The organism is Streptomyces sp. NPDC054786 (genome assembly GCF_053611685.1).
Genome location: NZ_JBSHAW010000018.1, coordinates 21,493 through 79,163, shown reverse-complemented (window position 1 = coordinate 79,163; position 57,671 = coordinate 21,493). Strand labels below are relative to the sequence as shown.

General features: G+C 71.9%; 42 protein-coding genes and 2 pseudogenes (1 of these 44 running past the window's edge). 22 read left to right on the top strand and 22 right to left on the bottom strand.

Features of this window, described 5'->3' with window-relative positions:
* Positions 1-1,283, bottom strand: partial view of an amino acid adenylation domain-containing protein gene (locus tag ACWGI6_RS16975; protein ID WP_453268233.1) — the 5' end (the start) only. The gene continues 5,140 nt to the left of window position 1, outside the view; the window shows 1,283 of its 6,423 coding nt (coding positions 1-1,283); its start codon is at positions 1,281-1,283; the stop codon falls past the left edge of the window.
* Complete coding sequence (locus tag ACWGI6_RS16970; RefSeq protein WP_453268232.1) at positions 1,280-7,675, bottom strand: amino acid adenylation domain-containing protein; 6,396 nt, start codon at positions 7,673-7,675, stop codon at positions 1,280-1,282. The genes ACWGI6_RS16975 and ACWGI6_RS16970 overlap by 4 nt, the downstream gene beginning before the upstream one ends.
* A 272-nt stretch (positions 7,676-7,947) precedes the next feature.
* Between ACWGI6_RS16970 and ACWGI6_RS16965 the strand changes: the two genes are divergently transcribed.
* The gene (locus ACWGI6_RS16965) at positions 7,948-9,561 is read left to right on the top strand and encodes an AMP-binding protein (protein WP_453268231.1); all 1,614 of its coding nucleotides are present in this window, start codon (positions 7,948-7,950) and stop codon (positions 9,559-9,561) included.
* A gap of 86 nt (positions 9,562-9,647) precedes the next feature.
* On the opposite strand, the gene ACWGI6_RS16960 is transcribed toward ACWGI6_RS16965, so the two are convergent.
* A complete protein-coding gene (locus tag ACWGI6_RS16960; RefSeq protein ID WP_453268230.1) occupies positions 9,648-10,088 on the bottom strand; it encodes a hypothetical protein in 441 nt (146 codons plus the stop codon).
* Between the two features lie 264 nt (positions 10,089-10,352).
* Between ACWGI6_RS16960 and ACWGI6_RS16955 the strand changes: the two genes are divergently transcribed.
* From ACWGI6_RS16955 to panD, 4 genes are all read left to right on the top strand, one after another.
* A complete protein-coding gene (locus tag ACWGI6_RS16955; protein ID WP_453268229.1) occupies positions 10,353-16,475 on the top strand; it encodes an amino acid adenylation domain-containing protein in 6,123 nt (2,040 codons plus the stop codon).
* Positions 16,475-16,693, top strand: a complete 219-nt coding sequence (locus ACWGI6_RS16950; protein ID WP_453268228.1) for an MbtH family protein — start codon at positions 16,475-16,477, stop codon at positions 16,691-16,693. The genes ACWGI6_RS16955 and ACWGI6_RS16950 overlap by 1 nt, the downstream gene beginning before the upstream one ends.
* Positions 16,690-17,949, top strand: a complete 1,260-nt coding sequence (locus tag ACWGI6_RS16945; protein WP_453268227.1) for a beta-ketoacyl-[acyl-carrier-protein] synthase family protein — start codon at positions 16,690-16,692, stop codon at positions 17,947-17,949. Before ACWGI6_RS16950 ends, ACWGI6_RS16945 begins: the two co-directional genes overlap by 4 nt.
* Before the next feature lie 77 nt (positions 17,950-18,026).
* Positions 18,027-18,398, top strand: a complete 372-nt coding sequence (gene panD, locus ACWGI6_RS16940; RefSeq protein ID WP_453268226.1) for an aspartate 1-decarboxylase — start codon at positions 18,027-18,029, stop codon at positions 18,396-18,398.
* A 29-nt stretch (positions 18,399-18,427) separates the two neighbouring features.
* Here panD and ACWGI6_RS16935 read toward each other — a convergent pair whose 3' ends face one another.
* Positions 18,428-19,606 (bottom strand): Nramp family divalent metal transporter, encoded by a 1,179-nt coding sequence (locus ACWGI6_RS16935; RefSeq protein WP_453268225.1) that lies wholly within the window; start codon positions 19,604-19,606, stop codon positions 18,428-18,430.
* 322 nt (positions 19,607-19,928) lie between these two features.
* Here ACWGI6_RS16935 and ACWGI6_RS16930 point away from each other — a divergent pair, with 322 nt between their 5' ends.
* A complete protein-coding gene (locus ACWGI6_RS16930) occupies positions 19,929-21,038 on the top strand; it encodes a prephenate dehydrogenase (RefSeq protein WP_453268292.1) in 1,110 nt (369 codons plus the stop codon).
* A gap of 406 nt (positions 21,039-21,444) precedes the next feature.
* Here the strand turns inward: ACWGI6_RS16930 and ACWGI6_RS16925 are convergent.
* Positions 21,445-21,603: pseudogene (locus ACWGI6_RS16925) on the bottom strand (DUF255 domain-containing protein); the annotation flags it as partial.
* Positions 21,604-21,750: 147 nt separating this feature from the next.
* Here ACWGI6_RS16925 and ACWGI6_RS16920 point away from each other — a divergent pair.
* The gene (locus ACWGI6_RS16920; RefSeq protein WP_453268224.1) at positions 21,751-25,032 is read left to right on the top strand and encodes a tetratricopeptide repeat protein; all 3,282 of its coding nucleotides are present in this window, start codon (positions 21,751-21,753) and stop codon (positions 25,030-25,032) included.
* Positions 25,033-25,265: 233 nt separating this feature from the next.
* Here the strand turns inward: ACWGI6_RS16920 and ACWGI6_RS16915 are convergent, their stop codons facing one another.
* Both ACWGI6_RS16915 and mca read right to left on the bottom strand, forming a co-directional pair.
* Positions 25,266-25,511, bottom strand: a complete 246-nt coding sequence (locus tag ACWGI6_RS16915) for an RAMP4 family protein (RefSeq protein ID WP_393906758.1) — start codon at positions 25,509-25,511, stop codon at positions 25,266-25,268.
* 4 nt (positions 25,512-25,515) lie between these two features.
* Entirely contained in the window at positions 25,516-26,388 is an 873-nt protein-coding gene (gene mca, locus ACWGI6_RS16910; RefSeq protein ID WP_453268223.1) for a mycothiol conjugate amidase Mca, read from the bottom strand.
* Positions 26,389-26,518: 130 nt separating this feature from the next.
* On the opposite strand from mca, the gene ACWGI6_RS16905 reads away from it, so the two are divergent.
* The gene (locus ACWGI6_RS16905; protein ID WP_453268222.1) at positions 26,519-26,929 is read left to right on the top strand and encodes a DUF4307 domain-containing protein; all 411 of its coding nucleotides are present in this window, start codon (positions 26,519-26,521) and stop codon (positions 26,927-26,929) included.
* A gap of 278 nt (positions 26,930-27,207) precedes the next feature.
* The gene (gene greA / locus ACWGI6_RS16900) at positions 27,208-27,705 is read left to right on the top strand and encodes a transcription elongation factor GreA (protein WP_393906755.1); all 498 of its coding nucleotides are present in this window, start codon (positions 27,208-27,210) and stop codon (positions 27,703-27,705) included.
* Positions 27,706-27,853: 148 nt separating this feature from the next.
* Here the strand turns inward: greA and ACWGI6_RS16895 are convergent, their stop codons facing one another.
* The 3 genes from ACWGI6_RS16895 to ilvA all read right to left on the bottom strand — a co-directional run bounded on the left by ACWGI6_RS16895 (position 27,854) and on the right by ilvA (position 31,438).
* A complete protein-coding gene (locus ACWGI6_RS16895; RefSeq protein ID WP_453268221.1) occupies positions 27,854-28,732 on the bottom strand; it encodes an ABC transporter permease in 879 nt (292 codons plus the stop codon).
* A complete protein-coding gene (locus ACWGI6_RS16890; protein ID WP_453268220.1) occupies positions 28,729-29,826 on the bottom strand; it encodes an ATP-binding cassette domain-containing protein in 1,098 nt (365 codons plus the stop codon). Before ACWGI6_RS16890 ends, ACWGI6_RS16895 begins: the two co-directional genes overlap by 4 nt.
* 340 nt (positions 29,827-30,166) lie before the next feature.
* On the bottom strand, positions 30,167-31,438 hold the full coding sequence (gene ilvA, locus ACWGI6_RS16885; protein WP_453268219.1) for a threonine ammonia-lyase: 1,272 nt from the start codon (positions 31,436-31,438) through the stop codon (positions 30,167-30,169).
* Between the two features lie 208 nt (positions 31,439-31,646).
* On the opposite strand from ilvA, the gene ACWGI6_RS16880 reads away from it, so the two are divergent.
* From ACWGI6_RS16880 to ACWGI6_RS16870, 3 genes are all read left to right on the top strand, one after another.
* Positions 31,647-32,147 carry a MarR family winged helix-turn-helix transcriptional regulator gene (locus ACWGI6_RS16880; protein WP_393906751.1) on the top strand — a complete coding sequence of 167 codons (501 nt, stop codon included), beginning with the start codon at positions 31,647-31,649 and terminating at the stop codon, positions 32,145-32,147.
* A 187-nt stretch (positions 32,148-32,334) separates the two neighbouring features.
* Positions 32,335-32,931, top strand: coding sequence for a sigma factor-like helix-turn-helix DNA-binding protein (locus ACWGI6_RS16875; protein WP_453268218.1), 597 nt, complete (start codon positions 32,335-32,337; stop codon positions 32,929-32,931).
* Complete coding sequence (locus ACWGI6_RS16870) at positions 32,928-33,176, top strand: hypothetical protein (RefSeq protein WP_393906749.1); 249 nt, start codon at positions 32,928-32,930, stop codon at positions 33,174-33,176. The genes ACWGI6_RS16875 and ACWGI6_RS16870 overlap by 4 nt, the downstream gene beginning before the upstream one ends.
* Positions 33,177-33,200: 24 nt before the next feature.
* Here the strand turns inward: ACWGI6_RS16870 and ACWGI6_RS16865 are convergent, their stop codons facing one another.
* Positions 33,201-34,361 carry a cystathionine gamma-synthase gene (locus ACWGI6_RS16865; RefSeq protein WP_453268217.1) on the bottom strand — a complete coding sequence of 387 codons (1,161 nt, stop codon included), beginning with the start codon at positions 34,359-34,361 and terminating at the stop codon, positions 33,201-33,203.
* Positions 34,362-34,560: 199 nt separating this feature from the next.
* On the opposite strand from ACWGI6_RS16865, the gene ACWGI6_RS16860 reads away from it, so the two are divergent.
* The 4 genes from ACWGI6_RS16860 to ACWGI6_RS16845 all read left to right on the top strand — a co-directional run bounded on the left by ACWGI6_RS16860 (position 34,561) and on the right by ACWGI6_RS16845 (position 37,273).
* Complete coding sequence (locus ACWGI6_RS16860) at positions 34,561-35,721, top strand: hypothetical protein (protein WP_453268216.1); 1,161 nt, start codon at positions 34,561-34,563, stop codon at positions 35,719-35,721.
* An 82-nt stretch (positions 35,722-35,803) separates the two neighbouring features.
* Positions 35,804-36,520, top strand: coding sequence for a peptide-methionine (S)-S-oxide reductase MsrA (msrA, locus tag ACWGI6_RS16855; protein WP_453268215.1), 717 nt, complete (start codon positions 35,804-35,806; stop codon positions 36,518-36,520).
* Positions 36,521-36,650: 130 nt separating this feature from the next.
* On the top strand, positions 36,651-37,004 hold the full coding sequence (locus ACWGI6_RS16850) for a DUF6247 family protein (RefSeq protein WP_453268291.1): 354 nt from the start codon (positions 36,651-36,653) through the stop codon (positions 37,002-37,004).
* Positions 37,001-37,273, top strand: a complete 273-nt coding sequence (locus tag ACWGI6_RS16845; protein ID WP_453268214.1) for a hypothetical protein — start codon at positions 37,001-37,003, stop codon at positions 37,271-37,273. The genes ACWGI6_RS16850 and ACWGI6_RS16845 overlap by 4 nt, the downstream gene beginning before the upstream one ends.
* A 115-nt stretch (positions 37,274-37,388) precedes the next feature.
* Here ACWGI6_RS16845 and ACWGI6_RS16840 read toward each other — a convergent pair.
* Positions 37,389-37,472, bottom strand: a pseudogene (locus ACWGI6_RS16840) (DNA mismatch repair protein MutT); the annotation flags it as partial.
* Positions 37,473-37,831: 359 nt separating this feature from the next.
* On the opposite strand from ACWGI6_RS16840, the gene ACWGI6_RS16835 reads away from it, so the two are divergent.
* Positions 37,832-39,130: a lanthionine synthetase LanC family protein gene (locus ACWGI6_RS16835; RefSeq protein WP_453268213.1), complete on the top strand. Its 1,299-nt coding sequence runs from the start codon at positions 37,832-37,834 to the stop codon at positions 39,128-39,130.
* Between the two features lie 679 nt (positions 39,131-39,809).
* Here the strand turns inward: ACWGI6_RS16835 and ACWGI6_RS16830 are convergent.
* Positions 39,810-41,636: a sulfatase gene (locus tag ACWGI6_RS16830; protein WP_453268212.1), complete on the bottom strand. Its 1,827-nt coding sequence runs from the start codon at positions 41,634-41,636 to the stop codon at positions 39,810-39,812.
* Between the two features lie 246 nt (positions 41,637-41,882).
* A complete protein-coding gene (locus tag ACWGI6_RS16825; protein WP_453268211.1) occupies positions 41,883-42,434 on the bottom strand; it encodes a hypothetical protein in 552 nt (183 codons plus the stop codon).
* Between the two features lie 336 nt (positions 42,435-42,770).
* Between ACWGI6_RS16825 and ACWGI6_RS16820 the strand changes: the two genes are divergently transcribed.
* Together ACWGI6_RS16820 and ACWGI6_RS16815 are read left to right on the top strand one after the other, a co-directional pair.
* Positions 42,771-44,102 carry a sensor histidine kinase gene (locus ACWGI6_RS16820; RefSeq protein ID WP_453268210.1) on the top strand — a complete coding sequence of 444 codons (1,332 nt, stop codon included), beginning with the start codon at positions 42,771-42,773 and terminating at the stop codon, positions 44,100-44,102.
* Positions 44,092-44,730 (top strand): response regulator, encoded by a 639-nt coding sequence (locus tag ACWGI6_RS16815; protein WP_453268209.1) that lies wholly within the window; start codon positions 44,092-44,094, stop codon positions 44,728-44,730. Before ACWGI6_RS16820 ends, ACWGI6_RS16815 begins: the two co-directional genes overlap by 11 nt.
* Before the next feature lie 38 nt (positions 44,731-44,768).
* On the opposite strand, the gene ACWGI6_RS16810 is transcribed toward ACWGI6_RS16815, so the two are convergent.
* The 3 genes from ACWGI6_RS16810 to ACWGI6_RS16800 form a co-directional block, all read right to left on the bottom strand.
* Positions 44,769-46,001: a DUF2786 domain-containing protein gene (locus ACWGI6_RS16810; protein WP_453268290.1), complete on the bottom strand. Its 1,233-nt coding sequence runs from the start codon at positions 45,999-46,001 to the stop codon at positions 44,769-44,771.
* A 334-nt stretch (positions 46,002-46,335) separates the two neighbouring features.
* On the bottom strand, positions 46,336-47,625 hold the full coding sequence (locus ACWGI6_RS16805; RefSeq protein WP_453268289.1) for a L,D-transpeptidase: 1,290 nt from the start codon (positions 47,623-47,625) through the stop codon (positions 46,336-46,338).
* Between the two features lie 279 nt (positions 47,626-47,904).
* Positions 47,905-48,243, bottom strand: a complete 339-nt coding sequence (locus tag ACWGI6_RS16800) for a hypothetical protein (protein WP_393906731.1) — start codon at positions 48,241-48,243, stop codon at positions 47,905-47,907.
* A 108-nt stretch (positions 48,244-48,351) separates the two neighbouring features.
* Between ACWGI6_RS16800 and ACWGI6_RS16795 the strand changes: the two genes are divergently transcribed.
* Complete coding sequence (locus ACWGI6_RS16795; RefSeq protein WP_453268208.1) at positions 48,352-48,762, top strand: hypothetical protein; 411 nt, start codon at positions 48,352-48,354, stop codon at positions 48,760-48,762.
* Positions 48,763-48,798: 36 nt separating this feature from the next.
* On the opposite strand, the gene hutH is transcribed toward ACWGI6_RS16795, so the two are convergent.
* The 5 genes from hutH to ACWGI6_RS16770 form a co-directional block, all read right to left on the bottom strand.
* Positions 48,799-50,343, bottom strand: a complete 1,545-nt coding sequence (hutH, locus tag ACWGI6_RS16790) for a histidine ammonia-lyase (RefSeq protein ID WP_453268207.1) — start codon at positions 50,341-50,343, stop codon at positions 48,799-48,801.
* 107 nt (positions 50,344-50,450) lie between these two features.
* A complete protein-coding gene (locus tag ACWGI6_RS16785; protein ID WP_453268288.1) occupies positions 50,451-51,578 on the bottom strand; it encodes a diguanylate cyclase domain-containing protein in 1,128 nt (375 codons plus the stop codon).
* A gap of 328 nt (positions 51,579-51,906) precedes the next feature.
* Entirely contained in the window at positions 51,907-52,719 is an 813-nt protein-coding gene (locus tag ACWGI6_RS16780) for an enoyl-CoA hydratase/isomerase family protein (protein ID WP_453268206.1), read from the bottom strand.
* Positions 52,720-53,024: 305 nt separating this feature from the next.
* Entirely contained in the window at positions 53,025-54,299 is a 1,275-nt protein-coding gene (locus tag ACWGI6_RS16775; RefSeq protein ID WP_453268205.1) for an adenylate/guanylate cyclase domain-containing protein, read from the bottom strand.
* 408 nt (positions 54,300-54,707) lie between these two features.
* The gene (locus ACWGI6_RS16770) at positions 54,708-55,610 is read right to left on the bottom strand and encodes a biotin--[acetyl-CoA-carboxylase] ligase (RefSeq protein ID WP_453268204.1); all 903 of its coding nucleotides are present in this window, start codon (positions 55,608-55,610) and stop codon (positions 54,708-54,710) included.
* A 131-nt stretch (positions 55,611-55,741) separates the two neighbouring features.
* Here ACWGI6_RS16770 and ACWGI6_RS16765 point away from each other — a divergent pair, with 131 nt between their 5' ends.
* Together ACWGI6_RS16765 and ACWGI6_RS16760 are read left to right on the top strand one after the other, a co-directional pair.
* Positions 55,742-57,331 (top strand): acyl-CoA carboxylase subunit beta, encoded by a 1,590-nt coding sequence (locus tag ACWGI6_RS16765; protein WP_453268203.1) that lies wholly within the window; start codon positions 55,742-55,744, stop codon positions 57,329-57,331.
* Positions 57,332-57,363: 32 nt separating this feature from the next.
* Positions 57,364-57,576, top strand: coding sequence for an acyl-CoA carboxylase epsilon subunit (locus tag ACWGI6_RS16760; protein ID WP_453268202.1), 213 nt, complete (start codon positions 57,364-57,366; stop codon positions 57,574-57,576).
* The last annotated feature ends 95 nt before the right edge of the window (positions 57,577-57,671 follow it).

Sequence of the window (57,671 nt, the reverse complement as noted above, 5' to 3'; positions counted from 1 at the left end):
TCCAGCAGCAGGCGAAGCCGCTCAAGGAGCAGGCGGGCCTGCTCCGGCGGGTACAGATCGGCGCGGTGGTTGAGCTCAAGGACCAGGGGCGGGCCCGGGAAGACGGCGAGGCTGAGCGGGTAGTGGGTGCCTTCGGGCGCTTCCTCCAGGGCGTCGGGGGCCAGCGCGATCCGCAGCCCGGCGACCTCGGCGCCGCGTGCGGAATCCGGCAGCGGGTAGTTCTCGAAGGCGATCGTGGTGTCGAAGAGGCTGTCGTGACCGCTGATCCGGTGGATGTCGGCGAGCCCGAGCCAGGTGTGCTCGGCCAGCGCCGCCTGCTCGTCCTGGATGCGCTCCAGCAGTCGGCCGAAGGGTTCCGCCGGGTCGATGCGTACTCGGACCGGCACGGTGTTGATGAGCAGACCTACGATGCGGTCCACGCCCGGGACCGCCTCGGGGCGGTCGGCCACTGTGGAGCCGAAGACCACGTCGTCGCGCCCGCTGAGCAGGGCGAGCAGCTGCGACCAGGCGCCCTGTACCACCGTGTTGAGGGTCAGGTTGCGCTGCCGGGCGGTCTCGCTCAACGCCCGGGACAGTTCCTCGGACAGCTCGAGGCGGACACGGCGCTGCGGTGCCTGGATGTCCGTGGCGTCGGCGCCGTGCCCGAGCAGTGTCGCCCCGTCCAGGCCGGCCAGCACGTCGGCCCAGGCAGCGGCGGAGGCGTCGCGGTCCCGGGTGCTCAGCCACCCCAGGTAGTCGCCGACGGAGGCGGCGGGCTCCAGGGAACCGGCGTCGCCCCCGTGCTGCAGGATGCGGAACAGGTCCTGGACCACCACGGGCATCGACCAGCCGTCCATCAGGATGTGATGGTTGGTCATGACCAGGACGTGCCGGTCGGCACCGAGGGTGTACAGCGTGAACCGCAGCAGCGGCGGGCGGGTCATGGTGAAGCGGTGCAGCCGGTCCTCGGTGACCAGCCGCCGCAGCCGGAGGCGCTGTTCCTCGGTCCCGAACCCGCTCAGGTCGACCTGCTGCCAGGGCAGCTCGACCCGGGAGGCGACCGCTTGGAAGGGATCGCCGGAGCGGCGTTGCAGGAAGCCGAGGCGCAGCGCGGGATGCCGGGCGACGACCTGCTCGCAGGCCCGGCGCAGCGCCGACGGGTCAAGCCGGCCGGTCAGCTCGATGGGCAACTGCATGTTGTAGTGGTCGACGCTCTCCTGCTCGCCGTCGTACAGCGCATGGAAGAGCATGCCTTCCTGCAGGGGGGTCAACGGCCAGATCGCCTCGAACGAGGTCGGCTTCATTTTCCTGTCTCCCATTGCGCTTCGAGTTCGGCGATCTCATAGGCGTCCAGTTCCAGCTGCGGCGCTGCCGAGGGAAGGGCCTCGCCCTGAGCGGGGTCCACCTCGGTGGCGGCCTGGGCCAGGGCGGCCACGGTGCGGTGCCGGAAGACGTCCCGCGGGGTGAGTGCCAGTCCGGCGGGCCGGGCGCGGCCCGCCAGGCGGATGGAGGTGATGGAGTCGCCTCCGAGTTCGAAGAAGTTGTCGTCGACACCGACCTGCTGCACCCCGAGCACCTCACCGACCAGCCGGCACAGCAGTCGCTCGTGCGCGCTGCGCGGGGCACGGTGCTCGCGGGTGGCCACGGCGGGTGCGGGCAGCGCCCGCCGATCGAGCTTGCCGTTGGGGGTGAGCGGCAGCACGGGCAGCGGTACGACGGCGGACGGAACCATGTAGTCGGGCAGCCGGGCGGCGGCCTGCTGCTGTATGGCTTCCGGGTCAAGGGGCCGGCCGGTCTCGGGGACCGCGTACGCCACGATCTGCACGGCCCCGAGGGAGTCCTTGCGGACCACGGTCGCCACCTGCCGGACGCCCTCGACGGTTCCCAGCACCGAGTCGATCTCGCCCAGTTCGATGCGGTGGCCGCGGATCTTCACCTGGTCGTCCGCGCGCTCCAGGTAGCGCAGCGCACCGTCCGGCCTGCGCATGCCCAGGTCGCCGGTGCGGTACATGCGGGCACCGGGCGGTCCATACGGATCGGACACGAACCGCTCCGCGGTCAGCACCGGGCGCCGGGCATAGCCGTGGGCCACCCCGTGGCCCGCGATGTAGATCTCGCCGGGCATCCCGGCCGGCACCGGGCGCAGCGCGCCGTCCAGCACGTACACCCTGAGGTTGTCCGCCGGGTGCCCGGCCGGGACGTCACCGGTCGTGCCGTCCGGGTCCGCCTGCCAGGAGGTGGTGTAGATGGACACCTCGGTCGGGCCGTACAGGTTGTGCAGGGCGGCGTCGCTGGTCTTGCGGAACCGTTCCACGAGCCCGGTCGTCATGGCCTCGCCTCCGCAGAAGACCTGCCGCAGGCTGTCGCAGTCGCCCGCGCCCGGCTCCAGCAGGAACAGCTCCAGCGTGGACGGCACGAACTGCGCGGTGTGGATGCGTTCGCTGCGGATCAGCTCCGGCAGATAGCCGGGCTGCTGGTCGGCCTCGGGCACGGCGATGACCACCGTCCCACCGGTGTGCAGCGGCCAGAAGATCTCCCACACGGAGGGGTCGAAGCTGACCGAGGTGCGCTGCAGCACCCGGTCGCCGAGGGCCAGCGGGAACCGCCGCTGCATCCACTGCAGATAGTTCACGATGCCGCGGTGGGCGACGACGATGCCCTTGGGACGGCCGGTGGACCCCGAGGTGAAGATGACGTAGGCGGGGTGGACCGGATCGGTGGCGTGGTCCGGTGCCACCTCGCCGACCTGTTGCGCCATCAGGTCGTCGAAAGTGTGGGTGTCGAGGGTGAGCGTCGGCCGGGCATCCTCGGACATGGTCCGGATGCGCTCGGCCGGATAGTCGGGGTCGAGGGGAAGGTAGGCCGCTCCGGTACGCATCACTGCGAGCAGGGCGGTGACCAGTTCCACCGAGCGGGGCAGCGCCACCGCCACGACGTGCCCAGGGCCGACCCCGCGGTCAGCCAGCGCGGCCGCCAGCCGTCCCGACAGGCGGTCGAGTTCCCGGTAGCCGACCCGGCGCTCACCGCACACCACGGCCTCCGCCGTGGGGGTCCGGCGGGCCTGTGCCCTGAACAGCCCGTGCAGCGTGCCGGACGGGTGCTCCACCGCGGTGGCGTTGTGGCCGTGCACCAGGGTGTCGCGCTCGCCGGCCGCCAGCAGGTCGACGCGGCCCAGGAGCGTGCCGGGATCCTTCGCGAACGCGGCGAGCCACCGTTCCAGCCGGTTCAGCAGCGTCTCTGCCTGGTCGGTGGTGAACACGTCCGCGCGGTGGGTCAGCTCCAGCCGGAAACGCGGCCCGGGACGGACGATCAGGCTGAGTGGGTAGTGGGTCACGCCGGTGTGGTCGGCCTCGCCGACCGAGACCCGCAGCTCGGGCACGGGGCGACGGATGGCGTCCCCGTCGACCGGCGCGTTCTCGAACACCAGGGTGGTGTCGAAGAGTTCACCGATGCCGACGGCGCGCTGCACCCCCGGCAGTCCCAGGTGATGGTGCGGGCCGAGCGCGGCCTGTTCGTCCTGCGCCTGCCGCAGCTGGTCGGCCGGCGTACGGTCCGGGGCCGGGCGCAGCCGCACCGGCACGGTGTTCATCACCAGCCCCACCAGGTCCTGGACACCGGCCAGGTGCGGCGGGCGGGCGGACACCGAGGTGCCGAACAGTACGTCGTCGCGGCCGGTGAGCTGGGCCAGCAGCGCCGCCCAGGCTCCCTGGAACACGGTGTTGACGGTGAGGCTCGTCGCACGGGCGGCGCGGCCGAGCGCGCCGGTCAGCTCCGCGGAGAGGCTGCGCACGGTCAGCGCGGGCATTGCGGTGGACGGCTGCGCGCCGGGCGCGACGAGGCAGGGCTGCTCGACGCTGTCCAGCGCGCGCCGCCAGGCATCCACCGCGGCCTGCCGTGGCTGTCGGTCCAGCCAGCGCACATAGCGTGCGAAGGAGACCGGCGACGGCAGCCGGGGGCCGTCCCCGCCGTAGCAGGCGAACAGGTCCCTCAGCATGAGGGAGACGGACCAGCCGTCGAACAGGACGTGATGGCTGCTGAACACCAGCAGGTGCCGTTCGTCGCCGGTGCTGACGGCGGTGAACCTCAGGAGCGGTGGCACCGTCAGGTCGAACCGCGTCGCCTTGTCGGCGGCCAGGATCTGCTCGATCCGCGCCTGCTGAGCGGCCAGGGGCACGCCGCGCAGATCGTGCTCGGCCCACGGGACGGACACCTGTCCGACGATGCGCTGTCGGTCCTCCCCGGACTGGTTCGGCGCGAAACAGGCGCGCAGGGCGTCGTGCCGGGCGACCATCGCCTCGCACGCCGCCCGCAGCCGAGGCAGGGATACGGGCCCGGTAAGTTCGAGCACTTGCTGCCCGATGTACGGGTCGGCGTCCAGGTCGTCGGCGTACCCGGAGTGGAAGAGCATGCCCACCTGAAGCGGTGTCAGTGGGAGGTCGTCCACCGGTTCCGCCGCGTCCCCTCCCTCCGCTTCCCGTCCGTCCGCCGGCTCCGCGCCGAGCAGGTCCGGCAGCAGGGACAGGTCGCGCCGCGGTGCCTCGACGCCGTCGGCGACGGCCGCCAAAGTGGCGGCGGTGCGGTAGGTGAGGAAGTCCTGCGGGGTCAGGTCGAGCCCTGCCCGCACCGCCCGCCCGGCGAGCTGCACTGCGTTGATGGAGTCGCCGCCCAGATCGAAGAAGCTGTCGTCGACACCGATCTCGGATGCGCCGAGCACCTCCCTCAGCAGCTCGCACAACAGCGCCTCGGTGGCGGTCGTCGGCGGCCGGTGGACGGCGGCGCCGCGGAAGTCCGGGGCGGGCAGCGCGGCCCGGTCCACTTTTCCGTTGGAGGTGAGCGGCAGGGCGTCCAGGACGACGACGCCGGCCGGCACCATGTACTCCGGCAACGTTCTGCCGACCCAGGCGCGAAGCGCGGCCGGATCCACGGTGGCGTCGGCAGCGGGCACCACATAGGCCACCAGGCGCCGGCCGGCCGAGGCCCCGTCGTGGACCGTCGCGGCGGCGTGCTCGACCGCGGGGTTGGCGGCCAGTCGCGCCTCGACCTCGCCGAGTTCGACACGGAACCCGCGCACCTTTACCTGGTGGTCGGCGCGTCCGGCGAAGTGGAGCATGCCGTCGTACCCCCAGTGACCGGTGTCGCCGGTGCGGTACATACGGGCGCCCGGCGGGCCGAACGGGTCGGGCACGAACCGCTGCGCGGTCAGGGCGGGCCGACCGTGGTAGCCGAGCGACACCCCGGCCCCGGCCAGGTACAGCTCGCCGGTGGCACCGGGCGGTACCGGGCGCAGCAGGTCGTCCAGCACGTACACCCGGGCATCGCGGATCGGGGAGCCGATCGACGGCGTGCCGGGACCGGACAGGGCCTGCGTCATGGTGGTGAACACGGTGCCCTCGGTGGCGCCGTAGACGTTGTGCAGTCGGCAGCTGTCGCCCCAGCGCCGCACCAGGTCGGGCGAGAGCGCCTCCGCGCCGACGGCGATGATCAGCCCGTCGGGCAGCGAACCGGACGGCAACGCGGCAAGGGCGGAGGGCACCGTGCCCACGCAGCCGACCCGATGCTCGGTGACGAACTCCGCAAGCTCCGGGCCCGGCAGCATGCCGGGCGGCGCGATGACGGCGCAGCCGCCGGCGGCCAGCCACACGCACAGCTCCCACATCGACGGGTCGAAACTGGGCGAGCTGACCATCAGGACGCGCTCGCCGGGGCGGGGCCGCACCACCTCCGCCTGGGTGGCGGCAAAGGCGGCCAGACCGGTGTGCGGCACCAAGACGCCCTTGGGACGCCCGGTGGACCCGGAGGTGTAGATCATGTACGCGGGATCGCCGGGCGTCGGCCGAGGCAGACGCGCCGCGGTGTCCGGGCGGCCGGGTCCGTCGAGCTCGGGTCCGTCGAGGACCGCCGTCACCGACGCGTCATCGAGGACCAGGGTCGGCAGCCCGTCGCGGCTCGGCAGCCCGTCCTGTCCGCTGGTGACGAGCAACTGCGGCCGGGCATCGGCGAGCATCGCCTCGATCCGGTCCTCGGGGTACCCGGGGTCCACGGGCAGGTACACGGCGCCGGTCCGCATCACCGCGAGGAGTGAGGTGAGCGTGTTCAGACCGCGCGGCAGCGCGACGGCGACGAAGGCGCCGCGCCGCACCCCGCGGTCGGCCAGCAGACCCGCCAATCGGTCGACGCGGTCGGCCAGTTGCCGGTAGGTGAGGGCACGGCCGTCGGCCTCCACCGCGGGCGCCTGCGGGCTGTGCGCCACCTGACGGGCGAACATCTCCGCCATCGTGGCGGGTGGCACCGGGGCCGCGGCCGGCTGGACGTCCCGTAGCACCCGGGCCCGCTCCGCCGATGTTGCCGGCTGCAGTCGGGCCAGTGGCGTGTCCGGCCCCGCAGCGGCCACGGCACGGAGGAACGACGGCAGGCGTACGGCATGGGCGTCCACGTCCGGCCGGTCGTAGCGGGCCTCGTTCGCCTCCAGGTCGACGGCCTGGCCGGAGCCGTCGGCATCCGGGTGCAGGATGACGGTGAGGTCGGCCACCGGACCGCCGTTCAGGCTGGTGACCGTGCATGGCCTGCCGCCCAGCGTGGTGCGGTCACCGGTGCTCACGAGGTCGAGCGCCACATGGAACAACCGGTCCCGAAGGCCGCTCATGCGCAGCTCCCTGCGCAGCGTCTCGTGCGGGAAACGCTGGTGGGACAGGAGGGCGGCGAGGGACTTCGACACCTGCCCGATCAGCTCGCCCAGCGTCATGTCCGACCGCACCCGGACCCGCAGCGGCAGCTCGTTGGCGAGCATGCCCGGCGTCCGCAGGGCCGCCTCGGTGCGGCGGGCCGTGGTGGGCACCGCGATGACCAGGTCCCGTTGCCCGGTCATCCCGTGCAGATAGGCGGCCACCGCGGCCGCCGCCACCACCGTCCAGCTGGTACGCAGCCCCCTGCCGAGTCGGGTGAGGGCCGCCATGTCGGCCTCGGTCAGCGCACCCGAGGCGCGCAGGACGTCACCGTCACCGTCGACGGACCGTATGGCCGGAGTGACCGGGTCCGGCCGGTCGGCCAGCTGCTCCAGCCAGTACTCGCGGTCGGTCTCGAACTGGCGGGACGCGGTGTACTCGGCCTCCTCGGTGACCAGGACGGCCACGGGGTCGAGCGACCGGGTGCCCGGCGCGGTGCCGTGGAGCAGCGCGGTGTACAGGTCGTCGACGCGGTCGGTGAGGATGGCCAGGCCGGCGGCGTCGATCAGCGCGTGGTGGTAGCAGCTGTACCAGAACCAGTGCGCGTCACGGAGCTTGAGCAGGACGTCCTCGCCCACCGGGCCGCCGCGCAGGTCCATCGGCAGCCGCATGCGCTCCGCGATCCACGCGTGCGCCGCTCCCTCGGGGTCGGACCGGTCCGACAGATCGACGGTCAGCAGGCTGGTGTTGGGCCCCTCCTGGAACTCCTGGTACGGGCCGTCGGCGTCCTCGTCCAAGCGCACGTCGAAGACCTGGCACTCCTGCTGGGCCTGTCGGATCGCCTGGTGGAGCAGCTCCGGCTCCACGGCGCCACGGATGTCGAAGCGGCGAGTGAAGTTGTACCTGGGAGAGTTCGGGGAGAACTGCTGGGCGAGCCAGATGGCCCGCGCTGCGCTGGTCAGCGGCGTGCGCGTATGGGCGGCCTGTCTCCTCGGGTGTGGCCCCGACCGAACCTGAACAGCTTCCCGGTGCACCCCTGGCTCCTCTTCCCCCACGCACAGCGGCACGGGCGGGTGCCCGAACCATGGCCAGCGCCTCACTGACGGTCTTGCCGCCGATGCTCGCTCGCGGGGGGCCGGTCGACCAGGAAACAACCAGGCAATCGTTCTTGCTGGGTCCCCCGCGGCCGGGCGGCGGAAGTTACCCGCTCGCTGCCTGGCACGCGCCCGGTGCGCGCCCCCAAAATGCCGCCATGTCCGCCGCCGTCCGCGGCGGCCACGGCACGGGCCTGGGAGGAAGACAGCCGATGAGCATCCCCGACAGGGCGCTACTGGACTGGGTCGAGGAGGCGCGGGCGGACCGCGGCCTGCACTTCGCAGGTCCCGGCGACTCCTGGGACTACCACAGCTACGCGGAACTGGCCGAGCTGGTGCTGCGCACCGCCGAGGCACTGCGCGGCGCCGGCGTGCGTGACGGCGAGGTCGTGGCGATCGTGCAGCGCTCCAGCCCCGGCTTCGTGGCGGCGTTCTTCGGTGCCATCGCGGCGGGCGGCATACCGTGTTCGATCCCGCCGCCGTTCGCCTTCCAGCGTGCCGCAGAGTACGAGGCACACGCGGGCCACCTGCTCGCCACCGCCCGCCCCACGGTGGTGGTGTGCGACCAGGAGGCGCAGCGACCCGTCACGGCCCTCACCCACGGGCTCGGGCTGCCCGAGCCCGTGGCGTTCGACGCGCTGGTCGACGGAGTCCGGCCGGCCCCACGACCGTATCCGGCAGCCGAGTTCGCGCTGCTGCAGTTCACCTCCGGCTCCTCCGGTGCCTCCCGGGGGGTGCTGGTCTCCCATGCCGCGCTGCGCGCCAATGTGACGGCGATGCGCCGATGGCTGGGATGGCGCCCGGAGTACCCCGGGATCACCTGGCTGCCGGTGCACCACGACATGGGCCTGCTCGGCTGCATGGTGAACATCGTGACCACCGGATGCGACGGCTGGATGATGCAGCCGGAGGATTTCATCCGCTCCCCGTTGCGCTACCTGCGGTGCATCAGCGAGAAAAAGGTCGGGCTGGCCGCCATGCCGAATTTCGGACTGGCGTACATCCTGCGCCGGGTACGCCCCGCCGACCTGGAAGGCCTGCGTTTCGATTCCATCCGCTCGGTGATCCTCGGCGCGGAGCGTATCGACGCACAGGTACTCCAGAGTTTCGACGCCCTGCTCGGACCGCACGGCTTCGACCGACGCGCCCTGCTGCCGGCCTACGGCGGCGCGGAGGCCACCCTCGCCGTCACCGGCCTGCCCCTGGAGGAGGGCTGGACGTCCGCCGTGCCCGAGGGCGACGAGGGCCGTGTCGTCGGCTGCGGCCGCCCTTTGGAGGGCGTCTCGGTGAGCGTGCAGGACGACGACGGTCGTCCGGTGCCCGACGGTGTGGTCGGCGAAGTGGTCGTGCAGGGAACCTCCCTGGCGACCCGATACGTGGGCGACCCTGCCTCACTCTCCGGCACGGAGCTCGCCGGTGGCGTGCTGCGCACCGGTGACGCCGGATTCCTCGGCGGAGGTCAGCTGTATGTGCTGGGCCGGCTCGGCGACGGGCTCAAGGTGCGCGGCCGCATGGTGTTCGCCGAGAGCCTGGAGGCACGTCTGCACGAACTGGGCATCCCCCAGCGGCGGGTGGCGGTGCTGCTCGGACAGTACCGTGGTCGCTCGACCGGCGTGGTGGTGCTGGAGAAGCCCGACTCCGACTGGGCGGCGCGCGCCCTTCCCGTGCTCGCCGAGGCGCTGGACGACGCCGAGTTGCTGGTGGCGCAGGTGCCGCGCGGCGGACTCGCGGTGACCTCGAGCGGCAAGCCCCGCCGCCGCGTGATGTGGAAGGACCTGACTGAGGGCCGGCTGACGGGAGAGGTCCACAAGCCGGCGCCGGTGTGACGGCGGCGGGTGGTGGCGCCAGGGCGGCCCCGGCACATGATGCCGGGCGCGCCGGGCCAGGCGGCCCGGCGCGCCCGGTCAGGCCGTCACGCCGTACGAGCTGCCGACGCGCCCGGGGCCAGTGGCTTGGCGCGTAGCGCGATACCCGCGGTACGTGCCAGCAGCATCACCCCGAAGGAGATCGCCAAGTACCCGAAGCTGGTCGGGGCGTCGAAGTGGTCACCGGCCTTCTCGAACACGGTGCGGGTGGCGATCAGCAGCGCCCACACGGGCACGGCGGTCCAGCCCGCTTTGTACAGGACGGCTCCTGCGGGGTCCCGGTGTACGGAGATGAACGCCCCGTACACCGCACCCAGCACGACACCCGCGGCCACCACTCCCAGCCCCAGACCGATCGAGGCGCTCGGCTCGTTCCGGTCGCGCAGAACCAGCTGGAGGACACCGACGATTATGGGAAGAACGGGGAGCACCCAGGTGGCGACGCCCAATTTTCTTTCACGGAACTGCCGGACAAGTACCCATGCCATGACGGCGAATGTCAAAACTTGAATCGCGTTGTTCTCGTTCATCGGGGCTCCGATTTCCCATGCAGTTCCGTACGGCAGACCGACTGAGCGGTGCCGGAGTCTACCGGCAGCCGATTTCCTTTTACATCCAATTCTCCCAGCAGACCCGCCGGCATGCGTGAATCAATTCGAATTGCCGGATGGTTGCCTGGCTGGACTTCGCATACCGCAGCAACATGGCCGACGGGAACCGCTCGGCCCGTGCACATGGTTGGAGATCTCGCAGTGCCTGCCCATGACTCACTGGAAGCGGTCCTGCCGCTCGCTCCGCTGCAGGAGGGCCTGTTCTTCCACGCCCAGTCGGCCCCGGGCGGAACGGACGAGTACGTCAGTCAGGCGGCACTGCGCCTGGACGGCCCCCTCGACGGACCCCGGCTGCTCGCGGCCTGTCAGGCAGCGGTGCACCGGCACGCGGCGCTGCGCACTTCCTTCCTGCAGCGTAAGAACGGTCAGACGGTGCAACTGGTGCATCGCACGGTTACGGTCCCCTGCACCGAACTCGACCTGAGCGACGGGGAGGAGACCGGTCCGCGGCTCGCCCGCCACCTCCTCGACGAGCGGCAGCGCGGCTTCGACCTGGGCAGGCCGCCGCTGATCCGCTTCTCACTGCTGCGCATGGCCGCTGATCGGCATGTGCTGGTTCTGACGCACCATCACATACTTTTGGACGGCTGGTCGTTGTCCGTCGTCCTGGGCGATGTGTTCGCCCTCTACGCCGCGGGCAGCGACCGTGCCCTGCCGCGTCCCGTGCCCGTCACCGGATACCTGTCGTGGCTGGCCAAGCAGGACACCGAGGCCTCCTTGACGGCCTGGCGGACAGCACTCGCCGAGCTGGCGGAACCGGCCCTGACCGCCCCCGGCCTCGCCCCTGCCCGCACCCTGCCCGACCTGACCGTCACCGAACTGGCCCCGGAGCGCACGGCCGCGCTGCTACGGACCGCCCGCGACCGTGGACTCACCCTCAACACCGTCGCCCAGGCGGCCTGGGCACTGGTGCTGACCTCTGTGACGGGCAGCACCGACGTCGTCTTCGGGCAGACCGTGTCGGTGCGGTCCGCGCCGGCCGCACGGATCCAGGACATGGTCGGCCTGCTCATCAACTCCGTACCGGTGCGCGTCCGGCTGAACCCGGCCGAACCGTTGCGTGCCCTGCTGGACCGGGTCCAGCGCGAGCAGTCGGCACTCGCCGACCACCACCACATCGGCCTGTCCGAGATCCAGCGGCTGAGCGGCCACAGCACCCTGTTCGACACCTTCCTGTCCCTCGGCGATCCCGGGTCCGGCGCCGCCCCGGTCCGGCCGGCGGACGGTCTGCGGATCGCCCCGCTGACCGACGACCCGGAGCAGCCCGCGGGCGACGGCGCGCGCGGTTCCACGCACTATCCGCTGAGCCTCGTCGTCGTGCCCGGCGACCGGCTGCGCCTCGAACTGACCCACCGTCGTGAGGTGTTCACCGAGCGGCAGGCGCGCGAGGTGCTGGACCGGATGACGGCCGCCCTCGACGCCGTAGTCACCGCGCCGGACACCACGGTCGCGGCCGTCGACCTGCTCGGCGGAGCCGGCCCGGGCGCCCTGCCCGACCCGTACGGCCCCACCCGCGGCCCCGCCCCCCGCACCACCCTTCCCGCTCTCTTCGAGGAGCAGGTCCGCCGCACGCCCGAACGGTTGGCCCTCGCCGACCGGCACCGCACCGTCGGCTACCTGGAGGTCAACGCCGCCGCCAACCGGCTGGCTCGCGCCCTGGTGGCCCGGGGCATCGGGCCCGAGGACACCGTCGCCGTCATGCTGCCGCACGGGGCGGAGCTCGTCGTCGTACTGCTGGCGGTCCTCAAGGCCGGTGCCGCCTACCTCCCGATCGATGCCGCGCTGCCCACCGAGCGGGTGACGTTCATGCTGGACGACGCCCGCCCGGCGGCGATCATCGCGGACGGGCCCGCGGGCAGCGTGCCGCACGGTGCCGTGTCACCCGCCGACCTCGCCGCCGAGCAGTACCCCGACACGGACCTCACCGACGCCGACCGGATCCGCCCGCTCGGCCCGGGCAACGGCGCCTACCTCATCTACACCTCCGGCTCGACGGGCCGGCCCAAGGGCGTCCAGGTCGAGCACCGGGCCATGGCCGCTTATCTGGAGTTCGCCCGCCACGCGTATCCGGGCCTCGGCGACACGGCCGTCGTACAGTCGCCGATCTCCTTCGACTTCACCCTCACCGGCGTCTTCGGGACACTGACCGCGGGCGGCCGGGTCCATATGGCGGCCCTGGACGAGCCGGCGCCGGACGGGCTCGGCCGCCCGTCCTTCACGAAGGTGACTCCCAGTCAGCTGCCGCTGCTGGCCACCACGCACACCTGGCTGTCCCCCACCAAGGACCTGGTCATCGGTGGCGAGCAGCTCACCGGCGAGGCGCTGCGGGCCTGGCGGGACGGAAACGCGCACGCCACCGCCGTCAACGAGTACGGGCCGACGGAGGCGACCGTCGGCTGCATGGAGTACCGGATCGGGCCGGACGACACGATCACCCCAGGCGCCGTACCGGTCGGGCGGCCGGTCCCGGGCACCGCGGTCCATGTGCTCGACCCGTGGCTGCGGCCGGTTCCCGCCGGAACACCCGGCGAGGTGTACCTGGCGGGGCCCAACCTGGCCCGCGGCTATGTGCGCCGCCCCGGCACGACCGCGGAGCGGTTCGTCGCCAACCCCTTCGGCGCTCCCGGGGGACGCATGTACCGCACCGGTGACATCGCCCGCTGGGGCCACGACGGACAGCTCGTCTACCTGGGCCGCAACGACGGCCAGCTCAAGGTCCGCGGCCAGCGGGTGGAACCCACCGAAATCGAGGCCGTCCTGAGCGGTCACCCCGCGGTGCGGCACTGCGCGGTCGACACCCAGGACGGCCCGAAGGCCCACCGCCTGGTCGCCTACGTCGTCCTCGACGGCGACCCCGGCCCGCAGGCGCTGCGCGAACACGCCGCGGCCCAGCTGCCCGCCTCGCTCGTCCCGGATGCCTTCGTCCCGGTGCCCGAGATCCCGCTGACCCCCAACGGCAAGCTCGACCGCGCGGCCCTCCCGGCCGTCGCCGCCACGACCGGCAACGAACCCACCGCGGGCCGCCCGCCCCGCTCGGAGACCGAGCGGCTGCTCTGCCGGCTGTTCTCCGAGGTGCTGCGCACCGATCTGCACTCCGTGGACCACGGCTTCTTCGAACTCGGCGGCGACTCCATCCTGTCCCTGCAACTCGTCGCCAAGGCCCGGTCCGCAGGCCTGAAGCTGAGCCCCCGGCAGATCTTCGAACACCGCACCGTGGCGGAGCTGGCCGCGGTGTGCGGGCCTCCCGCCCAGGGCCAGGAGCCGGTCCGGCACGACGAGGGCACCGGCCGATTCCCGGCACCGCCCATCGTGCAAGGGCTGCGCGAACTCGGGGGTCCCCTCGCCCCGTTCAACCAGTCCACGCTGCTCGCCGTACCCGCCCGGCTCGGGCTGCAACGCCTGGTGACCGCCGTGCAGGCACTCCTCGACCGGCACGACGCGCTGCGCATGCGGCTGACCGACAATTTCGACCTGTTGGTGCCACCGACCGGTGCCGTCGACGCACGGGGCCGCGTGCACCGCGTCGACATCTCCGGCGACCGGACACCGGACGCCGTGATCGCCGACCATGCCGCCCGCGCCGCCGAACGCCTCGACCCGCAGGCCGGACACCTGGTGCAGGTGGTGTGGTACGACGCCGGGGACCAGCCAGGACGACTCCTGGTGATGATCCATCACCTGGCCGTGGACGCCGTGTCGTGGCGCGTCCTGCTGCCCGACCTGCACGCCGCCTGGGTGGCCGCCGGCACCAGGGAACCCACCCTGCCGGCGCCGGTTCCGACCTCGCTGCGCCGCTGGTGCCTGGCGCTCTCCAAGGCATCGGCCACCCCCCGCTTCACGGCGCACCTCGATCGGTGGCGGCGCACCCTCGCCGAGGCCGGCCCGCAGCTCACCGACCGTCCCGCGGATCCTGGGCGCGATGTGCACGGCACCGCGCGCACCCTCTCGGTCGAACTGCCGGCCACGCAGACCGAGGCCCTGCTCACCACGCTGCCCGCCGCTTTGCGCATGGGCACCGAGGATGTCCTGCTGACCGCCCTCGCGGTGGCCGCGGCTCGGCAGGGCGCAGGCGGCAACGGGCTGCTGCTCGACCTGGAGGGACACGGCCGCCAGGACATCGACGGCCTGGACCTCAGCCGCACCGTGGGCTGGCTCACCACCCTGCACCCGGTGCTGCTCGCCCCCGGTACCGCCGCCATGGACGACGCCTCGCTCCTACGCGCCCTGAAGACCGTCAAGGAGCAGCTGCGCCACACGCCGGACCACGGCATCGGCTACGGCCTGCTGCGCCATCTGAACGACCAGGGCCGCACCGTGCTCGGCGCCCTGCCAGGACCGCAGGTCGCCTTCAACTACCTCGGCCGGTACACCGCCGACGGCGAGACCGAGTGGCGGCCCGTCGCCGAGTCCGCCGCCCCGCCGGTGCACCCCGGCATGCCGCTGGCCCACCCGCTGGAGATCAACGCGGTGGCCGAGGTCCACGGCACCGGTCCACGCCTGACCGCGAACTGGACCTGGGCACCCGCACTCCTGCCCGAGCGGCAGGTACGGTGCCTGGCCGATGAGTGGACGGCCGTCCTGCACGCCTTCGCCGCCCTCGCCGACCAGGGCGCGGCACACGGCCTGACCCCGTCGGACCTACCCCTCGTACACCTCACCCAGGAGGAGCTGGAGAGCCTGGAGGCGGACGGCCCGGTCGCGGACGTGCTCCCGCTCAGCCCGGCCCAGCACGGGCTTCTGTTCCACGCGCACTACGAACACGGCGCGCCCGATGTGCACACGGTGCAGACGGAGCTGGAGCTGGCGGGCGACCTGGACGCGGCCCGGCTACGGGCCTCTTGCCTGGCCCTGGTGCAGCGGCACGAGGCGCTGCGCGCCCGCTTCACCCTGCTGCCCTCCGGTGAACCGGTGCAGGTCCTCGCCGACAAGATCGAAGTGCCGTGGCGGGACGTCGACTTGCGCGACACCGATGCGGCGGTAAGGGAGCAGGTCGTCCTCGATGAGCGCCTACGCCCGTTCGACCTCGCCCACGCCCCCCTGCTGCGCTGGCTGCTGCTGCGCCACGACGCCCGCCGGCACAGCCTGGTGCTGACCCAGCACCACATCCTGACCGACGGCCGCTCGACCGCGATCCTGCTGCACGACCTGGCCCACCTGTACCGGAACGGCGCGAACGCCCGGGGACTGCCCGACCCCGTCCCCTACCGCCGGCACTACGCCTGGCTGCAGCGCCAGGACGGGAGCGCGGCGCGGGCCGCCTGGCGCAAGACGCTGTCGGGCGCCGAACCGGCCCTGCTCGCCCCGGACGGCGACACCGACCGGGTGCGCGCCCTGCCGGAGCAGCGCGTCACAGAACTCACCGAGGACACCACCGCGGCGCTCCGCGCCCTGGCACGCGGTCACGGTGTCACCTTGAACACGCTGGTCCAGGTGGCGTGGGCGCTGACCCTGCACCACCTCACCGGCGCCGACGACGTGGTGTTCGGCAACACCGCGTCGATCCGCACGCCCGAGGTCCCCGGACACGAGGACCTGGTCGGCCTGCTGATCAACACCGTGCCGGTACGGATACGACTGGACCCCCGCGCCGCGCTCGGCGAGCTGCTCCGTGCCGTGCACCGGGAACAGACGGAGCTGGCCGAGCACCGGCACCTGTCCCTCGGCGACATCCAGCGCGAGGCCGGTACGGGTGAACTCTTCGACACCTGCCTGGTGTTCGAGAACTACGCGGCGGCCGGACCGGTCGCGAGCGATCCGCGACCGGACGCGCTGCTGATCACCGACATGGACGGGCACGACCCGTACCACTATCCGGTCAAGCTGGCCGTGACGCCCGAAGAGCGCCTGCACCTGTCCTTCGGCCACCGGCCCGACCTGGTGCCCGAACCCATCGCCGAGCACCTCGTACACCTGCTCCCGACGCTCCTGCGGACCGTTGCCGCGGCGCCCTCGGCGGCGGTCGGCGACCTGATGCTCGCCCCGGACGCCCTGCGCCGTACCCAGGACGCCCTCGCGGCGCATGCCGCGTACCTGCTCGGCGCCGAACGCCTCGGTCCCGACGACGACTTCTTCGACCACGGAGCCGACTCCCTGACGGCGCTGAAGCTGACGGCGCGGATCAACGCCGCGTTCGGCCGTGATCTGGACGTTCGCACCGTGGTCGAACGACGCACCGCGCGGCGGCTGGCACCCCTGTGTGTCCTCGATGCCGCGGTCCCACCCACCACTCACGCCACGCGATCCATCACGAGAGGCACACACTGATGCAGAACCCCTTCGAAAACCCGGACGGCCGCTTCCTGGTGCTGCGCAACGACGAGGGCCAGCACTCCCTGTGGCCCGCCTTCGCCGAGATTCCCCAGGGTTGGACCACTGTCCACGATGAGGCCGACCGGCAGACGTGCCTGGACCACATCGAGGCGCAGTGGACCGACATCAGGCCGCTGAGCCTGATAGCGGCCATGGAGCGGGAGTCCGCATGACGGGCGCCGTCGGCGATGACGCCGTCGTGGTGACCGGGCTCGGCGCGGTCACCCCGCTCGGGGTCACGGTCAAGGAGACCTGGGAGGGGCTGCTCTCCGGGCACAGCGCCGTCCGGGCCCTGGACCAGCCGTGGGCCGCCGACCTGCCGGTGCGCATCGCCGCCCCGGCGGCGGCCGAGCCCGCGCCGCTGCTCGAACGGGTGCTGGCCCGCCGAGTGGACCGGGTCGGCGCCTTCGGGCTGCTCGCGGTACGGGAAGCGTGGGCCGACGCCGGCTTCATCGGCCGGGCCGATGCCTGCGGCCTTCTCGACCCGGAGCGGGTGGCGGTCGTCCTGGGCACCGGGATCGGCGGCGCGCACACCGTCGTCCACAACCACGAGGAGCTGCGCACGCGCGGCCCGCGCAAGGTATCCCCGCACGCCGTGCCGATGCTGATGGGCAACCACTCGTCCGCCCTGGCGGCGATCGAGGTGGGTGCCCTCGGCCAGGCGTCGGCCCCGTCCACCGCCTGCGCGGCCGGCGCCGACTCGATCGCCGCCGGACTGGATCTGATCCGGCTGGGCCGGGCGGACGTAGTGCTGGCAGGCGGTGCCGATGCCGGCGTGCACCCGCTGGTGATGGCGGCGTTCTCGGCCATGCGCGCCCTGTCCGCGCGCAACGGCGAGCCGCAGGGCGCCTCCCGGCCGTTCGACCGCTCCCGGGACGGGTTCGTCATCGGCGAGGGCGCGGCCGTCGTGGTGCTGGAGCGCGCCGAACACGCCCGTGCCCGCGGCGCGCAGCCGTACTGCACCCTGGCCGGTGCCGGTCAGGCGTCCGAGGCCCACCATCCCACCGGTCCGCGTCCCGACGGCACCGGCCTGGCCCGCGCGATGCGCCGGGCCCTGGCCGACGCCCGGCTCGCACCGAGCGCGGTGCGGCACGTCCAGGCCCACGCGACCTCAACCCCGGCCGGCGACGCGGCGGAGGCCGCCGCACTGAACGGGGTCTTCGGGCCCGGTGGCGTCCCGGTGTCCGCCGTCAAATCGATGACCGGTCATCTGCTGGGTGCCGCCGGCGCGCTGGCGGCAGTCGCCGCCGTGCTCTCCCTGACCCACTCGGTCGTGCCCCCGACCATCAACGTCCGGGAGCAGGACCCGGACACCGGCCTGGACCTCGTGCGGGAGACGCCCGTCGAGCTGCCCGCCGGTCCGGCCGCCGTCCTGTGCAACGCCGCGGGCTTCGGCGGACACAACACCGCACTCGTCTTCGCCCGCTGAACCCCACGGCCCCACGGTCTTCACCCACCACAGCAACCCCGACCCACCACAGAACTCAGGAACGAGGTACGGCCATCATGCGGCGCACCATGCTGAAGTCCAAGATCCACCGAGCAACCGTCACCCAGGCGGAACTCCACTACGTCGGCTCGCTGACGCTCGACCCGGAGCTGATGGAGCACGCCGACCTGCTGCCAGGCGAACTGGTGCACATCGTCGACGTCAACAACGGCGCCCGGCTCGAGACGTACGTCATCGAAGGGGAGCGCGGCTCGGGCGTTGTCTGCATCAACGGCGCCGCGGCTCGCCTGGTCCACCCCGGCGACATCGTCATCATCATCGCGTACGCCTCCGTCGAGGACGGCGAGGCCGCCGCGCTCGAACCGCGGGTGGTGTTCGTCGACGCATCCAACAGTGTGCTGAAGACCGGCACCGACCCGGGCGCCTGACGGCCGGAGCCGGAGCGGTGCCGGGTGGCTCACCGGACGACCTGAAGCACCACCAGCAGCAGGTTCACGGCGGCTATCGCCCCGGCCAGCATCGACATCCCGGCCCGCGCCACCCGGCCGACGGCGAACTCACCCATGACGCGCCGGTCCGAAGTGAGCATCAAGAGCGGCACGAGGGCCGGCAGGATCCCGAAAGCGAGGACGACTTGGCTCACGATCAGCACCTGGGTCGGGTCGCACCCCGCGGCCGCGGCGACCAGCGCCGGCACCATCGTGACGGTGCGGCGCAGCACCGCCGGCACGCGCCGCCCCACGAACCCGGACATCACCACCTGCCCCGCCAGCGTGCCCACTCCCGACGAGGAGAGCCCTGCGGCCAGCAGCGCCAGCGCGAACACCGTTGCCGAGCCGCCCCCGAGCAGGGTGCCGAGCAGCTGGTGCGTCTGTCCGAGCGAGAGACTGCCGGGCGAGACGCCCTGCAGCGCCCCGGCGGCCATGGCGAGCATCAGCACGTTCACGGTGTTGGCGATGCCGAGCGCAACGAACACCTGCGTGCGTTCCGCCCGCAGGGCCGTGCGGATGCGCTCGTGGTCGCGGACGCCGACCCGGTCGGTCACCAACGCAGAGTGCAGATAGATGGCGTGTGGCATCAGCGTCGCACCGATGATGCCGACGGCCAGGAAGGCCCCGTTCGCGCCCGACACCGACGGCAGCAGTCCCGAGGCCGCGGCGCCCACATCGAAGGTGCCGCGAGCGGTGAGGTAGGCGAATGCCAGCAACAGCAGGGCGAGCGTCAGCGTCAGCAGCCGCTCCAGCCACCTGCGGTGGCGGCCGTGCAGGTCCAGCAGGAGGTAGGAGATGCCTGCGGTGACCAGAGCCGACGCGAACGGTCCGATGTGAAAGAGCAGTTGGAGGGCGACGGCCGAGCCGGTGAACTCGGCGAGGTCCGTCGCCATCGCCACGATCTCCGCCTGCATCCACAGCGCCGTTGACACGCGCGGCCCGAACCGGCGTCGACACGACTCGGGAAGACTCTTCCCGGTGACGATGCCCAGTTTGGCCGACAGGTACTGCACCGGTACGGCGGCGCACCCGGCAGCCAGCACCACCCACAGCAACTGGTAGCCGGTGTCGGCCCCGCTCTGCACATCGGTGGCGAAGTTGCCGGGGTCGATGTACGCGACGGCGGCAAGGAACGCCGGCCCCACCAGTTTGAGGGGGAGGCGAAGACCGCGCCGCGGCGGGCGCAGGCGGGACTCAGGAACCAGGGCGGACGTGTGCAACGGATCCCTCCGGAGACGGGTGACGACCGAACGGCCGTAAGAACAAGGCGAGTTGACCTCATGCCGGATAGCGGAGCGTACATGACGATATGGAGGGGTTTGCATGCATAGATCAGAAATATTCGAACCGGCAACAGAGGTGCCGGTCATGCACACGCCGGGTGCACCGAGACCGGCCCCGGGGCGATCGGGAACGCTGGAGCGCAGACCGTCCCCGCAGGCGACTCCCGATCGGTACGCGGGGCGCATCCGCAGCGCCGTTGTCGTCGGCACCGGTCTGATCGGCACCTCTGTGGCCCTGTGCCTGGCCGGCCATGGCGTACAGGTGCATCTGCGGGACGCGGACGACGACTCGGGACGGACGGCGTCCGCACTCGGCGCAGGTTTGCTCGCCCCGCCCGCACAGCCGGCGGACCTGGCCGTCGTCGCCGTACCGCCCGCCCTGGTGGGCCAGGTCCTCGCCGAGGTCCAGCAGGAGGGCCTGGCCCGGCACTGCATGGACGTGGCCAGCGTCAAGCGCGGGCCGCTGAGGGACGCGGAGGCGCGCGGCTGCGACCTGTCCTCCTGCATCGGCAGCCATCCGATGGCGGGCCGGGAGCTCTCGGGCCCGCTGGCCGCACAGGCCGCGCTCTTCCAGGGCCGGCCCTGGGTGCTCACGCCCACCGCAAGCACCGGGACGGAAACCCTCAATCTGGCGCTGGAGTTGGTCGCCCTCTGCGGTGCCGTGCCGGTGCTGATGGACGCTGCGGAACACGATCGTGCGGTGGCCCTCGTCTCCCACACGCCACAACTCGTCGCCAGCCTGATGGCCGCCCGTCTGGAGGGGGCCGAGTCGTCCACGGTCCGGTTGGCGGGGCAGGGGCTGCGGGACGTGGTGCGTACGGCGGCTTCGTCCTCCGCGATGTGGATGGACATCTTGGACGCCAACGCCGGCGCTGTGGCTGCCGTACTGAACGACCTGGCGGCCGACCTGACCGAGACGGTGCGGGCACTACGGGACCTGTCGACAACGGACGGCGCCGGGCGGGCAGCGGGGACGGCCCGGCTGGCGGATCTACTACACCGGGGAAACGCCGGGCACCGCCGCATTCCTGGCAAGCATGGGGCGGTCGCGACGCGCTATGACAGCGTCGCCGTGCTCATCGGGGATCAGCCCGGGGAACTGGCACGCCTGCTCGCCGACGTCGGCGCCATCGGCGTGAACGTGGAGGACGTGAAGATCGAACATTCCCCGCGCGACGCCTCCGGACTGGTGGAACTGTCGGTGGCCTCGGGAGCGGAACCCTCTCTCGTCGCCGCGCTCCAGGCACGTGGCTGGGGCATACGACTGGCGGGCGCCGCCCCCCGCATCCCCTGACCGGGGCAGCGACCGACCCGCAACCGTCCACACGGCTTCCGCTGCCGTACACGGGACGCAGAACTGGTCGCGAGCTCGTTCAGGACCATCAATCGACCTGCGGCGAACTCACATGCTTGATGGGGGACTGGGGTGCCGCCGCCCTGAGTTCGTCACCGGCTCGAGTCCGCCCGGCCGCACCGAGGGATCGGTGGCTTCGTCCTCGATGAGTTCTCCTGCAGGAGGCACTCGCACAGCACCCTGATCGCCTCAACTCCGCCGGCCGTATCCAGTGAGTCCGGCAACCACGTAGGTCAGCCCGGGACAACGCCGTCGTGCCCGCCATCGCGCCCTCCTCCGGGTGAACTTCCCCTTCACTCGGGCGACTTGAATGGCTTCCAGCCCCTTGTTCAGGGAGCAGTCACCGGCACCAGTGGCACGAGCTGTGGCCGACGCTGAGCAGTACCGGCACACCGCGCCGCCGCGCTTCCTCGAACGCGTCGGTGGACCACGGCCACCAGCCGACCGGGGTGTCGGCGTGTGGGAGCAGATAGGGGGAAGTCTCATGAGCCAGGCGGTTCGGCATGGGGCCGTCCTCTCCCCATGAGGCGCGGGGAGCCGGGAGCGGAGGGAGTTATCCACAGGCCTGCCGGAATTCACCTGGACGCGGAACACTGTGCGTACGGCGACGATCACCGCCGGGGACTGCTGGAACTGCTGGAGGGGGATGGGCATGCCGGGCTCCATGGCTGTACTGCGCGACGGCCACCGGGCGGAAGCGGAAGCGCTGTTGACCAGGGCCGTCGAGGAGGAGGTGCGGCGCTCGGACGGCCGGCTCGACGGGGACACGCTGCTCAACCGGGCGCGGGCGGCGCTGGACGAGCTGGCGGGCAGCGCCGCCGAGGAGTACACCGCGTATGTCCGGGCGCTGGACGAGGCCGCCGCCGATCAGCCGTCGCTGTCCCGGCGGCTGTCGCGCAAGGAGCTGGGCACCCCGGCGGTGGCGACGACCGTGGCGGCGGTGACGGCGTTCGGTACGGACCTCGCGTACGGCACGGAAACGGGCGCGGCGCTGGGAGTGGGTGCCGCCGTGCTGGTGGCGGGCGCGGCGGCCACGGTCCTGAAGCTGACCGCGGGCCACTGGCCGGCGGCGCACCGGGAGGCCGGGATGCGCGGCCGGCCCGGCGGCGCGCAGCAGCTGCGGCTGCAGTGGCTCACGGCGCTGGAGGTGCGCGGCATCCGGCCGTTCCTGGACCAGCACCGGATGCTGACGGCGGCGGCCCGCGGCGGCGGCACGACATCCAAGCCCGTCGCCCCGAAGACCGGCCGCGGACCGCAGTTGCGCGGCGCGGACCGCAGCGCGGCGGCCCGCCAGCGCTCCCTGCTGGAGCACTCGTTCTCCCAACTTCCGCGCCCGGACGGCCCCTTCGCCGGACGACGGGCGGAGCTGACGCAGATCGCGCAGTGGGTGCACGCGGCCCGTGCGAGCACGGAGACCAAGCCGACGGTGGTGATACTCCACGGCGAGCCGGGCTCGGGGCGTACGGCGCTGGCGGTGCGGGCCACGCATCAGCTGCGCGATCAGTTCCGTGGCGCGTGTGTGGTGGATCTGCGCAGCGACACCCCCGGGGAGGTGCCGTTGCCGACCCGGGACGCGCTGCTGCATCTGCTCAACCGGCTGGGCGCACCGCGCGAGCAGCTGCTGTTCCGTGAGCGGCCGTCCCAGGAGCAGCACGTCAAGCGGCTCACCGATCTCTACCACCAGCATCTGACGGGACTTCCGGTGACGGTGCTGCTGGACGACGCCGCGGATCCGGAGCAGGTGCGCACCCTGGTGCCGGAGCGGTCCGACAGCCTGGTGCTGGTGACCTCCCGTGCGCCGCTGGAGCTGCCCGAGGACCTGGCGGCGTGGGTGCACCAGCTCCCGGTGGGACCGCTGGACGCCGCCGGCACCGAAGAGCTGCTGCGCGCTTCCGCCGCGGCCGGCGACGAGACCCCGGACGAGACGGGCCCCTACGACGCACAGGCCATCGACGAGATCTCCGGGCTGTGCGCGGGCCTGCCCCTGGCGCTGCGGGTGGCGGGCTCCTCGCTCGGCACGCGCACCGCCACCGCACTGGCCACGGACCTGGCGGCCTACGGCCCGGTGTCACCGGTGGAGCGTGCGCTGTGGCTGCGCTACGCCGACCAGTCGGAGACCGCCCGCCGGCTGCTGCGCCGGCTGGCGCTGGTGGGCCGGGCGAGCCTGGGGGCGGCGGCCTCGGCGGCGCTGCTGGGCGTCGAGCAGGCGGAGGCGGAGCGGGAGCTGACGACGCTGACCCGGGCGGGGCTGATCGAGCATGTGCGGGGCCGGCGCTACCGTCTGCACGCCCTGGTGCACCGCTTCGCGCACGACCGCCTGCTGGACGAGGAGGAGCCGGCCGAGCGCGGTGCGGCCCAGGAGCGGCTGATCCGCGGCTATGCGGAGCTGGCCGACTCGGTCATCCGGCTGGTCGACGGCCGTACGTCCACCCGCGCCGACCGCTTCGGGTCGCACGGCTTCACCTCCCTGGACGCGGCCCTGCAGTGGCTGGACGACGAGACCAGCTTCATCACGGCCGCGCTGCGCCACGCCGACCAGGGCGTGGACCAGGCGGCGGTCTCGCATCTGCTGGGCGCGCTGGCCGACTACTGCCTGCTGCGTGGTGACCTCTACCGTCTGGGCGAGCTGAGCGAGCTGACCCGGGCCGTCGGGCAGGGGTTGGTGGTCCGCTCGGTGCAGTGGCGTACGGGTGTGGCGGCGCGGCAGCTCGGCGAGCTGGACAAGGCACGGACCACGCTGTCCTCGGTGGTCGATCTGTACTTCGAGGCGCAGCATCCGGCGGGCGCCGCCCGTGCGCTGCGCGATCTGGGCATCACGCTCCAGCAGCAGGGCAATCTCGTGGAGGCCGCGGCCAAGCTCCGTGAGGCGCTGGAGCTGCAGTCCGGCGCGGACATGCACGGCGACCGGGCCTGGACGCTGCACGCCCTGGCAGCGGTGGAGCGGGACCGCGCGCAGATCGCCGAGGCCCTCGCCATGCTGCGGGAGGCACTGGAGCTGCACGAGGAGAGCGAGAGCATCCACGGCCAGGCATGGGCACACTTCCAGCTCGGCCAGGTGCATCTGCGCAGGGGCGATGTACCGGCGGCGGAGAGCGCGCTGCATGCGGCGATGGGGCTCTACGGCCGTACGCACGACGAACGCGGCGAGGCCTGGGCGATGACGCAGCTGGCGCGCGCCCGGCTGGTGGACGGCGAGCCGGGCCCCGCGGTGGACCGGCTCCGGCAGGCGCTGCCGCTGCACCATCAGCACGAGGACGCGCGCGGTGAGGCCTGGACGATGTACTACCTGGGCCAGGCGCTGGAGGAGCGCGGCGAACACGATGCGGCGCTGCGGCAGCTGGAGCGGTCGCGGACGATGTTCAGCCGGATGCAGGACGGCTATGGTCTGGCCTGCGCCCGGCACCACTCGGGGCGGGTCACCCGCGATCTGCGGGCGGAGCAGACCGGTTCGCTGCGCAACAGCGGCTTCGCCCGGCAGCTGTTGCAGGACGCCCGTAAGGACTTCCAGCGGATAGGGGTGCCGCACGGGGAGGCGTGGTCCTGCCTGGAGCTGCTGATCATCGACGCCGGCAACGGCCGGTCGGCGCAGGCACTGGAGCTGGCCGACGAGGCGGCGCGCCTCTTTGCCGGCTACGGCGACCGGCGCGGCGAGGACTGGGCGCGGTTCCTGCGCTGCACGCTGCTGCCGCTCGCCTCGCCGGGCGGTTCCGTGGTGGGCACGGCCGTCGCCCAGGAGGAGCTGGCGCAGCTGATCCGCGACAAGCATGCGGCCCGCGATTCCAAGCTGGAGGACTGCGCGGAGGCGTTCGCGCTGCTGCTGGACCGCGGGGTGGAGCCGGAGACGGGCTGGCAGGCATGGCGGCTCGGCATGGTGCCCAACCGCCATGCGCGCGAGGTCATGGGGGTGCTGGTCGCCCCGACCGTCACGGAGTGAGGCCCCGGTACGGCAGGGCACCCGGGCACGGCGCCGCACTGCAGGCGGCGCGTGCCGGGCTCACCGCCCCGTCCGTGCTCCGGTGGCGGCGCTCCGGTGGCGGATCGGGCCCGGCTCGCCGGCCGCTCGGGCCGACGAGCCGCCGGGCCGGTCAGCCGGCCGTGTCCATCGGCCGGCCGTCGACCGCCACCCGGTCTTCAGGGACCGGCCGGCCCCCGGCCCCCGGCCGGTCCTCAGCTGGTCTTCGGCTTCGGTGCCTGCGCGGCGGCTGCGGTGCCCGCCTCGGCGTCCTCCGGCTGTTCCTCGAAGTCCACCTTCTTCATCTGCTTGTTCATGGACTTCATCAGCAGCCACACGGCGCCGCCGATGACCGCGAAGACGATGAAGCCGAGGACGCCGGGGGTCACTTTGTCCTTGTCGAAGCTGTCGGCAAGTGTGACCAAGTGCGTCAGGGCGAGGGTGCTGGTCGCGCTCATCATGGGCTCAATTGTTGCGGATGCCCGCGAAGAGGTCGCCCTCGGGGAGGGAAGTGTCCACGAGCGACTTCGCGAGCTCGTACTCCTCCGTCGGCCAGACCTCGCGCTGGATGTCCATCGGCACCCGGAACCAACCGCCGTCGGGGTCGATCTGGGTGGCGTGGGCGATCAGTGCCTTGTCACGGATCTCGAAGAAGTCGGCGCACGGGACATACGTGGTCAGCGTGCGCTCGCGCTGCTCGAACTGCTTCCAGCGCTCCAGCCACTCGCCGTAGGGCGAATCCATGCCGCGGGCCAGCAGCGCCTCGTGCAGCGCGATCGTGCGGGGCCTGTTGAAGCCCTGGTTGTAGTAGAGCTTCTGGGGCTGCCACGGCTCGCCGGCCTCCGGGTACTTCTCCGGGTCGCCGGCCGCATCGAAGGCCACCATCGTGATCTTGTGGGTCATGATGTGGTCCGGGTGCGGATAGCCGCCGTTCTCGTCGTAGGTCGTGATGACCTGCGGCTTGAACTTCCGGATCAGCTTGACCAGGGGCTCCGCCGCCTCTTCGACGGACTGCAGCGCGAAGCAGCCGTCGGGCAGCGGCGGCAGCGGGTCGCCCTCGGGCAGCCCGGAGTCGACAAAGCCGAGCCACTCCTGCTTGACGCCCAGGATCTCCCGGGCCTCGTCCATTTCCTTCTTCCGTACCTCGTGGATGTGCTCCTCGATGTACGGGTCTCCCTGGAGTTTGGGGTTGAGGATGGATCCTCGCTCACCGCCTGTGCAGGTGGCGACCAGCACGTCCACCCCCTCGGACACGTACTTGGCCATCGTGGCCGCACCCTTGCTCGACTCGTCGTCGGGGTGGGCGTGGACCGCCATCAATCGCAGCTGCTCAGTCAAGACTCGATCCTCAGTGATGGGCCGGAGAAGATGCCTCCTATAGTGACCGAAGCGAGGGGGCGCTGTATTCCCAGGGGCGGGGACCCCCCGGGGGTTCGTGGCCCAGGTCCCCCTACCAGGAGGATGGATCATGACCGCGGTGCGTGAAGGGCTCCCCGACGGACGCTACGGCCGCTCCGCGGATGAGCGTGCGGACCGCAAGCTCAAGATCATTGGCGCGGTGCTCGGTGCCGCCCTGCTGGGTGTGGTCGGCTGGTCCGGCATCTCGTACATCGCGGGGCAGGACCTCAGCGGCCGCGTGATCACCTGGGACGCCGTCTCCGATCACGCCGTCAAGGTCCATCTCGAGGTCGTCAAGGGCACGGACGACAAGGGCGTGTGCACCCTCCGCTCACAGGCCGAGGACGGCTCCGAGGTCGGCCGTAAGGACGTCACCGTCGACCAGCGCTCGAGCCAGGTGGACACCGAGGTCACGGTGCGTACGACGAAGCGGGCCACCAATGCCGTACTCGTCGGCTGCACGGCCTCGGGCAACGGCTGACCTGCACCGCAGGCACCGGCAGCGCCCCGGGCCGCCCGGTACGGCCCGCACCCCGCCCCACCACGCCCGCGCCGCCCCGCCACGGCCGGCCCGCCCACCCGCGGGGCGTGTCGTGACCGCCTCTGATCAGGGATGATGCGGTCCTGGGCGGCCGCTGTGAATTTCCTCTTCCCCGTTTTGTGCCGGAATTGTTAGGCTCGTGGTTTCGCCCACCTGTGAAGGCGCAAACCTTCCTGGTAGGGCGTTTGATTTATCCCCAGTACCGACGAGGAGCACCTGTGACCCAGACCAGCGAAAACGTCACCTGGCTTACCCAGGAGGCGTATGACCAGCTCAAGGCAGAGCTGGAGCACCTGTCTGGTCCCGCACGCGCCGAGATCACCGAGAAGATCGCGGCGGCCCGCGAGGAAGGTGACCTGAAGGAGAACGCCGGGTACCACGCGGCCAAGGAAGAGCAGGGCAAGCAGGAACTGCGGGTCCGCCAGCTCACCCAGCTGCTGCAGACCGCGAAGGTCGGCGAGGCCCCTGCCGCCACCGGCGTCGTCGCTCCCGGCATGGTCGTCACCATCGCGTTCGACGGGGACCCGGACGACACGCTGTCGTTCCTTCTGGCCTCCCGGGAGTACGCGAGCTCGGACATCGAGACCTACTCCCCCCAGTCGCCGCTGGGCACCGGCGTGAACGGCAAGAAGGTCGGCGCCGAGGCGGAGTACGAGCTCCCCAACGGCAAGAAGGCGGCCGTGAAGGTCCTCGACGCGAAGCCGTACACCGGCTGACTCCCCCGAGGCACCCCTCAGACGGTGAAGCGGCCCGGAGCATGACGCTCCGGGCCGCTTCGCGCTGTCTGCAGCGCCCGGCCGACGAGACCTTGGCCGCTCAGACCGTAAGCCGCGCAGGCCGCAAACCGCGCAGTCCGCAAACCGCTCAGGCCGTGGCCGACCGGTATTTGCGGACGGCCAGCGTCCGGAACACCGCGATGATCAGGACGGACCAGATCACCGAGGCCAGCACCGGGTGGTCCATCGGCCAGGCCCCGGTCACCGACGTGGGCACCCCGTCGATGGTGTTGCCGAACAGCTGCCGTGCGGCGGCCACCGTCGCGCTGAACGGGTTCCACTCCGCGACATGCTGCAGGAACGCCGGCATGCCGTTGACCGGAACGAACGCATTCGAGATGAAGGTCAGCGGGAAGAGCCAGATCAGCCCGCCCGAGGTGGCCGCCTCCGGCGTCCGCACCGTCAGGCCGATGAGCGCGCCGATCCAGGAGAAGGCGTAGCCGAGCAGGAGCAGCAGCGCGAAGCCGGCCAGCACCTCGGCGAGGTTCTCGTGGGCGCGCCAGCCGATCAGCAGCGCGACGACCGCCAGCACCACCAGCGTCAGCGCGGTCTGCACGAGGTCGGCGAGGGTCCGGCCGGTGAGCACCGCACCACGGGACATCGGCAGCGACCGGAACCGGTCGATGAGGCCCTTGTGCATGTCATCGGCGATCCCCGCACCGGCCCCCGCCGTGGCGAAGGTGACGGTCTGCGCGAAGATCCCGGCCATCAGGAACTCGCGATAGGCCTGGGCGTCACCGACCGGGGCACCGGGGATGTTGATGGAGCCGCCGAAGACGTACGTGAACAGCACCACGAACATGATCGGCTGGATGAGCCCGAAGATCACCACTTCGGGGATCCGCATCATCCGGATCAGATTGCGTCTGGCGACGACCAGGGAGTCGCGTACGGACCTGCTGAAGCCGCCGCGTGGCTGCGGGGTACGGACCCGGGCGTCGCCGGCCGTTTCGGTCAACGTGGTCACTTCACGCCCTCCTTGTCGCTCGTCGCGCCCGCATCCGCGTCGGCCGCTCCGGCCGCCGGCCCGTCCTCGCCCGGACCGGACGTGCCGGCCCCCTTGGCGCCCTTCTTCTGCCGCCCGACGGCGCTCTTGCCGCCCGCGCCGTTCTCCTCCGCGGCCTCCGCGGCGTGCCCGGTCAGCGAGATGAACACATCGTCGAGGGTCGGGCGCCGCAGCCCGATGTCATCGATCTCCACCCCGCGCGCATCCAGTTCGCGGATGACCTCGGCGAGCAGCTTGGCGCCGCCGGTCACGGGGACCGTGAGTTTGCGGATATGCGGTTCGACCGTGCCCTCGCCCTTGCCGAAGCCGCGCAGGATCTCGTCGGCGATGGTGAGGTGCTCGGGGGCGTGCACCACGACCTCGACGCGCTCACCGCCGGTACGCGCCTTGAGCTGGTCGGAGGTGCCGCGGGCGATGACCTTGCCGTGGTCGACGACGCAGATGTCATGGGCGAGGCGGTCGGCCTCCTCCAGGTACTGCGTGGTGAGCAGCAAGGTCGTGCCGCCCGCGACCAGTTCCTGGATGACGTCCCACAGCCCTTGGCGGTTACGGGGGTCCAGACCGGTGGTCGGCTCGTCCATGAACATCACGGGCGGGCTGACGACCAGCGCGGCGGCCAGGTCGAGCCGGCGGCGCATACCACCGGAGTAGGTCTTGGCGGTGCGGTCGGCGGCGTCGCCGAGATGGAAGCGTTCCAGCAGCTCGGCGGCTCGCCGCTTGGCGTCGCGCCCGCTCATTTGGTAGAGCTGGCCGACCATTATCAGGTTCTCGCGGCCGGTCAAGTACTCGTCCACGGCGGCGAATTGACCGGACAGGCCTATCGAGCGCCGCACCTGGTCGGGGTGCGCGAGGACATCGATCCCGGCGACCACCGCCTTGCCGCGGTCGGGCTGGAGCAGGGTCGTCAGGACGCGTACCGCGGTGGTCTTGCCGGCACCGTTGGGGCCGAGCATTCCGAGGACGGTTCCTTCGGGAACGTCGAGGTCGACGCCGTCCAGTGCCCGCACGTCGCCGAACGTCTTCACCAGACCTTCGGCGTAAATGGCGCCTGGCATATGGGTACTCCCATGGCTTGGGTCAGTTCCAGATCGAATATTACGGTTGGCGGCCTATGCCTGCTCTGCGGGCATTTGTCCGCAACGGAACGCCATGACTCCCCGGCACCCCGTAACGGCGATGCTACGCCGAAACGCGATACATCGCGATACAAATTTCGATTTTCCGCGCGCGAACGACAGGGGAACGGATGTTCGCCAACGCGTGTGGGGGGCGCCACGTTATACCCGTGGCGCCCCTGTGCCCCATCCCTTTACGGCAATCCCTTTTGCGGTACCCCGTGCTGCATCGTGCGGCCTGCGCGTGCGACAGCTGCCGGCCGCCCCTGCCGCACCGCGCTCACTCCGCGACGACGTACCCCGCCGCGTGCAGCGCCGCGCGCACCTCGTCGCAGTGCGCCGGCCCCTGCGTCTCCAGATGCAGCTCCACCTCGACCTCGGTCAGCCCGAGCCGGGGATCGGTCCGCACATGGCCGACGTCGAGCACATTCGCATCGACCTCCGACAGCACCCCGAGCAGCGTCGCCAGCGCCCCCGGCCGGTCCGTCAGCCGCAGCCGCAGCGAGAGATAGCGCCCGCCGGCCGCCATGCCGTGCCGCAGGATGCGCTGCAGCAGCAGCGGGTCGACATTGCCGCCGGACAGCACCGCGACCACCGGCCCCTCGAAGGACTCCGGGTCGGCCAGCAGCGCCGCCACCGGGCTCGCCCCGGCCGGTTCCACCACCAGCTTGGCCCGCTCCAGGCACAACAGCAGCGCACTGGAGAGCTGGTCCTCGGTGACCGTACGGACCTCGTCCACCAGCCTCTCGACCATCTCGAAGGTCACCTCGCCGGGCCGCCCCACCTTGATGCCGTCCGCCATCGTCGACATGCCCTCGATCGCCACCGGCCGCCCGGCCGCCAGCGACGGCGGATAGCAGGCCGCCCCCGCCGCCTGCACCCCGACGACCTTCACATCCGGCCGCAGCGCCTTGACCGCCAGCGCCACCCCCGCGGCGAGCCCGCCGCCGCCGACCCCGACGACGATGGTGCGCACCTCGGGGCACTGTTCGAGGATCTCCAGACCGACGGTGCCCTGGCCCGCGATGATGTCGGGGTGGTCGAAGGGGTGGATGAAGACCGCGCCGGTCTCCCGCGCGTAGTCCTGGGCGGCGGCCAGCGTCTCGTCCACCACCTGGCCGTACAGCCGTACCTCGGCGCCGTATTCGCGGGTGGCGGCGACCTTCGGCAACGGGGCGCCGACCGGCATGAACACCGTCGACCGCACCCCCAGCAACGACGCCGCGAGCGCCACGCCCTGCGCATGGTTGCCGGCACTGGCGGCCACCACACCCGCCGCCCGCTCCTGCGCCGAGAGCCCCGCGATCCGTACGTAGGCGCCACGGATCTTGAAGGAGCCGGTGCGCTGGAGGTTCTCGCACTTGAGGTGCACGGGCGCACCGACCAGCCCCGACAGATAGCGGCTGCCCTCCATCGCGGTGGCCCGCGAGACGCCGGAAAGCATCTTGTGCGCCTGGTGTATGTCCTCGACCGTCACCGCAGCGATCGGGTCCTCGGCAGGGTGCGTGGATGCGGAGGTCTCGTGCGTCGTACGCGGCGTGTGCTCGGCCATATCGCCAGTCTTGCAGTTCGCCCCTCGCGAGGCCTTTTCTGCCCAAATGGCGATCAGGCGCGCGGCCGGGGCGGCACGGCACGGCCCCGTACGGACCCCGGGGGTTACGGGGCGTTATCGGAATGGACAGCCCAGGTACGCCCCGCGCCCGGTCCGCGTACGCTGTCCTCCCATCCATACGCACTTCCATCGAAGCGAGCTCCCGGCCATGCCCACCTCTTCGGACATGACGACCCACACCGACTCCGCTCTCCTCGACGCGCTGCAGCACCAAGTGGCCGTCTTCGCCCGCCGCGCAGAACAGAGCCGGCTCGGCGGCGTCGGGCAGGCGCGCAATTCCATGGACCGCGCCGCCTACCTGCTGCTCAACCGCCTGGACCAGGAAGGCCCGATGGGCGTCAAGGCCCTGGCCGCCGGTATGGGCATCGACTCCTCGACGGTCACCCGGCAGGTCGCCCCGCTGGTCGACTCCGGGCTGGTCAGCCGCGCCACCCATCCGGAGGACGGCCGGGCCGTGGTGCTCCAGCTGTCCGAGCGCGGCCGCGCCCGCCTGGAAGAGGTACGCACGTCCCGCCGGGCACTGATGGCCCTGGTGACGGAGCAGTGGAGCGAGGAGGAGCGCACCGCGTTCACCACACTCCTGACGCGCTTCAACGCCTCCCTCTCCGACATCACCGCATCGTTGGCACCGGTGGGTCCGACGTCCTGACGCCCGCGCGCCGGAGGACCGGCCGCCGACGGGCACCGGGCGACCGCGAGCCGGCGGGCCGCCGTACCGCCGGGCCTTGAACCGCGGGCCCGCGGACTGCCGCACCTGTCACGCCTCTTGACCGGGTGGCCGCACTGCCGTGCTATTGGAGCCCAGGGGGTCGGGTGTCCGTCATCCGGGAGGCGCGGTGCGAGAGCGGCGACCGGCGCAGGAGCGCCGCCACGCCCGGGAGTTCGAGCTGTTCGTGGCGGGCGCGGCGGGCCGGCTGCTGCATACCGCCACACTGCTGACCGGTGAGCCCGCTTCCCGCCCCGCCCCGGCCGCCGAAGAGTTGCTGACCTGCGCACTCTCGCGGACGTACGCCGTCTGGGACCGGCTGCGCGGCGACGATCCGTACGAGCGCACCCGCCGCGAGATGGCCGACCGCTTCGCGCACACCGCCTGGCGGCACCGCCGGCCGCGCGGCGGACTCCTGGACCGGCTGTCCCCACAGGAGCGCCTGGTCCTCGTCCTGCGACTGTACGAGGGCGTGCCCGAGGAGCAGACCGCGGCCCAACTCGGCCTGCCCGCCGAGCGGGTGCACGCCCTGTGCCTGCGCGCGATCACTCAGATGCGCAGCCGCCGCCCCGGGCCGCAGCCCTCCCCGGCACCGGAAACCGCACCGGAATCCGGGCGGGCACCAAGGCCCTCCACACCACCGGAGACCGGACCGGCCCAGGCGCCCCCGGGAACACGGGAATCCGGCCCGCCCCAGGACTCCGCTCCGGAACCGGCGGCCCCATGAGCCTCCCCGACCGCAAGGAGACCGAGGTACGGCGGATGCTGGCCGGGCCGCATCCGCTCGTACCGCCCGACCTCGCCGACCGGGCCACCGCCCGCGGCCGCCGCATCCTGGCGCACCGCAGACTGCTGCGACGCCTCGGCTGGCTGTGCGCGCTGCTCGCGCTGGCGGCGCTGACCTGGGCGGCCGTGGACCACGCCTGGCTGCCGCCGCCGGCCCACACCACCCCTCCCGCGGAGGGGTGGTGAACGGCAGGGCCGACGACCCGTCCGTCAGCCCAACGCCTGCGTGAGGTCGGCCAGCAGGTCGTCGACCGACTCGATACCGACCGAGAGGCGCACGAGGTCGTTCGGGACCTCCAGCAGCGACCCGGCCGTCGAGGCGTGCGTCATCAGCCCCGGGTGCTCGATCAGCGACTCGACGCCGCCCAGCGACTCACCGAGGGTGAACAGCTTGGCCCGGTTGCAGACCTCCACAGCCGCCTGCTCACCGCCCGCGACCTGGAACGACACCATGCCGCCGAAGGACCGCATCTGCTTGGCGGCGATCTCGTGGCCCTGGTGATCGGACAGCCCCGGGTAGTAGACGCGGGTCACCTTCTTGTGCGAGGCCAGCAGGTCGGCGAGGCGTGCCGCGTTGGCGCTGTGCCGGTCCATGCGGACGGCGAGCGTCTTGATGCCGCGCATCACGAGCCAGGCGTCGAAGGGTCCGGCGACCGCACCCATCGCGTTTTGGTGGTAGGCGAGTTCCTCGCCGAGGGCGTCGTCGTTGACGACAAGCGCGCCGCCGACCACGTCGGAATGTCCGCCCATGTACTTGGTCGTGGAGTAGACCACCACGTCCGCGCCGAGGGCGAGCGGCTGCTGCAGGTAGGGGCTGGCAAAGGTGTTGTCGACGACCAGCTTGACCCCGGCGTCCTGGGCGACCCCGGCCAGCGCCGCGATGTCACTGATGCCGAGCAGCGGGTTGCTGGGCGTCTCCACCCAGATCGCCTTCGTACGGGGCCGCAGCGCGTCGCGTACGGCCTTCGGGTCGGAGGTGTCGGCCACCGACCACTCCACACCCCACCGCTCGACGACCTTCGAGATGAGACGGAAGGTCCCGCCGTAGGCGTCATTAGGGATGACGACATGGTCGCCGGGGGTCAGCAGGGTGCGCAGCAGGCAGTCCTCGGCGGCGAGGCCGGAGGCGAAGGCAAGGCCGCGGCGGCCGCCGTCGAGGGCCGCGAGGTTCTCCTCCAGGGCGGTACGGGTCGGGTTGGCGCTGCGGCTGTATTCGTAGCCGCCGCGCAGCCCGCCCACCCCGTCCTGCTTGTACGTGGACACCTGGTAGATGGGCGGTACCACCGCGCCGGTGGCCTCGTCGGGCTCCTGACCTGCGTGGATGGCAAGGGTCTCAAAATGCTGGTGGCGTGGTTCGCGCTGATCGCTCATGTCTGCCGAGGGTAGTCGGCCACGCGACCGAACTTTTCGGAACTTTCTGGTTGCCTGGATAGTGGATACATACGAGGGACCGCACACCGGTTCCCACCGCGCCACAAAAACCGCCGACCGCCGCCCCTCCCCCACCACCCGCCACGCCTTCGATCCGCGCCGCTCCACAGGCAGCCGTTACAGGTACAGGACATCCCACATGGACGCTCTGCTGGTTCTCCTCGCCGCGCTCGCGCTCGGCGGCTTCGTCTTCCTGCCCTGGATGCGGCGCCGGCGGGCCGTGCAGCACACCCGGCAGGGCCTGGTGGTGGCCTCCGACCCGATGGCCGGCTACGGCTTCGTACCCCTGGAGGAGCTCGACGTACGGCTCCCCGGCCCCGACCAGGAACTGGCCGATGCGCTGGCCGAGATGCGCCGCACGCACGACTGGCGCCCGGCCGCCGCGCTGCTGAAGTCCACCGGCGACGACTGGGAGCGCCGCTGGCAACGGGTGCAGACGCTGGCCGGCGCCGCCGCGTTCGAGCTGGCCGCTGAGGAGGCGACGGAGCAGCAGCGGCGCGGCACGGCACCGGGGTACGGCGACGGCGGACGGACCGGCGGGATCTGGCTGCGCACCTGGCGCTCGGAGGCCCCCAAGGACCCCGGCGGCGCCCAGACGCACGCCCAGTTCCTGGTCGTCCAGGCGCTGCGCGACCCGGGCTCGCAGGACTTCCGCATGATCCTCGAAGAGGCCCGTACGGTCTGCCGGGAGGCGGCCCTGCTGGCGCCCGGCAGCCCGGTCCCGTACATCACGGAGCTGGCCGTCGCCCGCGGCCTGGGCGACCGCCCCGCCGACTACGAGGAACTGTGGTCCAAGGTCGCCCAGCGCGCGCCGCAGCACATGGGCGCGCATCTCGCCGCGCTCCCGTACTGGTCGCAGAAGTGGCACGGCTCCCGTGAGGAGGCCGAAGCCTTCGCCGAGCGCGCAGCGGCCGCAGCCCCCGCCAAGACCCTGCTCCCGGCCCTGCCCCTCTTCGCGGTCTACGAGCACCTCCCCGAGGCCAACATGGTCCGCAGCCTCTACCAGAGCGCGGTCGTCGAGCGCGCCATAGAGGGCGCCCACTTCGCGCTCCGCGAGGCCCCCGCCGACCACCCCATGGCGCCGCACGTCCGCCATCTCCTGGTCTGGTTCCTGGTCCGCGCCGAGCGCTACGCCGAGGCCATGGAGCAGCTCCGCCTGGTCGACGGCCACGTGGGCGCCGTCCCGTGGTCGTACGGCCGCAGCCCCGCCGCCGAGTACGCCGCCTACCGCGCCCTGGCCATCGCGGGCTGGGAACAGCTCGGCGGCACGTCAGCGGGCTTCCCGCCACCGGGCCACTGACGGCCGGAATGCCTCCCCGTCCCCAGGCGTTGCCCACAGTGCACCCTCAGGTCCCCTCTCCCTCCCCAGGAGCCTGATCCACATGCTGTTCTCCCGCTTCAAGACCCACCTCCCCACCCCCGAGGAAGCCCTCGAAGGCCGCCCCGACCGGGCCTTCGCCGTCCCCGACCGGCACACCGTCCTCGGCAACCCGCTGCTCGGCCCGTATCCGGACGGACTGGAGATCGCCGACTTCGGCCTGGGCTGCTTCTGGGGCGCCGAGCGGAAGTTCTGGCAGACCGAGGGCGTCTGGACCACCCTGGTCGGCTACCAGGGCGGCCACACCCAAAACCCCACCTACGAAGAGGTCTGCAGCGGCCACACCGGCCACACCGAGGCCGTCCGCGTCGTCTACGACCCCGCCGTCGTCCCGTACACGGCCCTGCTGAAGCTCTTCTGGGAGTCCCACGACCCGACCCAGGGCTTCCGCCAGGGCAACGACGTCGGCACCCAGTACCGCTCCGCGATCTACACCCACTCCCCCGCCCAGCAACAGGCCGCCGAAGCCTCCCGCGACGCCTACCGCACCACCCTCCACAACTCCGGCTACACCGACATCACCACCGAAATCCTCCCCGCCGACACCTCCCGGCCGTTCTATCCGGCGGAGGGGTATCACCAGCAGTACCTCGACAAGAACCCGGCGGGGTACTGCGGGATCGGGGGGACGGGGGTCAAGCTAGGTGACCCGTCGGAGACAAACTGGGGACGGTCGTGCCCGACAGGGATCGCGCCCGCCCCGGAAGTCACGGAGCAGTAGAACGCTCCCGCCAAGCCGGTCCAGGCGCGGCTAGCCACACTGCCTCTCCCTCACTCGTTCGAGCGGAGGGAGAGCACTTGTGCCGGATACGCTGACGCACGGGATCAGAATCACGCCCATGGGAGTAGCCATGACCACCTCCGCCGCTGGGCAGCCACTCATTCCCCAGCCCCCTGCCACGGTTGCCGCACTGCGGCAGGCGATCAGCCAGATCGCGCCCGCAGCGCTGCCGGCCTTCACACGGGAGTTGGACCAAGCGGCCGACCAGTCCCGGCAGGGCTCCGACCTGGCACCGCTCCAGCGGTTCATCGCCCAGTGGGCCGCCTATGTCCACATCCAGCGTCAGCCCGACGCGGCAGCGGACCTCCGCCGGTGGGAGAGCGCTGCCGAATCGGGCGACGCGGCTCAGGCACGGCAGGCCGCCTCCGAGATCGGCCGGATCCTGGACGAAGCCCACGCCGCCATCGGCCTCCCGGCCCGGTGAGCGCTGACTGGCGCTGGGAGTACGACCCCGACCACGACCATGTGGCGGGCGGCATCCCCGGTCACGTGGTGGCGGAAGTGGAACGTCTGGCCGGCCAGCTCGTAGACCTAGCAAGGACGGGCATCGACGTCAGCGATTTAGGCAACGGTCCCCGACCGGGAGGCCTGCGCCGCATGGACGCCGCCGGCGGCTGGTTCTACTTCCTCGTGGCACCGCGTGCCCCGCTGATCATCATCGTCCGCATCATGCCACCGTTCGACGCGCTGTAGCCGTCACCGCTGAAGCATCTTGCGTGCCTGGGGTTACTTGGCACGCGAGCCCCGTGGGGACGGGGGTGAGCTGTCCAGTAGGTGTGGCGCCTGCCGGGGACCGACCTCGGGCTCGTCACCCCAGGTAGGGGCGCTCCCGCTGCTCCAGGAAGTGCCGGATACGGAGCTGCTGCGTGTGGTGCATCGGGAGATCGCCGATCGGCCGTGCCAGAACAGCGGTCCGCCGACCCCGACGATCACCGATCTGGCACGATCTGGAACGCGACGAGTGACCACCGCGCACAGCAAAGGGCCCGGGTCGTCGACCCGGGCCTTCTTCGTGGAGCGGGCGACGGGATCCAACTCGTGCCCTCAGCTTGGGAAGCTGCGATCATCTGGGACTGATGGGGGGACTCACCTGGGTGGACGGCCGGCTCGGGCTTCTTGGAGGCTCGGCTGCATTCCCCGTGGTTCCCTGCTGTTCCCCGCCCGATCTTGTGCGGTTGTGGTGCGGCGGAGGGACCTTCGAAGCGCCAACTCCCTCTGGGCGGGGCCGGAAGACCATGCGAGAGTGTGCTCATGACGGCACCAGAAGCCACGGTCCCGGTGGTCGACGAGGTCGAGGAGCTGGCGGTGGAGGGGCTGCGCTGGCTGACCGGGGCGGCGCGAGAAACCTCCGGAGGGGGCCTCGCCTGGACGACCAGGCCCTCGGACGACGAGCTGAACCCGATGCTCTACAGCGGTACGGCCGGTATCGTCCCTGTGCTCCTGGAGGCGTGGCGGCATTTCGGCGACGACTCTTACGCCGATTCCGCCCTGCGCGCGGCCCGCAGTCTCGCGGACTCCGTCGACGGCATCGACGACGACTCCCTCTACTTCGGCCGTACCGGAATGGCGCTCGTCCTGCGGGCCCTTCACGAAGAACTCGGCGACACGACTGCCGGCGCCGCCGCTGACCGTGCCCTGGAACTCATACGGTCACGCTTCGACGGGACGCGTTGGGGCGAGCTGTTCGAGTTGATGGGCGGCAACGCGGGGATCGGCCTCGGCGCGCTCCTGGCCGGCGACGCCGAACTGGCCGTCCTCGCCATGGAGCCGTATTTGCGGACGGCGGAGCAGACCTCGGCGGGCGTCCACTGGGCCCACCGCACGGGTACCGACTCCCGTCTGCACCACATCTCGCACGGCACACTCGGAATCGTCCTGTCGCTCGCCCAAGTCGGCGGGGCAACCGGCCGTACGGACCTGGTCGAACTGGCGCTGGCCGGTGCCGCGGACGTCGTGGCGCGCGATGAAGCGGGGCCGGAAGGCTTCCTGGTGCCGCACTCCACCCCGCAGCACCGCCCCGATGTCATCGAGCCCATCAGCTACGGCTGGTGTCACGGCCCGGCCGGCGACGCCCAAGTCTTCCGGCTGCTGCGGGACATCACGACCGACCCCGTCTGGGCTGCCCTCGCCGACCGCTGCTGGGACGCGGTCACCCACTCCGGCCTGCCCCAACGAGCCCGCCCCGGCTTCTGGGACAACAACGGCCGCTGCTGCGGCACCGCGGGCGTCCTCGCCCTGGCCTGCGACCGGATCGCCGAACAGCACGACCCGTACGACTTCGCCCACGTCCTCGTCACGGACCTCGTTGGCCGCGCGATCCGGGACAGCGACGGCGCCCGCTGGTCCAACTTCGAGCACCGGGACACTCCGAGCGACCTCGAACCGTGCACCGGCTGGGCGATGGGCAACGCGGGGATCGTCCGCGAACTCTTGCGCTTCGTACGGCTGAGCCGCAGGGGCGATCCCCGGTACGCCTTCGCCTGGCCGGACCAGCCTCCGGTGCACGCCCGGGCCACGATCCGCTCTTCCGGTACCGACGCCGTGTCGTGATGGACTGGGGTGTGCGCGCCTGTCAGCAAACCGTGCCGATGTCTCACGGGGCTACGTGCAGGGCTGTTCACCGACGCCACCGCCTGCTCTTGCGCTCCCGTTCCGGAGACCACCGCTTTAGGAGTTCGGTCCGGCGCGCCCAGCGATGGTTCGTGGCCGGACCGTGGGCTCGGACGGCGCGGAGTGCGCGGGGGCTGTCGGCGGCGGGCGTTCACGGTGGGGCCGACCCAGTGGATTGCAGCAATGCCTGCGGGGGCTCGTGGAAGCCCCCGTCGCCGGCGAAGATGACGCCTGCCAAGATCACGACGCAGGCCAGTGCTACGACCACCGTCAGCCATGTGCGTGCGACCGCCCCATGGTAGTCAGCGTCGTCATCCCCATCCTGCTGCACAAGACCCCCTGGCCGACTGGTCGACTGCTCGACCGGCTGCCCGAGCCGCGGTCGTTGCCTGCGCTCCGGGTGCGGGCATGGTGCATGCAGTGTGGCAGCAGATCGTCTTGGTAGGGCCAGGCCTGAGCGGTGAGGGGACCCGCTGAGGTCTTCTTTCGTGGGCCGTCCGCCTCGTACGGCCCAGGGAACGCCCGGGGTTGGGCCGTGCGAGGCGCAGAGGGCGGCGGCGCGCCCTCTCATGTGTTCGGGCTGAGTGGCCGGGGGTCTGATCGGGGCCGGTCGCAGCCGTTAGCGGGTTCCACCGGTTCCGGGTCGGGATCCGTAGGCCGTCAGGAAGCGGTTGCGGAAGGCGTCCATCCGCCAGACGGGGGCGTGGTGGCCGGGGTTGAGGCCGGGGGTCCAGTGCCAGTCGGAGATGCGTTTCAGGACGTCGGGGTCATGGGCGACGATCGCGACCGGGACGTCCCTGCTGGCGTGGTCGCCGGAGACCTTGGCGACGGGCTGGTGGTCGCCGAGGAAGACGAGCACGGTGTTCTTGTTGCCGTACTTCTCGACGTACGAGATGAGGCTGTTGAGGGAGTACTGGATGGACTTGCCGTACTCGGTGCGCACCTTGTCGGTCTGCTGCCATACGTCGACGGGGTGCTTGCCGGCCTTCTCGATGCTGTTGTAGACGGAGCCGTCGCCGACCTTGTCCCAGCCGAGGGTCTTGGGGAGGGGCGCCCAGGGGTTGTGGCTGGAGGTCAGGATGATCTCGGACATCAGGGGCTTGTCGTGCGGCTTGCCGTGCTCCAGGCGCTGGAAGGCGGCGAGGCTGTACTGGTCGGGCATGGTCGACCAGCTGAACTTGGGGCCCTTGTAGCCGAGTTCCCGGGAGTCGTAGACGTGGTCGAGGCCGTAGAACTTGGCCTCCGGCCAGCCCTTGGTGACGCCGGGCATGATGCCGACGGTCCGCCAGGCGCCGGTGCGCCGGAAGGCGCTGGTGAGGGTCAGGTGGTCGCCCGCGGTGACGGTGCGGTAGCGCTGCTGGTTGTCGATCCACAGGCCGGACAGGAAGGTGGAGTGGCCCAGCCAGCTGCTGCCGCCGTACGTCGCCGAGGTGAGCCAGCCGCTGCGGGCGGAGTAGCCGGCCGCCCGCAGGCGTTCGGTCCCCTTCGCGAGGGTGGCGTCGACGCCCGGTGCCATCAGCGGGTCCTGGACCGCGCTGCGGCCGTAGCTCTCGATGAAGGTGAAGATGACGTCCTTGCCGCGCAGTCCGGTCAGCAACCGGCTTCCCGGGGTGTGGTGGTAGGGGTCGCTCGCGGCTTCCTTGGCGAACTTCCGCTCGTCCTTCAGGGTCGCGCTCACACCGTCCACGCGGGACTGGACGAGGTCGGAGGTGCTGCGGGAGGCGACCGGCGCCCCGGCGATCTGCAGGCCGAGGGCCGAGGAGAGGACCCAGGCGGTGCCGAGTACGAGGGTGGTGCCGGCCGCCCTGGCGGCGTGCCGGGCCATGAGGTTGCTGAGCCGGAGGACCGCCAGGGCGGGGAGGACGAGCAGGGCGAGGGCGAGGAGGGCGGCCGCGATCTCGACTCCGATCGTGCCCGCCCGGCCTATGGAGTCCTGGAGGAAGGAGGCGCCGTCGCCGAGCAGGACCCAGTCGAACACCACGTTGAATCCGCGGCCGAGCACCTCGCCGAAGCCGATGTCGAGGATGTCGAGGGCGGTCAGCAGGCCGAGGGCCACTCCGGCGAGCACCGCGGCCACCCGCCGCGCCGGGTGTGGCAGGAGGAGCAGCAGGGCGGCGCCGGCTATCCCCTCCACCGGGATACGGGCGAATTCGGCGGGCGTGAGGCGGGCGGCGTCGTTCGGCAGCAGGAGGGTGACCAGCACCAGCGCGCCGGCCAGGGCGGTGGTGGTCCACGCCATCGCCCGCGCGGCGGTCGGATGGCGGTCCCGCCAGCCGCCCGGGGCGGCATCGAGGTCGGTGACCTCGCTCGGGGCGCCTTCCTGTTCTCCCGTCCCTGCCGCGGTATCCGGCGCATCCGCCGGGGGGCCGTCGTCCGGCGGCAGGGGCCCGGTGGTGGTTGTCTGCCTCTGCTGTGGCAGCTGGTGAGAGCGCGTGAAGTGCGACAACCCGAAGGTCCTTCCGTGCGAGGCCCGGTGGTGGCGCGGCGGACCGGACTCGGGTGGTCGGCGCCGTCGCTATCTGTACGGTCGGCCGGTGGCCCGCGTTCAATCGGCCGGCCGCCTGCGCGGGAAGGATGATGCCAGGGCCGGGCCGTCCCCCGATCGGCCCGGCCCTCCCCCCGCGACGCCACGCGCTCCGACGGCTGACGAGCAGGCGTCGGCCGGTGGCGCCGGTCCGTGGACGGTGCGCCGTCAGACCGCGGCCGGCTGTTCCGTGCCCGCCGGGGCGGGGGCCGACCGGCGGATGCGGCGGCGCTTGGTCACGAGGACTGCGGTCCGGGTGAGGACCATGGCAAGTGACATGAAGACAAAGGCATTTGCGTAGACGTCGGGGCCGCTGAGCTCATTTTCGATGCTGAAGCGGATCAGGCCCTCGGTGAACCAGTGCTCGGCACCGTAGGCGAAAAGAACGCGGGCGGCGGAAAGGACGATCCAGACGAGGGCGTATCCGATTCCGCCGGTGGTGTAGATCCGGCCGTCGCTGCCGCGGTGCGCGGGGAGCAGTACGCCGGCGATCAGGCCGCAGATCACGCCCACGCCGACGCCGATGAGCTGAAACGAGGGCGCGTTCCCGGAGGTCGGGAAGGAGCGCACAAAGATCGCGATGATGAGGGCGACCGCGATCACGGAGCGCAGCATGCGCATATTGGTGACGCGGCGGCGGCCCAGGTCGGTGGCCAGGATGAGGGTGAGGATGGTGGCACTGGCGATGAGTGCAGTGACGAACTGACTCAGGTGGTCCATGGAAATCCGGGCCTTTCTGGGGTGCTGCGGCTTCTGTTGCTCGGCGAGTGCGCTGCGGTTCGGGGAATTCCGTGGTTCCGGGAATTCCGCGGTCCGGCGAATTCCTTTGTCCGGGGTCTTCCGCGAGGTCCGCGAGGTCCGCGAGGGCTTCGTCAACGACGTTATGGCGAGGGGCCGTTGCCGCGGGACGACCGACCGGTGGAGGGGGATGTCCACCGGTCGGTGGACAGTGCGGCGCCGGAGAGGCAGGTGATAGGACTGGGCGCGGCCGCACCCGCTCCTCGGGTGCGGGGACGCTCAGGTCCAGGGGGACACGGTGATATCCAGGGGGCCGCGGTGACGGCTGAGGCGCGGCGCGCGCCCGAGGCGCGGGTGCGGTGGTTCGGGCTGTGGGACAGCTACTTCGTGATCTGCTATCTGGTCACCACGGGGCTGGTGTTCACCTCCGGCGTGCCGCAGGGGGGCCGGGTGGTCGCCATCGGCGCGCTGACCCTGGCCGTGCCCTGGTACGCGGGGATCGGGCGGCCGTTGATGCTGCGGCATGAGAGCGACCGGCGCAACGTCGTCTTCCCCGTCGGCCTCTTCGTGCTGTTCGGGGTCGCCACCGCCGTCGATCTGATGAGCTCGTTCGCGCTGTTCGCCCTCATCCCGATGCTGATGATGAGCCTGGCGACCAGGCCGGCCCTGGTGGTCGGCGTCCTCGGCAACCTCATGCCCGTGACGATGCTGTGGCTGCGCGGCGGCGCCGCGGGCCCGGCCGTGCTGTTCGTGCTGCTTGCGTCGCTGCTCGGGATGGCCCTGTCCGTACTCCTCGGGCTGTGGATCAAGAGGGTGGTACGGCAGAACAAGGAGCACGCCGCGCTGATCGAAGAGCTGCGGCGGAACCGCGAGCAGGTGGCCCGGCTGTCGCACCGGGCCGGGATCTCCGCCGAGCGCGAGCGGCTCGCACGGGAGATCCACGACACCCTCGCGCAGAGCCTGACCAGCATCATCAGCCTTGTGCAGGCGGCGGACTCGGAGGTGGAGGGCGCGCCCGCGGTCGCCCGTGAACATCTGGCGCTGGTCGGGCGGGTGGCCAGGGAGAGCCTGGCCGAGGCCCGCGCCTTCGTGGCCGACCGGACGCCCGCGTCCTTGCGGGAGAGCTCCTTGGCGCAGGCGCTGCGGCGGCAGGCGGACGGGCTGACCGCGCAGACCGGGCTGCTGGTGCGGTTCGCCGTCGAGGGCGACGAGCGGCCGCTGCCGATGGCGGTCAATGTCGTCCTGCTGCGTGCCGCGCAGGAGGCCGGCGCGAATGTGCGCAGGCACGCCGACGCCCGCGCGGTGGACCTGGTGCTCCGGTACGGGGAGGGACGGGTCGGGCTCCGTGTCGCCGATGACGGCAGGGGGTTCGACGCGGCAGCGGCGGCAGCCGGGAGGGAGGACGAGCACGGTGCGGCGGGGCACGGTCGGGGTGACGGCGGGGGCTTCGGGCTGCGGGGCATGGCGGCGCGGGTGGCGGAGATCGGTGGCGTGATGAGCGTGGTGAGCGAGCCCGGGGCGGGCACCGCCGTCGAGGTGAAGGTGCCCTTGGCGGAGGCGGTGGACCGGGTGGAGGCGCCGATGGCGGGTCGGTCCGAAGAGCAGGTGGCGGCGGGGCGGTTGGCGAAGGCGGCGGATGATGAGCGTTGAGGACACGGTCGCGGTGCGGGTGCTGCTCGCCGATGATCACCCCGTCGTACGCGAGGGTCTGTGCGCGATGCTGCAATCCGACCCGGGCATCGATGTCGTGGGGCAGGCGGGCTCCGGTGAGGAGGCCGTGACGCTGGCGGCCCGGCTGACGCCGGACGTCGTGCTGCTCGATCTGCGGATGGGCGGGATGGACGGGGTCGCCGCCACGGGGCACATCCTGCGGCAGTCGCCACGCAGCAGGGTGGTCATCGTCACCACCTATGAGAACGACTCCGACATCCTGCGCGCCGTGGAGGCGGGGGCGGCCGGCTACCTCCTCAAAGGCAGCTCCCGCGCCGAGTTGGTCGACGCCGTACACGGTGCGGCGCGCGGTGCGACCGTGCTGACCCCGTCGCTGGCCACCAAGCTGTTCCGGGCGCGGGCCGTGGAGGAGCCGCCGCTGTCCGCCCGGGAGTGCGAGGTGCTGCGGCTGGTCGGCCAGGGACTGACCAATGCCGAGATCGGCCGGGAGCTGTTCATCGGCGAGGCCACCGTGAAGACCCATCTCCTGCGTGCGTTCAAGAAGCTGGAGGTGTCGGACCGGACGGCGGCGGTGATGACGGCCCTGGAGCGCGGGTTGTTGTCGTAGCCGCGCGCGGCTCCCCCGGGGTCACTTGCGCCGCGGCCTCACCCCTCGCCCAGCCGCGCCCGGTCCGCCGCCGCTCTGCCCTGGTGCCAGCCGTCCGCGTCCCGTATGCCGCGGAGGCGGACCGGGGCGGTGTCGGGGAAGAGGGCGCCGGTGGTCTCCTCGACGGCGAGTTCGCGGGCGGCGAGGACCGGGAGGAGGTCGGGGGCCGCTCCGTCGGACTCGGCGGTGGCGGCGACCGCGGCGGCGGCGGTGGCCGCCCCGAGCCGGTCGCGGATGCGGTCGGCGTAGGCGACGAGGAAGGTCTGGCGGAAGTCCCGGGTACGGCGGGAGCGGCCGCGGGCGATGGGGGCACCGCCCTGCTCCTTGAGAGCTCGGGGGAGGTCGTTCGCCGCGCGGTGCATCGCGGCGGTGGCCTGGAGCAGCAGCGACGTGTAGAGCATCTCGGCCGCCTCCAGGTCGGGGGCGAAGCCGACCAGGGTGGAGAAACCGACGTCGGCGGCCCAGACGGCCTGGCAGCGGTTGGCGGCCGCCACCGCGTCGAGCAGCAGCGCCTTGGCCTGTTCGTACGGGCCCTCGATGCCGATACGGACCGCGGACGGGCCGCCGGCCTGCCCGCCGGGCCCGGCGTCCGCGCTGTCGAGCAGCGCCTCGTCGATGCTGTGCCGGGCCATCAGCTCCTGGGCCTTGGCGGACAGCGCCTCGGCCTCCTCTGCGTAGTCGGTCGCCTCGGCCTTGGCGAGCAGCCCGCGGATCCGTCCGAGGGCGCGGGACGCGGCGGGGCCGCTCTTCGGGGCGGCCTTCGGCGGGGCCGGCAGCGGGGTGATGCGGGGCAGCCGGGCGAGTGCGCGCAGCGCCGCCAGTACGTCGTACGTGGTCTCGAAGCGGGAGGTGCGGCGGCGCTCGGCCAGGGCGTCGAGGTAGCCGGTGTCACCGGCCCACCAGACCTCGGCGCCGAGGTTCCTCAGCTGCTCGGCCCAGCGCGTGTCCCGCGCGGGGCGTGCCGCCGGCGGCCGGGCCGCTTCGGCCGCGACGGCGTCGACGACCACTGCCACCAGGGAGGCGCCGGACGCGTCACGCCGCACGATCCGCTCCAGGTCGGCGGGCTGCCAGCCGCCCGCCCAGCACTGCCGCACGGCCGCGACGGCGGCGTCGACCACCGCCGCGCTCACCGCCTCCCGGCCGGCCTCGGCCGCGGCCAGCATCGAGGCGCCCGCCTCGATGGCGTCCTCGGCCTGCGCGCCGTCCGGCGCGTAGCGGACGCTGCCGAGCACCTGCCCGACCAGTTCACCGGCCGCCGACGACGACCCGCCGCGCCCTTTTTCTCCGCGCTCACTCACCCGCTCACTGTACGGAGGGCTCTCCCGGCCCCGCGTCCCGGTGGCAGTCGGCGGCCGGCGCACCGTACACAGCGACGACGCCCGGCGGCACCCTGATCGGGGCGCCACCGGGCGTCGGTCACGTCATGAGGCGAGCGGTCGGCACGGCACGGCACGAGCTGCCGGTCATGACATGACCTGTCACCTCGCGTCGCGAGCGGTCATGTCACACGCGGTCATCGTGCGGTGTGCTGCCGTCACCCGCGGTGTACTGCCGTCATCTGCGGTGTCACTGCTGCACCACGGTGCCGGGCTGCTGCGCAGCGCTGCCGGCGACCCACTCCGACCAGTCCATGTTCCAGCCGTTCAGGCCGTTGTCCGGCTTGACCGTCTGGTCGGGGGAATTGACGACATCCACCACATCGCCGGTCTGCGAGTGGTCGAAGAACCAGGCGCCGGGCGTCTTCGCGTCCTTGGCGCCCTTGGCGTCCTCCAGACCGATGCAGCCGTGGCTGGTGTTGGTCTTGCCGAAGATGCCCTTGCCCCAGTAGTTGCCGTGGATGAAGGTGCCGGAGGCCGACAGGCGCTGGGCGTGCGGCACGTCGGGGATGTCGTACTCGCCCTTGCCGTCCTTCTTCTTGAAGCCGACGGTCGAGCCGTCCATCCGGGTCTGCTTGAACCGCTCGGAGATGACCATCTTGCCGTTGTAGGTCGCGTTCTCGTCGCCGCCGGCCGAAATCGGGATGGTCTTGACGAGCTTGCCGTCACGCACCACGAACATCAGGTGTGCCTGGGTGTCAACGGTGCTGACCTGCGAGTGACCGACATTGAAGCTGACGGTCTTGTTCTGGATGCCCTTGACGCCCGGCGACGCCTCGACACCGTCGAGGCCGAGCTTCATGGTGACCTTGGAGTTCGCCTTCCAGTAGTCCTGGGGGCGGAAGTCCAGCCGTTTGTCGCCGAACCAGTGGCCGACGACCTGCTGGTTGCTGCTCGACGCGACCTTGATCGCGGACTCGACCTCGGCCTTGTTCTCGACCGGCTTGTCGAAGTTGATCGACACCGGCATCCCGACGCCGACGGTCGAGCCGTTCTCCGGCGTGAAGTTCCCGACGAAGCTGTTCGCCGGGGAGACGGTGGTGAAGCTGGAGTTCTCCACCGCCGTGCGTCCCTTGGAGTCCACCGCATGCGCGGTGACCTTGTACTTCGTCGAACGTTCCAGTGCCTGCTTGGGCTTCCAGGAGGTGCCGTCCGCGGAGAGGGTGCCGTCGACCTTCTGCTTGGACTCGGCCGAGGTCATGGTGACCTCGGTGAGCTTTCCGTCGCCGACCGTGACGTGGGCGTCACTGTTGATGCCCGCACCGGTCGCGCCGTCCGCCGGCAGAATCTTGATCTTGGCCTTGGAGGCGTCCTTCGCGGCCGCCTCGTCCACCTGCTGGGCGTTCTCGTGGCGAGGACCGTCAGCGCCGCCATCGCCGTGGTCAGCCGCCGTGCTGCCGCCACACGCTGCAAGCGTGAGTACGCCCCCGAGCAGCGTGGCGCTGGCTATAAGCCCCTTCCGGCGCTTGCTGTCCGTTATCACACGCATCTCCATTGCTACCGATTTCGCAGACTTCCCCGAGCGAGCTGCCAACTGAACGCAGGCATATCTGGACGCAGGCATTCCGGCCGACGCCATATGAACGCCTTTTCCTTTTCGCCCGTTCCATGCCTCCACAAAGTGTGGGGAAGGCCACTTATGTCCCCGGGACGGTCACCGGGTGCTCACGGAGCGGATGCGCACCGGCCACGTAGTGGGCCCCCGTACGGCGGGTAAGCCGTACGGGGGCCCTGGCCATCGGGCGGGACGAGCTGCCGGTCAGCCCTCCCCGTCCGCGTCGTCCGCCAGATCCCAGTCCGCCGCGTTCCACTCGGCGTCCGGGTCGTAGTCGGTCAGCTCCTCGCTGCTCCACGAGGCCTGGGCGAGTTCGGTGCCCGGCACCGAGGTGACGAGGTCGAACGGGTCGATCAGATGGGCCAGCGCCTCCGCCGGATCCTCCTTGACCGTCTCCACGGACTGTCTGCGCTCCTCGTCGGGCAGCGACGGGTCGCCGCCGATGTGATCGAGGGCCGCGCCGGTCAGCTGCCGGGCGTCGGTCACCTCCAGGATCAGTTCGACATGAAGGCGCACAAAACGTGATGTCTCACCATTGCTCATAGCACGGAGGTTAGGCATGGACGGGTCCTGACTTCCCCGCGACCCGCGGCGGTCACTAACATCTGAGGTCACCGGCCAATTCGCCGAACCCACAAGGGGGATCGCTTCGTGACCGCACGACGACCACTGCTGACCGCCGCGGCCGCGGGATCGGTACTGTTCGCCCTGTGGTTCGTACCCTCCGCCAATGCGAGCGCGGGGGATGACGGAGCGACAGATTCCGGTCTGCGGACGGCATCCGCCGCGGCCGGACCGGGCCTGGCCGACCGGGTGAGCAGCGGGGCACAGGACACCGTCAGCGGTTCCACGACGACCACCCCGCACCACAGCGGCACGGGCACCGGCTCCGGCACGGTCTCCGGTGCCGGCGCCGACCCCGCCGGCACCCGGCCGCACTTCCTCGCCGACACCGGCAGCCCGGACACCACGCCGTACGTGATCGGCGGCGGCGCCTGTCTCGCGCTCGGCGCCGGGCTGGTCAGCTACTCCGTCCGCCGCACCCGCGACGACACCGCCTGAGACGGGACGGGGCGGCGGGCGCCGTGCCGTCCGCCGTTACGCCAGCTCGCCGGTGACCGACTCCACGGCCGCCACCAGCTTCCCGCCCCGGACGAACGCATACGCGCCCTCCAGGTCCGGCGCCAGGAAACGGTCCTCGCCCGGCCCCTGGATGCCGGCACCGCGCACCGCGTCCAGCACGGCACGGGTGGCGGGGGCGGGCGTCAGCCCCGTACGCATCTCGACGGCGCGGGTCGCTGCATAGAGCTCGACGGCGATGATCCGGGTCAGGTTGTCGACCGCGGTACGCAGCTTGCGCGCCGCCGACCAGCCCATCGAGACATGGTCCTCCTGCATGGCCGAGGACGGGATGGAGTCCACCGAGGCGGGCGCCGCCAGCCGCTTCAGCTCGCTGACCAGCGCGGCCTGGGTGTACTGGGCGATCATCAGCCCGGAGTCGACGCCCGGGTCCCCGGCCAGGAAGGCGGGCAGCCCGTGCGAACGGTTCTTGTCCAGCAGCCGGTCGGTACGGCGCTCCGCGATCGAGCCGAGGTCGGCCGCGGCGATGGCCAGGAAGTCCAGGACGTAGGCGACCGGAGCGCCGTGGAAGTTGCCGTTGGACTCGACCCGGCCGTCCGGCAGCACCACCGGGTTGTCGACCGCGGCGGCCAGCTCGCGGTCGGCCACGAGCCGGGCGTGGTCGAGGGTGTCCCGGCCCGCGCCGGCGACCTGCGGGGCGCAGCGCAGGGAGTAGGCGTCCTGGACGCGCGGGGCGTCGTCCTGGTGGTGGCCGGTGAAGCCCGAACCGGCCAGCACCTTGGACATATTGGCCGCCGAGGCGGCCTGCCCGGGGTGCGGGCGGATGGCGTGCAGCTCGGGCGCGAGGACCTTGTCCGTGCCGAGCAGGGCCTCCAGCGAGAGGGCCGCGGTGATGTCCGCCGAGGTGAACAGCCGGGCGAGATCGGCGCAGGCCATGACCAGCATGCCGAGCATGCCGTCGGTGCCGTTGAGGAGCGCCAGGCCCTCCTTCTCGCGCAGTTCGACGGGCTCGATGCCGTGCTCGGCCAGCAGCTCGCCGGCCGGCCGTACGACACCGTCGGGGCCCTCCGCGTCGCCCTCGCCCATCAGCGTCAGCGCACAGTGCGAGAGCGGCGCCAGGTCACCGGAGCAGCCGAGCGAGCCGTATTCGTGCACGACGGGCGTGATGCCGGCGTTGAGTATGGCCGCCATCGTCTCGACGACGAGCGGGCGGACACCGGTGTGCCCGGAGGCGAGCGTCTTCAGCCGCAGGAACATCAGCGCGCGGACGACCTCGCGCTCGACCCGCGGGCCCATGCCGGCCGCGTGCGAGCGCACGATGTTGCGCTGGAGCTGCACGCGCAGCTCGGGGCTGATGTGCCGTACGGCGAGGGCCCCGAAGCCGGTGGAGACGCCGTAGACGGGGTCGGGCTTGGCGGCGAGTTCGTCGATGAAGGCGCGGGAGGTGGCGACGGCCGCGAGGGCCTCCGCGGACAGCTCGATCCGGGCCGCGCCGCGGGCCACCGCGATGACGTCCTGTGCGGTCGTGCCGGACGTCCCCAGCACCACAGTGTGCATATCCATATTCAGGCACCCTAGAGACTGAATCGCCGGATGTCACCACCGGATTTCGTGCGCACCCCTTACGGGGCGTAGGCGAGGGACCGGGGTCGGTACAAGGATGCGATGCCTCACCTCCGGAAGCGGCGGCGCTCCGGCCCCGACCGCCGGTCCGGTGCGTCCGCGAGCCGGACGACCGGGTCGTCCTTGCCGCCGTGCCGACCGGCGACCACCGGCTCACCCGACCGCGCCGCCTTGGCCTTGTACTGCGCGGCGTCCGCGAGCCGGAAGAGCCGGCGGGCGCTGCGCACCGGACCGATCGGATCGCCGGTCGAGGCGACCCCGACCGCGACCCCCTCACCGAGGTCCAACTCCCCTGCCCGGTCGCACAGTTCACCGGCCACCTTGACCACCTCGTCGGCCGGCGGGCCCACCGCGAGCAGACAGAACTCATCGCCGCCGAGCCGGGCCGCCAGCATGCCCGGCAGCATCGCACCGCACAGGGACAGCACCGAGCCGAAGCGCTCCAGCAGACGGTCCCCGGCCGCATGGCCGCGCGAGTCGTTCACCCGCTTCAGCCCGTTGAGGTCACACACCACCAGGCTGACCACCACCTCGTCCCTGCGGTGCAGCTCCAGCGCCTCGTCCAGCCGCATATCGACGGCCCGGCGGTTGGCGAGACCGGTCAGGGAGTCCGTGAAGGCCAGCCGGCGGACCTCCGCCAGCCGCTCGGTCTGGGCGATCCCGGCGGCCGTGACCGCGGCGAGCACGCTCGCGAAGTCGGCGTCCGGCCGCCCGAAGACCGCCTCCCCCGTACGCCGCGCGACATACAGCTCGCCCCACGCCCGGCCGTGCAGCACGATCGGCGCGACCACACAGCAGCCCCGGCCGCGGCGGCGCAGCGCGGCTACCCGCTGCGGGTTGGCACAGCCACTCCCGCCCGGCCCCGCTGCCGCGTCCGCGGGCGCGGGGCCGCCGTGCGGCTCCTCGGCGGTCTCCACCCAGGCGCTGGGCTCGCCGCCGCCCGCCCACTGCTCGTGGAGAAAGCCGACGATCTCCGGGAATTCGTGGACGGGGTAGCTCTCGTCGTCCGGGAACTCCTCCTCGTCGTCGGCGAGTTCGCCGACATTGACCAGCACCCGGAGCTTGCCCAGCTCGCGCTCCCACTTCGAGATCGCCGCGAAGGATCCCCCCAGGGCCTGGCGCACGCCCTGCGCCGCGGCGTGCGCCGATTCGCGCGGCGTGTGCGCGGCCGCCATCGCCTGCGCCAGCTCCACCACGGCCCGCAGCCTCGCATCGCCCTCGCCCGTCACCGGATCCTCGCATTCCGTCACCGTGAGCACGCTCTGTAGTACAGCGTAGGAATGTTTAACCCCTTTCGCCCCTTTCCGTGTGTGATTGACGCCCAGGCGTTATTCGCGTCGTCCTGCGCGTCGTTCCTGGTCGGGGGGTGGGGGTGGAGCGGAGACGGGGGATGAGCCGCGCGGGAGGGGGCCGGAGCGCGGCCTCCTCACGGTGCGTGACGGTGGGCGGTCGCGCCGACACCGCGGGACGTGCCGTCCGGCGTCGGCGCCGTCTTGCCCCGGGTCACTCCCCGGGCCACTCCGGATCCCGCTTCTCGTTGAAGGCCGCCACACCCTCCGCCCGGTCCCCGGAGAAGGCCACGCTGCGCCAGGCGCCGTCCTCCAGGTCCAGGCCGGCCCGCAGGTCCAGCCCGTGCCCGAGGCGCATGGCGCGCTTGGCGGCACGCAGTCCGACCGGCGAGTTACGGGCGATCGCGGCCGCCAGCTCCAGCGCCCCGGCCCGGTCCTGCCCGTCCGCCACCAGCCGGTCGACCAGCCCCAGCTCCGCGGCCTCGGCCGCCCGCACCCGCCGGGCGGTGAAGACCAGCTCGGCCGCCCGCGCCGCGCCCACCCGGCGCGGCAGCAGCTGGGTGCCCCCGCCGCCGGGGATGACGCCCACCGACACCTCCGGCAGGCCGACCTCCGCCGTACCGTCCGCGACGATCAGATCGCAGGCCAGCGCCAGCTCGAAGCCGCCGCCGAGCGCAAAGCCGTGCACCGCGGCGATGGTGGGCATCGGCAGTTCCAGTACGCCGGTGTACGCGGCACGGGTGTGCGGGCGCTGCCGCATCAGGTCCGCGTCCGTGAAGGAGTTGCGCTCCTTGAGGTCCGCGCCGACGCAGAACGCCCGCTCGTGGGTGGAGCTGAGCACCACCGCCCGTACGGAGCGGTCCGCGGCCAGCTCGGCGCAGGCCTGCGCCAGGCTGTCGGCCATGGCCGTCGAGACGGCGTTCATGGCCTTCGGGCGGTCCATGATCAGCTCCGCCACGAAACCGTGGCGCTCGACGGCCACCCAGCCGTCCGCACCGAATTGTTGCCGTTGCCCCTGCCGTTCCATGCAACCCTCCCTGTTAACGGGCGTTGACCTGACGTGGGGATCATGCCAGGTGGGCGGCCAGGGGGACAGGGATGGGAGCGGCAGCCCGGAGGGGTGGACCGGGCTCGGGCGGGGTGCGGGCCGGGCGGTCGGTTCGGGCGCCCGTGATCCGCGGGGTCGCATCAGGACGGGCGGGCAGTCCACCGGCTCGGTTCCGGGTGGTGGTGATCCGCGGGCTCCGGTTCCGGGCCTGCCGTGGTCCGAGTGCCCGTTCACGGCGGGGTCCGGGCGTCCGTTCGCGGCAGGGTCCGGTCCGCTTGTGGGCCTCAGTCGCTCGTGGCCTGTCCGTCCCGACGGCTCAGCAGCCACGGCTCGATCACGCCCAGGCCTCGCACCGGGCGCTGCCACATCGGCTGGAGTGCGAAGCGGTACGACGGCGGCGGGGCGCCGGTGCCCTCCTCGGCCGCCTTTTCCGCGGCCGCGGCGTCGGCCTCGGAGACCGGCGCGTCACCGATACGGCCCAGCTCCTCGGCGAACGCCTCGTCCACCAGCACGGTGTCCTTCGGCGCTATCGAGGTGAGGCGGCTGGCGAGGTTGACCGTCGTGCCGAAGACATCGCCCATCCGGGTCGTGACCGTGCCGAAGGCGATACCGACCCGCAGCTCCGGCATCGTCTCGTCATTGGTCATCGTCTCGATCAGCCGCAGCCCGATCTCGGCGGCGATACCGGCGTCATCGGCGGAGAAGAGGACCTCGTCGCCGAGGGTCTTGATGAGCCGGCCGCCGTGCGCGGCCACCAGGTCGGAACAGGTGGTCTCGAACGCCTCCACCAGCTCGCCCAGTTCCTCCTCCTCCAGGCGGCGGGTCAGACGGGTGAAACCGACCAGGTCGGCGAAGCCGACGGCGAGCCGGCGGTCGACCATCTCCGCGTCGTCCTGGGCCCGGACGACGCGGCCGGTGGCGGCGGCGAGCTGGCGCCGCCAGACGTAGACGAGGAACTCCTCCAGCTCGGGGAGCAGCAGCTCGACCAGCGGGTAGGTGATCTCCGTCCGGGTCAGGCCGGAGTCCTGGGGCTCGGTGAGGCCCTCCAGGAAGGAGTCGATCTGCCAGTCGGCGAGACGGGCGGTGGTCTGGCCCGTGGAGCGGGCGACCTGGATGGCCATGGCCTCGCTCAGCAGCCCGGCCTCGACGAGACCGGACAGCCGGCGCAGGGCCAGCACATCGGCCTCGGTGAGGGCCTTGACCTGGCCGATGTCGGCGAAGCCCATGGCCCGCCAGAAGCGGGCCGCGAGATCCATGGAGACACCGGCGCCGCGGGCCGCCTGGAACGGTGTGTAGCGGCGGTCGGCGCCGAGGATGAGTTGTTCGAGGCGGACGGCGATGTTGTTCTCGTCGTTGTTCTCGTCGCCGTTGTCGGCCGCGCCGTCGCCGGTGACGAGGCCGCCGGCCGCGCCGTTGGTGGTGACGAGGCCGCCGGCCTCGCCGTTGGTGGTGGCGCCCTCGTCCCGGCCCCCGGAGGGGTCGTCGACGGGGACGTCGCGCACGGCGTCGTCCTCGGTGTCCATGTCGCGCGGGGCGGCGCCCGAGTCGTCGGCGGTCACCGGCCGCTCCCTGTCCGATCCCTGCGCACTGCCCTTCCGATCACTGCTCGCCGGTGGTCCGCTCCCTGGCGAACCGCCTCAACGATACGGCAGGTGTGCTCTGGCTCACTCTCACATGTCGGCTGTGACCGCGGAAGTGGTGGGGGTGTACCGGCGCGGCGGTGGGCGGCGGGGCGGGGTGCCCTCGCGCTGCCGTCCTTGGCCGCGGCTGGGCCGAGTGTGTCTGCGGTCGGCCGGTGGGGGGCGCCGCGCGCCCGCCGTGGGTGCGCGCACTCCCCGTGGGCGAGGGCCCGGAGGGGATGCCCCTCGGCACGGACAGCGGCAGACCTCACGGCCGCCGACCCGTGCGGCGGCCATCCATCGTGGCGCCGCACGGGGCCGGGGCCCGTCCAACGCCTCGGACCGGCCCTACGAGTCCTCCGCCGGGCGCAAGTGGACGATGTCCCCGGCCCCGACCGGCTGCTGTACGCCGTTCGTGGTGGCCAGTACCAGGCGGCCGTCGCCGTCGATGGCCACTGCCTCGCCGATGATCTCGGTGTCGCCGGGGAGTTCGGCGCGTACGGAGCGGCCGAGGGTGGCGCAGCCGGCGGCGTAGGCCTCGTGGAGGCGGCTGGCGGCGGGGTCGCCGTCGGCGGCCCGCCACTCCGTGTACCAGTCCTCCAGTGAGCGGAGTACGGCGCGCAGCAGCGGGTCGCGGTCGGTGCTGCGGGCGCCCGCCAGGACCAGCGAGCCCGCGGCGGGCACGGGGAGTTCGGCGGCGGTGAGGGAGACGTTGAGGCCGATGCCGATGACGACGCCGGGGCCGGCCCGTTCGGCGAGGATGCCGCCCACCTTGCGTTCCGTGAGGGTGCCCCCCGGACGCAGTTCCTCGGAGTCCTGGGAAGTTACCAGCAGGTCGTTGGGCCACTTGAGGGCCGTGTCGACGCCGGCCGTCCGGGAGAGGGCGGCGGCCGTGGCCACCCCGGCGAGCAGGGGGAGCCAGCCCCAGCGTTCCACCGGGACGCGGGGGGTGAGGTAGACGGAGAAGAAGAGGCCGGAGCGCGGGGGCGCCGACCAGGTGCGGTCGAGGCGGCCGCGGCCGGCGGACTGTTCCTCGGCCACCAGGATGGCGCCCTCGGCCTCCCCCTCGGCCGCGCGGGCCGCCAGGTCGGTGTTGGTGGAGCCGGTGGCGGAGACGACGTCCAGGGCGGTCCAGAGCGAGCCGGGCCGCACCAGGGCGCGGCGCAGCGCCGTGGCGTTCAGCGGGGGGCGGCCCAGATCGCTCCAGCGACCGGCATCTTTGTCCCGGTTTTCCGGTGGTTGAGGCGTCATGGGACCAGCCTAGGTGTGGTCAACGACGCAGTGCCGCTGAGCAGTCCCGCGGATACGCTACGAATCGGTAGACAAACCCGTACCACCCTCAGTACGAGCACCAGTCCAGGACGAGCAGGAGCCGCATCCCGATGTCCGAGCCGGAAGCAAACATCCACACCACCGCGGGCAAACTGGCGGATCTGCAGCGACGGGTCGAAGAAGCCACGCATGCCGGTTCCGCACGTGCAGTGGAAAAGCAGCATGCAAAGGGGAAGTTGACGGCGCGTGAGCGCATCGATCTGCTGCTGGACGAGGGCTCGTTCGTCGAGCTGGACGAGTTCGCGCGGCACCGGTCGACCAATTTCGGGCTGGAGCAGACCCGCCCCTACGGCGACGGTGTGGTGTCCGGCTACGGCACGGTCGACGGCCGCCCGGTGGCCGTCTTCTCCCAGGACTTCACGGTCTTCGGCGGGGCCCTGGGCGAGGTCTTCGGCGAGAAGATCGTCAAGGTGATGGACTTCGCGCTCAAGACCGGTTGCCCGGTCATCGGCATCAACGACTCCGGCGGCGCGCGCATCCAGGAGGGCGTGGCCTCGCTGGGCATGTACGGCGAGATCTTCCGCCGCAACACCCATGCGTCCGGCGTGATCCCGCAGATCAGCCTGGTCGTCGGCCCGTGTGCAGGCGGCGCGGTCTACTCCCCCGCCATCACCGACTTCACGGTCATGGTCGACCAGACCTCGCACATGTTCATCACCGGCCCTGACGTCATCAAGACGGTGACCGGTGAGGACGTCGGCTTCGAGGAGCTGGGCGGCGCCCGTACGCACAACACCACCTCCGGTGTGGCGCACCACATGGCGGGCGACGAGAAGGACGCCATCGAGTACGTCAAGGGACTGCTGTCCTACCTGCCGTCGAACAACCTCTCCGAGCCGCCGGCCTTCCCGGAGGAGGCGGATCTGGAGACCTCGGACACCGACCGCGAGCTGGATGCCCTGATCCCGGATTCGGCCAACCAGCCGTACGACATGCATGTCGCGATCGAGCATGTCCTGGACGACAATGAATTCCTGGAGACCCAGGCGCTGTTCGCGCCGAACATCCTGACCGGCTTCGGGCGGGTCGAGGGCCATGCGGTCGGTGTGGTCGCCAACCAGCCGATGCAGTTCGCGGGCATCCTGGACATCAAGGCCTCGGAGAAGGCCGCGCGGTTCGTGCGGACCTGCGACGCGTTCAACGTCCCGGTGATCACCTTCGTGGACGTGCCCGGCTTCCTGCCCGGCACCGACCAGGAGTACGACGGGATCATCCGGCGCGGCGCCAAGCTGATCTACGCGTACGCGGAGGCGACCGTCCCGCTGATCACGGTCATCACGCGTAAGGCGTTCGGTGGCGCGTATGACGTCATGGGCTCCAAGCACCTGGGCGCGGACCTCAACCTCGCCTGGCCGACCGCGCAGATCGCCGTCATGGGCGCACAGGGCGCGGTCAACATCCTGTACCGCCGCACCCTTGCCGCGATCGAGGACCCGGCCGCGCAGGACGAGCGGCGCCAGGAGCTGATCCAGGAGTACGAGGGCGCCCTGCTCAATCCCTACGTCGCGGCCGAGCGCGGCTATGTCGATGCGGTGATCATGCCGTCCGAGACGCGCCGGCACATCGTCCGCGGGCTGCGCACGCTGCGCAACAAGCGCGAGGCGCTGCCGCCGAAGAAGCACGGCAACATCCCGCTCTGACCGGCAGAACCAGCGAAGGAGGGCCGTTCTCGATGATCAAGGTCGTACGGGGCAACCCCACACCCGAGGAGCTGGCCGCCGCACTGGCGGTGGTGCAGGTCCGCGCGGCGGCCGCCGCTGCCGTCGAGCCCGGCGGAGCCGATCGCGGCACCGAGTGGTCGGACCCCGCGTCCACGGTTCCGGCGCGGGCGCGGATGCCGCACCCGGGCCCGCGGGCCTGGCGTACGAGTTACTGGTCGCACTGACCGGCTGATGTCGAGCGGTGACCGTGAGGTCAGGTCGGTGCATAGTGCACTGACTAGTGCTTTACGCCGTGGCGCCTGAGTACGCGTACTCAGGC

Excerpts from the sequence above, each read along its gene's own strand:
- ACWGI6_RS16815 (WP_453268209.1), top strand. The coding sequence starts at position 44,092 with ATGAGCGTTGAGGACACGGTCGCGGTGCGGGTGCTGCTCGCCGATGAT.
- ACWGI6_RS16890 (WP_453268220.1), bottom strand. The coding sequence starts at position 29,826 with ATGCCAGGCGCCATTTACGCCGAAGGTCTGGTGAAGACGTTCGGCGAC.
- ACWGI6_RS16965 (WP_453268231.1), top strand. The coding sequence starts at position 7,948 with ATGAGCATCCCCGACAGGGCGCTACTGGACTGGGTCGAGGAGGCGCGG.
- ACWGI6_RS16950 (WP_453268228.1), top strand. The coding sequence starts at position 16,475 with ATGCAGAACCCCTTCGAAAACCCGGACGGCCGCTTCCTGGTGCTGCGC.
- ACWGI6_RS16765 (WP_453268203.1), top strand. The coding sequence starts at position 55,742 with ATGTCCGAGCCGGAAGCAAACATCCACACCACCGCGGGCAAACTGGCG.
- ACWGI6_RS16835 (WP_453268213.1), top strand. The coding sequence starts at position 37,832 with ATGACGGCACCAGAAGCCACGGTCCCGGTGGTCGACGAGGTCGAGGAG.
- ACWGI6_RS16870 (WP_393906749.1), top strand. The coding sequence starts at position 32,928 with ATGAGCCTCCCCGACCGCAAGGAGACCGAGGTACGGCGGATGCTGGCC.
- ilvA (WP_453268219.1), bottom strand. The coding sequence starts at position 31,438 with ATGGCCGAGCACACGCCGCGTACGACGCACGAGACCTCCGCATCCACG.
- ACWGI6_RS16800 (WP_393906731.1), bottom strand. The coding sequence starts at position 48,243 with ATGAGCAATGGTGAGACATCACGTTTTGTGCGCCTTCATGTCGAACTG.
- panD (WP_453268226.1), top strand. The coding sequence starts at position 18,027 with ATGCGGCGCACCATGCTGAAGTCCAAGATCCACCGAGCAACCGTCACC.
- ACWGI6_RS16960 (WP_453268230.1), bottom strand. The coding sequence starts at position 10,088 with ATGGCATGGGTACTTGTCCGGCAGTTCCGTGAAAGAAAATTGGGCGTC.
- ACWGI6_RS16920 (WP_453268224.1), top strand. The coding sequence starts at position 21,751 with ATGCCGGGCTCCATGGCTGTACTGCGCGACGGCCACCGGGCGGAAGCG.
- ACWGI6_RS16880 (WP_393906751.1), top strand. The coding sequence starts at position 31,647 with ATGCCCACCTCTTCGGACATGACGACCCACACCGACTCCGCTCTCCTC.
- ACWGI6_RS16780 (WP_453268206.1), bottom strand. The coding sequence starts at position 52,719 with ATGGAACGGCAGGGGCAACGGCAACAATTCGGTGCGGACGGCTGGGTG.
- ACWGI6_RS16770 (WP_453268204.1), bottom strand. The coding sequence starts at position 55,610 with ATGACGCCTCAACCACCGGAAAACCGGGACAAAGATGCCGGTCGCTGG.
- msrA (WP_453268215.1), top strand. The coding sequence starts at position 35,804 with ATGCTGTTCTCCCGCTTCAAGACCCACCTCCCCACCCCCGAGGAAGCC.
- hutH (WP_453268207.1), bottom strand. The coding sequence starts at position 50,343 with ATGGATATGCACACTGTGGTGCTGGGGACGTCCGGCACGACCGCACAG.
- ACWGI6_RS16905 (WP_453268222.1), top strand. The coding sequence starts at position 26,519 with ATGACCGCGGTGCGTGAAGGGCTCCCCGACGGACGCTACGGCCGCTCC.
- ACWGI6_RS16850 (WP_453268291.1), top strand. The coding sequence starts at position 36,651 with ATGACCACCTCCGCCGCTGGGCAGCCACTCATTCCCCAGCCCCCTGCC.
- ACWGI6_RS16825 (WP_453268211.1), bottom strand. The coding sequence starts at position 42,434 with ATGGACCACCTGAGTCAGTTCGTCACTGCACTCATCGCCAGTGCCACC.
- ACWGI6_RS16945 (WP_453268227.1), top strand. The coding sequence starts at position 16,690 with ATGACGGGCGCCGTCGGCGATGACGCCGTCGTGGTGACCGGGCTCGGC.
- ACWGI6_RS16860 (WP_453268216.1), top strand. The coding sequence starts at position 34,561 with ATGGACGCTCTGCTGGTTCTCCTCGCCGCGCTCGCGCTCGGCGGCTTC.
- ACWGI6_RS16915 (WP_393906758.1), bottom strand. The coding sequence starts at position 25,511 with ATGATGAGCGCGACCAGCACCCTCGCCCTGACGCACTTGGTCACACTT.
- ACWGI6_RS16760 (WP_453268202.1), top strand. The coding sequence starts at position 57,364 with ATGATCAAGGTCGTACGGGGCAACCCCACACCCGAGGAGCTGGCCGCC.
- ACWGI6_RS16865 (WP_453268217.1), bottom strand. The coding sequence starts at position 34,361 with ATGAGCGATCAGCGCGAACCACGCCACCAGCATTTTGAGACCCTTGCC.
- ACWGI6_RS16785 (WP_453268288.1), bottom strand. The coding sequence starts at position 51,578 with ATGGCGGCCGCGCACACGCCGCGCGAATCGGCGCACGCCGCGGCGCAG.